The sequence below is a fragment of the Lysinibacillus sp. UBA5990 genome (genome assembly GCF_002429815.1).
Taxonomy (GTDB): domain Bacteria; phylum Bacillota; class Bacilli; order Bacillales_A; family Planococcaceae; genus Lysinibacillus; species Lysinibacillus fusiformis.
The window spans coordinates 1-57,671 of the sequence record NZ_DJAY01000012.1 but is presented as its reverse complement, the minus strand read 5'-3'; the positions used below and the strand labels follow the sequence as shown (position 1 = coordinate 57,671).

Below are 57,671 nucleotides of genomic sequence, written 5' to 3'. Positions count from 1 at the left end.
ACTCAAAAAGAAGGAACAAATGCACAGCTTGTGAAGTTAAATACGATTTTACAGCAACAGGCAAAGCTAACCGGAGCTGTTTATGTAAATGTGTATGACAGCTTTGGGTTGAATGCCACTAACTACTTACCAAACTATGCAGATGTCCATCCGAATATGGAAGGCTATCGGCAAATGGCCAACGCATTTTTTAAGGCATATAGTGGTAGTGATGTCTTAAATATTGCTTCATCACAATTACCGAAACCGAATCCACTATCATTTGAGGAAATTTTAAAAGAACGAGCTTCCACACAGCCTAAACAACAAAAGGTAACATCCTCCCAGTCTGTTCGAAACGTACGTTCTATTCAGGGTTTTCACGGCTATACAGCTTTTATGGAAAAGTTAGAAAAGAGATAAATAATGATGGTTAATGGCATCTTAGAGGATGCTTTTTTTTTTGCCAACGAAATTCCCCAAACAAAGGAAAAAACAATCCGTTACTAGCCATGATAAAATAGTAAAAGGACAGGAGGTACAGGAATGAAAATATTTCATACAGCAGATTGGCATTTAGGAAAGCTCGTTCAAGGCGTCTATATGACAGAAGATCAACAATATATCCTACAACAATTTATACAAGCTATCGATGAAGAAAAGCCAGATGTAATTATTATAGCAGGTGATCTATACGATCGTTCCATGCCCCCTATAGAGGCAGTGAATTTACTAAATGATATATTAGCAAAAATAGTTTTAGAGAAGAAGATTCCTGTTTTAGCCGTTGCAGGGAATCATGATAGTGCAGGCAGATTAAACTTTGGTAGTCGTTTGATGCGTGATAGTGGTTTATATATTAAGGGGCAGTTTACGAAAGATCATGCACCCATTATTATAAATGATCAATATGGAGAGGTGCATTTTCATCTTGTACCATTTGCAGAGCCTGCTACTATTCGCAGTATTTTTGAAGAGGATGCCATTCGTTCTCACCATGATGCGATGCAGAAAATTATTGAACATATCACAGCAGGTATGGATACAAGTAAACGCAATATATTTGTTGGACATGCCTTTGTGACCAAATACGGTGAGGAAGAAGCCAATACTAGTGACTCAGAGCGTCCGCTTTCTATTGGGGGTTCAGATTGTGTGAATGCTGCTTTATTTAAACCATTTCATTATACAGCACTCGGACATTTACATAAGGCACATTTTGTCTTAAATGAAACAATTCGCTATGCTGGTTCACCATTAAAATACTCATTGTCTGAGTATCTACATGAAAAGGGCTTTTTAATCGTCGATCTTGATGAGCACGGAAATAGTACTGTAACTAAAAGAAAGTTCGTGCCAAGACGAGATTTGCGTGTAGTGGAAGGGCAGTTGGAGGAGCTACTAATGCTTCAACCAAGTGATGATTATGTATTTGTTAGATTGACGGATGCTACGTCCGTATCTTCACCAATGGAACGTATTCGTACCGTTTTTCCTCATGCCATGCATGTTGAACGTAAGATTATACGACAAGAGAAACCAAGTGAACTTCAAGTAGTAGAAGCTGAAAAGCTAGAAGATATCGATCTATTCCGCTCTTTCTTTACAGATATAATTGGGGTTCAACCAGATGAAGATACCGAGCGTCTGTTTACGGAGATGTTACAGGAATTATTAGATAAGGAGCGAGAAACAGTAAAATGAAGCCATTAAAGTTAACGATTACGGCATTCGGTCCTTATAAAAATACAGAAATAATTGATTTTGAACAGTTAGGGGAACATCGTTTGTTCGCCATCTCTGGCAAAACTGGTGCAGGGAAAACGACGATTTTTGATGCCATTTGTTATGCACTTTATGGGGCAGGGAGTGGTGAGGATCGCCAGGATACGGCTTTACTACGAAGTGGTTTTGCTGATGATGATGTGTATACAGCAGTAGAACTTATTTTTGAAATGCATGGAAGGGTCTATCAGATTTTACGTCAGCCTGGACATATAAAGGAAAAAAATAAAACAGCTACTGGTAAAAAAGTGGAGTTAGCGGAAGTAAAAGAGGGAAAGCTCGATTATAACATTGTCGAAAAGCAGCAAACACTTGAAGTCGATAAAAAGATTCAGGATATTATAGGTCTGACAAAGGATCAATTTAGCCAAATTGTGATGCTACCTCAAGGAGAATTCCGCAAATTATTAACGTCGGATTCTACAAACAAAGAGGTCATATTACGAAAAATCTTCAAAACAGATCGCTTTGGTGTTATGACAAAACTGCTTGATGCGAAACGAAAAGAGGCAGAAAGTGATCTTGAACGTGCCAAGCAATTAAAAGAACATCTACTTGGTCAAATTGTTGGTGCTCTTCCATATCGTTCATCTCCTTTGTTCAAACAAATTGCTAATAATACGGAAAATATGTTTCAGCTAAAGCAAGCACTGGAAGAGGAGCTGAGCTATTATAGAAAATGTTTTGAAGATGAACAGCGCCAGTATGAGGAAGCCTATAATCATCATCAAAAAGAACAGGAGTTTTACCGTTTAGCTAAAACGCTTAATGAACAATTTGAGGAGCAGTCCAAACGTCAAGAACGACTAGAACTACTGTTAAAGGAGCAAGACAATTACCGTGCAAAGGAACGGGAGATAGCTTTAGCAGAACAAGCTGAGCGTTTACTACTACTTGAACAACAATGTTTGGATTTACGAGCCGAACAAAATTTAAAAGAACAAGCCTATCAACAAGCCAACAGTAGTCAACTACAAACCAAGGAGCTTTTACAAAGAGCCCAAGAAAAATATGAAGCAGAAGAGGCAAAAGAGTCAGAACGTCAACAGCTTTTGCAGCAGGAAATGCAGCTCCAAGCATTGCTTCCTAAGTTCGAGGCTTATGACAGCAATGTACAGCAACTGCAAATTGCTGAGCAATATGTTGAAACGGCTAAACAAGGGGCAGCGGATAACCTAGCGCTAATCGATAAAGAAAGCGCGCAATTAGAGGAGCTTTTACAATCAATTGAGCAATTTGAAAAACAATTGGAACCATATGAAGGTTATTTAGAGCAACTACCAAAACTGCGGGAGCAAGTAGCTTTGCTCATGCAGGTGGAGAAATATACAAAAACGGTAGAGATAGCGAAACAGGATGTTATCGCTACTAAAGCTCATTTTCAGGACAGTAGACAGGAGCTTCAACAATTAGAGCTACGCTGGCTGACAAGCCAAGCAAGCATTTTAGCTCAACAGCTTAAAGAAGGGCAACCTTGTCCGGTTTGTGGGAGTACGACTCATCAACAAACACATAGTGAGCAATTGGAAATTGTTGAGCTTGCTCAGGTGGAAACGTTAAGGAGAAAAGCTTCTTCAGACGAGCGTTTGTATTTGGAAAAAGAGGCGTTTTTAACATCCGCACAACAACTTCAGCAAGAGGCACTGACACAATTAGAAGCATACGCGATGAAGCAACAGGATCAAGCACAAATAATAGCTTCCTTAGAAAAAATGGAACAAGAGATTACTAGCTTAAAGATTATCAATCAACAGCTAGCTCAAACAAGGATCAACCAGAAGGAACAGCGTTTAGCAATAGAGCATTTGCAACATAAACAAGTCAAACTTGAGGAATATTTAACTGAGCAGATGAAGAGCTGGACAAGACTGCAGGCAATTGTAGAAGAACAGCATAAGCAAATGCCAACAACTATTCCAACCTTACAACAATTAAAACAAACACTTACCGATGTTAGTAAACAGAAAATGGATTTACAAAAATTATGGCAGGAAAGCCAGCATGATTTACATGCCGCGAAGGAAGCTGCCAGTAATGCTAAACTAGCTGTGGAAATCGCCAAACAGAATTTTGAAGAATTAAAGCTCAAAATGAATGACAAGCGTGAGCAGTTTTCAATAAGCATGCAGGAAGCAGGCTTTGTGAACTATGAAGACTATGCAACTGCGAAAAGAAGTGCCGCTCAATTAGAAGAACTTAGGAAGGCATGCAGTGACTACACGTTACATGTTCATACGTTACAAATTCAAATTTCAGAAGGAGAAAAACATCTTCAAGGAAAAGAGGAGCAAGATTTAGCCCTGATGGAGGCAACCTTAGAAAGTCTCCGAATCGCCTATGAGGATGCTTTTAAACAACTTCAACAAATAGATGGATTTGCGAAATCATGTCAAAGCTTTATCAACAAAGTAGAAGAAACAGAGAGAGAGCTTCGTTTACTTGAGAGTGAGGCAGGGCGCGTGAAGGAGCTGTATGGCTTATTAAATGGGCAAAATTCGAAAAAGCTTTCCTTTGAACGATATATTCAAATTAATTATTTAGATCAAATTACAGAGGCAGCCAATATTCGTCTTTATCATTTATCTAATGGCCAATTTGAGCTTAGACGTTCGGACAGGCTTGAAAAGCATGCCAAACAAAGTGGACTTGGGCTTGATGTATATGACGCTTACACAGATCAATTACGAGATGTCAAAACATTATCCGGTGGTGAAAAGTTCAATGCATCATTAAGCCTTGCCTTGGGAATGGCAGATGTTATTCAAAGCTTCCAAGGTAATATTTATATTGAAACAATGTTTATTGATGAGGGTTTTGGCTCGCTCGATGAAGAATCATTAAATAAAGCAATAGATACATTAATCGATTTACAAGATTCTGGACGAATGATTGGTGTCATCTCTCATGTGCCTGAATTAAAATCAGCGATGCCAGCCGTTTTACATGTCGAAAAAACATTGAATGGATATAGTCAAACATATTTTGAAATAAAATAAAGGAAGGTGTATTTCCGGCTTAAGGAAATACGCCTTCCTTTTATTTTTTTCGAGAACTGACTGTAGAAGTTGTCCCTTTTTTTGCTGCCATCACTTTTTTTACGATCGGTATAACAATAGGCGCTAATTTAACAGCGGTTTTCACTACTTTTGATACTTTCATCAAAAACACAGCTCCTTTTTAATTACTTCTACCTGTTTATTTTAAAAATGAAACATTAGCGGATAACTCTAACAGCCTGAATAATATTCCATATTACGATTCCGAGCGAAACAATTCCGTAAATGGCGAACGAAATGAACCAAATGATCATTACTGTACTATTACTTGAAGTGGGGTCTAAACTAAATGTAGAAAAGACAAAGACAATGAAAAATAAGATACCAAATACAAAAGGAATTAGATGAGACACTAGTGCTCGAATAGAATGTCTTTTGATGTCAGCATCTTTCGTAACGAAGTAAACAATTAATGGTACGATGAAAGGAGCAAAGAAAATACTGAGATAACTAAAGGCAGATAAAATTTTTTGGTTCTCCATAGTTGTACCTCCTTTTTTAATATTTACGCATGGAAAACAGTAAAGTTTCAAAAATTAAGTATGGAAGAGGTTGTAATCATTCCGTGCTTTGCGTACAATGAAAGTGTTCAAATTAAATTCAGATGTAACGACCACAAGGGGAGCTGATGATGTCAGCTGAGACTGGGCACGTAATGCCTTGACTCTTTGAACCTGTAAGCTAACACTTGCGTAGGGATGTGGATAGAAACCGACACTTGTACGATGTGAGGCTCTGTCCTGACATCGTTTTTTCATTCTTAAGAATAAAAAGATGTCAGAGAGAATCAAATCAGCGCATTTCTATTCCTGCTCTTGTATCCTACATCGGAACAAAGGAGAGAATATGTATGGACAAAAAAAGACTATTAATGCTAGTGGAGATTGCAATATTTGCTGCGATTGGCCTTGTGCTCGATCAGGTCTCCTTTAAAGTATGGGCACAAGGTGGCTCTGTTAGTCTTGTCATGGTACCAATTATGTTAATTGCATTTCGTTGGGGCTTAGTAGCTGGCCTAACAACAGGCTTACTTGTAGGCGTTATGCAAACCATGTTTGGAGCTTATATTGTACACTGGCTTCAAGGTTTATTAGATTACGGCGTTGCTTTCACAGTTGTAGGGTTAGCAGCCATTGTACGCAGACCTTTACTTGAAGCAGCAAGCCAACTAAACAAAACAAAAATGGCGCTTTATATTATTGTAGGTACGGTGTTTGCAGGCTTCTTGCGATATGCAGCGCATACTACTGCTGGAGCGGTATTTTTTGCAGAGTATGCCGGCGATCAAAATGCGTGGATCTACTCGATTATTTATAATGGTACCTATATGCTGCCCGCAACAGTATTAACAGCCATTGTGGGAGCGTTATTATTCACAGCCGCTCCACAACTAATGCATCGTAAAGCATAATGCCATCCCCTTCATATTGGTGAAGGGGTTTTTTTATGCAGTCACAAGAGAATAGCACTTTGCCAAGGAGGCAGGCATACAATATTTAAAGCGTTTAGCGTTATACGCGTAAAAAGTTATGTTATATTAAAGAGTAGATATTAGATGAAAGGGACGTTATACATGATTGTAAAAACGCAAGAAGAAATTGAAGCTTTTAAAAAAATTGGACGCATTTGTGCAGAGATTCGTGAAGCGATGAAGGCTGCTACAAAACCAGGTGTCACAACACTTGAACTAGATGAAATTGCTGGCCGAATGTTTGCTGAGGCAGGTGCCATTTCAGGACCAAAAGGAGAATATGACTTCCCAGGATATACTTGTATTAGTGTCAACGAGGAAGTAGCGCATGGTATCCCAGGTAAACGTGTTATTCAGGAGGGAGATATCGTCAATATCGATGTTTCAGGCTCTTTAGATGGCTACTTTGCCGACACGGGTATTTCATTTGTAGTTGGTGATGGCTATGAAGACAAAGAAAAACTATGTCGTGTTGCTAAAGATGCTTTTGACCGTGCTATGACAAAGGTAAAGGCTGGCTCTAAATTAAATCAAATCGGTAAAGCTGTAGAGCGAGAAGCGAATGCTAATGGCTTAACAGTTATTATGAATTTAACAGGCCATGGTTTAGGTCGTTCTTTACATGATGAGCCAAATCACATTTTAAATTATTATGATGCATGGGACTCTACGATTATGAAAGAGGGTATGGTTCTTGCAGTTGAGCCATTTATCTCAGCAAAAGCAGAGCATATTGTAGAAGCTGGTGATGGTTGGACATTCATTACACCTGATAAGTCTCTTGTTGCTCAAATTGAACATTCAGTAATTGTTACAAAAGAAAAACCAATTATCCTTACTTCATTAGACGAAGAATAGGATTACAAAAAAATCCTGCACACCAAATTACTTTTGGTAGGCAGGATTTTTTTTAATGAATAAAATACCAACTAAGAGTACACCACATAAAAATAACGCAGCTGTTGTTACGAGTAGCTCATCAAAACCATTATGTAAAGCGATTCCTATATAAGCCCATATAAAAACACTTGGATACATGATATCAAAGTGATGAAAGCGGATATGTAGCGCAATGGCTCCACCTAATGTCAGTAAAATAACTGCCCAAAGAGGAGTACTTAGACCAAAACCGTTCCAACCATAAGCTGTTAACGTAAAGCTAATATTTGTGATAAAAATAAATGTCATCCATGCAAAATAAATGGCGAAAGGAATACGGCCAGACAGTGATTTGTCATGAAGTGGATACGTATTGTACAACATAAATAAATACAAGACTAAGAGTAAGGTAATGCCGAGAGAAACAATAAATAATTCATGATGCCATACGTAAATCGTTAATGCTTGTAAAATATTTATGCAACTAAAGAGCGCAGACTGTTTCATAGATGTCTTTTTGATGTTCATCACTAACCAATAACCGGTGAATAAATAAATGACAATCCAAATTACATGACTTCCATCAACAGGTGCAAATACCACCGAAAAACGATTAGAAATTTCTAAAAAAGATTGACCGTTAAGTTTTGTGAAAAAGGATGAAAAGGTTAGGATGAGTGAGACAATATAAGAAATTGTCATCAATAAAAATCGAGGCATGCTTTCCTCTCCCTTCGAGTTAGATTGTATAGGGAAAAGACAAATAAGTATAGTACCGTCACTCAATTTATTATAACGGAAATTTCCATCAATGTATCGTGTTGTTTTGCTAATTCTATCTACAATTTACCATCTCAATAGGCATCCATTTATTTCTTTAGTACAATAAGAATATATCCAGATTAAAGGAGTGAAGCTTTATGACGCAAAACATAAAAAATTTAGACCTATCTATTGAACTAGATAAAAAGATGTATAAAAAGAAATTAAAAGTACTCCAATATGAAATGTTAAATGCCCAACAATTTTTATTAAAAAATAAAATAGGTTTAATTTTAGTGTTTGAAGGTATGGATGCGGCTGGTAAAGGAGGAGCGATAAAACGTTTAATTGAACGTGTCGATCCACGTGGCTATGTCGTCCATCCAATTTCAGCTCCACAGCCACATGAATTACGCTATAACTATTTACAGCGGTTCTGGAGAAAGCTACCTCAGCACGGGCAGATCGCTGTTTTCGATCGTTCATGGTATGGTCGTGTATTAGTAGAACGAATTGAAGGATTCGCGACGAAGGACGAATGGTCTCGTGCTTATGAGGAGATTAATAACTTTGAAAAGATTTTAACAGCGGGAGACTACATAATTATTAAGTTTTGGCTACATGTTTCAGATGAAGAGCAATTAAAGCGTTTTAAGGAACGAGAACAAAATCCATATAAATCTTGGAAGTTAACAGACGAAGATTGGCGTAATCGAGAAAAGTCACCGCAATATATTGAGGCTGCCAATGAAATGTTTGAAAAGACCGATAAGAAAAATGCTCCGTGGGTTTTAGTAGCTGGAAACGATAAAAAATATGCGCGTGTGCAGGTGCTACAAGAAACGCTTGCACATATTGAACGCGAGGCGCTGAAACGTGGGCTTCATTTAACAAATGTATTAGACAAGGCACATATAGAGGATGCTGAGTCATCTAGCCTGGACATATTAAATGAGAAAAAGAAGTGAAAAATAAAATGTGAAATGATGGTGCTATGACTTAAGACATAAGCTGTTTTAGTTGTAGCAGCATCTTTTTTTACATACAATAAGGTAAAACTAGGGTTAACCCCCTTAATTTCCGGTGGTTGAGAAAGTAGTAAAAGTTGTTATCGATATTGATTGGAAGGCTAGTGTGGAGAAATGGTGCTTAAAATTTGGAATTTATTAAGAAAAAAGGGTGGGAATGTGGTAACAATAAAGGGGGAAAAATGCTACATCCGCACATTCCAAGAAAATGATGCACGAAGTTTAACAGGTCTCGTAAGCCGCAATAAATACTTTTGGTCAACCTATGAGCCTTTACAAAGACCTGAATACTATACAATCGACGCGCAATATAAAAAAATTCAAGAAAGTTTATATTTAATGGATTCAAAGCGAGAATTTACTTTTGGTATTTTTGAGCATGGTACTAATAATCTAATAGGACATATTGCACTATATGCTGTAAAACGATTACCCTATTCAAGTGCATTTGTGGGATATGCTATGGATGAAATTTACGTAGGTAAGGGAATTGTCACTGAGGCAGTGAACATGGTAGTCCGGTTTGCATTCGATCAAATTGGGCTACATCGAGTAGAGGCATATGTATCTACCCAAAATAATCCCTCTATGCGTGTCTTAGAGAAGGCGGGCTTTCAACAGGAAGGTCTTTTAAGAAAGCTTTTGTATATAAATGGTCATTGGGTCGATCATTATATGTATGCCCGTTTAGAGGATGAATAAATAAACAAGTGCCTTTCTTTTCAAAGGAAAGGCACTTGTTTATTGATTTGCTATAAATCAAGTTAGATAAACTATTGATGGTTACCGTTTTCAATTAAATCTAGATGACCTGTATTTGGGTCAATAATCAAACCATGTACAGGAACGTCTTTGACCATTAATGGGTGATTTCGAATCGTATCGACACTTTTCTTAACACTTGTCGCTACATCACCAAAACCACGTAAAAATTCTTTTAAATCAAAACCAGAATACTCCAGCATTTTGATGGTTTCTGGGTTAATACCTCTTTTAACCATTTCACTTAACATCGCATCAGGATCAACTGCGCTCATACCACAGTCATAATGTCCAACCACGTAAACTTCATCTGCTTGTAGGCCATAGACAGCAACTAATAAACTACGCATTACAGCACCGAAAGGGTGGCTTACTAATGCACCGGCACTTTTCACAATTTTTACATCGCCATTACGGAGATTCATCGCTTTTGGTAAAAGCTCTACAAGACGAGTATCCATACAAGATAAAACAACAATACGTTTATCAGGATATTTTGTAGTGATGAATGGTTCATATTTTTTCTCTTGTACAAACTCTTTGTTAAACTCTAAAATATCTTGTAACATTGTCATGAAAATTGCTCCCTTCCTTACAAAAAATATTTTAGAGCAAAACTTTAATTATGCAAACAATAAAGACTTTATTCAGACAATTTTTACAATAAAGAAGCAAACTTCATACACTTTAGCAGATTAAAAACTTTGAAACTATAAAAAAACAGCTACCTTTACAGTAGCTGTTTTTTTACATTAAAATTTTTCGCTTGGCTTTGGATCTACAGTTACTGAAGACTTGCTATCTAAACCAACTTGTAGGTAGTGGATGAAGAATCCAGTTGAAATTAATAAAACTGCTGAAAATCCAATAACAGTTGTAATGAACATTTTTAGAGCTCCTCTCTACTTAAATGATCTACTAATTACCCTAAACTAATTATACAATAGGATACTAGGAAAATCTAAGGATAATTTATGACATCCATAACATACTAGCCTAGAATACTATTAGTAAGAATGGATTATTTAGAATGCCCAATTTCCATCACGGAATATTGGGTCTTTTTGATTATCATGGGTAATGCCATCAATATTCATTTTATTGGAACCAATCATAAAGTCTACATGTGTCAAACTTTGGTTAATTCCATGTGCTGCTAACTCATCTGAAGTCATTTCTTTACCACCTTCAATACAAAATGCGTATGCACTACCAATGGCTAAATGATTAGAGGCATTTTCATCAAATAATGTATTGTAGAATAATAAATTCGATTGTGAAATAGGGGATTGATGAGGCACTAATGCTATTTCACCAAGATAATGCGCCCCCTCATCTGTTTCAATGAGAGAAGCTAAAATTTCTTGACCTTCCTCAGCTTTTACTTCAATAATACGGCCATCCTTAAATGTTAATGTGAAATTGTCAATAATATTGCCGCCATAGCTTAACGGTTTAGTGCTGGATACAAACCCATTCACGCCTGTTTTTAACGGTGCAGTAAAAATTTCTTCAGTAGGCATATTCGCCATAAATGTTTGACCCTGTACGTTGGCACTACTACCGCCTGTCCAAATGTGATGTGCAGGTAATTCGATTGTTAAATCTGTGCCTGGAGCCGTGTAGTGAAGGGACTTATACTGTTTGCTGTTTAAATAATCGGCTTTGTCATGTAATTCCTTATCATGAGCTAACCAAGCCTCCACTGAATGTTCATGATCGATACGCGTCGCTCCAAAGATAGCTTCCCATAGGGCATCCATTTGTTGATCCTCTGGTAAATCAGGAAACACCTTTGCTGCCCACGCTTTCGATGGAGCAGCGATAACTGACCAACTAAATTTATCAGATTGTAACATATGATAATAGTTCGCTAATGCTTGGCCAGACGCTTTTTGGAACGCCATTATTCTGTCACGCTCAATGTCTTTTAGTAAATCTGGGTTTTGTGAACTAATGCTTAGGAAAGCTGCACCATTTTCAGCCAGCCATTCGCGTTCTTGAACTTTCCAAGGTGGAAAGAAATCAAATGAGTCTTTCGGTGCTCCTTCATAGCGAGCACGAACAAGTTCGTCATCAGATAAATCGACAAATACCTGTTTTGCACCATTTTTATAGGCGATTTTAGTAATAATTTGAGCTAATTTTAAGTTATCGGTCGAACAGCTTATATAAAGATATTGATCTTTTTGGATATTTACTCCTACTTTTACCGCTAATTCGGCATATTTTAGTAATTTTGTGTTAAATGATAATAACAAACTCATATCCCCTTTCGAAATAAGACGGTTTAGTGTAATATTCTTAATTCAATATAATCAAAAATGGTCGAAATGTGAATAAAAAGCATTAATTACATCGAAAAATATTTAAAATACATTTATACTAGCATTATATATTTAAAATATGGAAAAATAGACGAAATTAAGAGTAATAGTAGATTTGGAGGTTCTAGAATGGATAAGTCGTCGGTCATAGGGTTAATAATTGCGTTTATAGCGCTATTAACAGGGATGGTAATGAAGGGTGTAAGTTTAACAGCTTTTTATAACCCAGCAGCTATCCTAATTATCATCTTTGGTACTATTTCCGCAGTAACAATTGCCTTTCCAATGCAAGAGTTAAAGCGTGTACCAAAGCTATTTAAGATTCTTTTTAAAGAAACTAAATTAGCAAATGATATTGAAATTATTAAGATGTTTTCGCAATGGGCTGACTTAGCTCGTCGTGAAGGGCTATTAGCACTTGAAAGTAAAGCATCAGAAATTGAAGATCCATTTTTGAAAAATGGTCTTACATTAGCGATTGATGGACAAAATGCAGACTACATCCGTGATGTATTAACAGAGGAAGTAGAAGCTATGGAAGAGCGTCATGCTAGTGGTTCTGCCATTTTTACACAAGCAGGTACATATGCACCTACTCTTGGGGTTCTTGGTGCAGTAGTAGGTTTAATCGCCGCATTGGCTGATATGAATGATATCGAAAAGCTTGGACACGCTATTTCAGCAGCTTTCATGGCTACATTACTCGGTATCTTTACTGGTTATGTTTTATGGCACCCATTTGCGAACAAATTAAAACGTAAATCTGCTTTAGAAGTGAAACAAAAGAGAATGATGATTGAGGGTATCCTTTCAGTATTAGAAGGGGAGGCTCCACGTGTTATTGAACAAAAACTATCATCATACTTAACGATGGAAGAACGTCGTCAAATTTCTGGTGAAAGCGGGGCGGGTGGCCTTGGCAAAGAAAGCTAAGAAAAAAAAGCATGATGAGCATATAGATGAGTCTTGGCTAGTACCATATGCCGATATCTTAACATTGCTCTTAGCTGTGTTTATTATACTATTTGCTTCAAGTTCAGTAGACCAAGAAAAGCTAGATAGAATGTCAGCCGTTTTTAGTCAAGTTTTTGATGGCGGAACAAGCTTTTTAGAGCAGCCTGCACCAGTACCTAGTCCAAATGCAGATAGCGACCAAACACCACAACAAAATTCAGCCTACTTAAAGGATCAACAGGAGTTGGCTGAAATTAAAGATAGTGTCGATAATTTTATCGCTGTCAATGAAATGGAAGGTCAATTCGCTACAGAAATGACGGATGAAGGCTTACTAGTCACAATTCGTGATAGTATTTTATTTGATCCTGGACAAGCGACAATTAAACCGGAGTATATTCCTATTGCGAAGGAGCTTGCGGATGTATTAGTATCCAATCCGCCACGTAATATTGTTATTACTGGTCATACGGATAATGTTCCAGCGGGTCCTAACTTCTCATCAAATTTAGAGCTATCATTAATGCGTGCATCTAATTTTTATATGGTTTTATTAGACAGTAATTCACAATTAAAATCTGAGAACTTTAGTGCAAAAGGCTACGGTGAAAACCGAGCGATTGCACCTAATGATACAGCAGAAGGTCGTGCAAAGAACCGCCGTGTTGAAGTACTTATTCAACCGCTAGTGACTGAGGATGGCTCAGAAGCAAAGAATACACAATAAATTAAAAAAGCTATTAGCACTGACTGTTTGTCTCATGCTAATAGCTTTTTTATTTGCTTATTTACGTAAAGCGCCCAATTCTGCAACAATTGCTTGCATTTCACTTGGACTAAATGTTTCTCTTTTCATAACCATTTCGTATAAATACGATAAGTCTTCGTAGTTTGCTTCATCGAAATGTTCCGATTTCATTGCATCGACATTTACCATGCGAAGTTTGTCCTTCATTTGATCAATCATATAAATAACGTTTTCCTTTGACGGGACTGACAAATCCATTTTTTAGCCTACCTTTCATACTCCTCGCACATATCATTTCATTGAATAAAAAAAATGTCAACTCCGTATTTGGGCATTGCTTTAAAAATAGACTGTTATTGGGTAGAATAAGGGCAGTAGACTAGTTTATTTATGAAATATTAGGGAATATGCAATTACACAAGCAGGGGGTTTTATTATGGGTCAAAGTAAATTATTAGTATCAATCGTAGCAGGAGCAGCAATTGGTGCAGCATTAAGCATGCTCGATCGCACTACTCGTGAAAAAACAATCGACACAACTAAGAAAATGAAAGAAGCTGTCACGTATTATGCAACAAATCGTGAAGAATTACAGGTTCTAGTGGAGGAGAAAGTACTGGCTGCGAAGGTGCTTTGTGAAAGTGTGTCAGATAATGTCAACACCATTGCAGAGAAGGTAGAGGAATTTAAAGAATTGCCAACTACGATTCAAAGTATGATTGATGACACAAAGTCAGCTTTTACTTTACCTCATAAAGAATAATTGTAGTTTTAGGAGGAGTTGTATGGAAAAGAAAAAGGCAACAATGCAAAATGCCTTTGGATTCGTCAAATCATTCGTGTCTCCTGAGGGGGAAGCGATTGATGTCATGACATCCAAGGGCTTTGTCCAAGATTTGATAGGCCGGTTAAAGCGGGTAGAAATTTCAGCGCTTTCCGCACAGCTCGCTTATTTCTTTTTACTATCATTCTTCCCATTACTTATTTTCCTCGTGACATTACTACCATATCTTAATTTGGAGACAACGCAGGTTTATTCATTTTTAGTAAATGTATTGCCAGATGAAGTTTATAAGCTCATTGAAAATACGTTGAATGAAATTTTAACAAACCGTAACAGTAGTTTATTGTCCATCGGGGTACTAGGTACGATATGGTCGGCATCTAAAGGTATTAACGCACTAATTCGAGCTTTGAATAAAGCATACGACACAGAAGGAAGAGCGGGTATATTAGATAGAGGGCTATCTCTTGTTTTTACTGTGGCTCTTGTTATTGTCATTGCAGTCGCTCTTCTATTGCCAGTATTTGGCCAGCAAATAGGCCATTTCCTATTTTCAATCGTTGGCATAGAAGAACAATTTGAATCGGTCTGGCATAATTTAAGATGGTCAATACCACCGATACTTATTTTTATTGTTTTAATGGGTATTTACTGGTTCGTGCCTAATACAAGCCCAAGGTTGAAAATATTGGGTGTTTGGCCAGGGGCGGTGTTTGCTACACTTGCCTGGTTAGTGGTCACATATGCTTTCTCTTTCTATATTAATAACTTTGCGAATTATTCTGCTACATATGGTAGTATTGGTGGCGTTATTATTTTAATGCTCTGGTTATATTTTACGGGAATTATTTTAATCTTTGGTGGAGTATTAAATGCTACAATGCAGAAAAGGGCGTTACAAAAGGAAATTAATAGATAAGGAATTGACCGGATTAAAAAAATGGCCTCGCTTCTCGTAGGAGAGAAGCGAGGCATTTTTGTGATTAAACATTTTTATTCAGCATGCGTAAGCCATTTAAAATAACGAGAATGGTACTACCCTCATGTCCAATTACACCTAGAGGTAAATCGACTACTTGTAAAAAGTTAGAGGCAATTAACAAAATAATTACCCCAATAGAAAAGATAATATTTTGTTTGACAATTCGCTGCATTTTACGAGACAGGCGAACTGCATAAGCGATTTTAGATAGATCGTTTTTCATTAATACAACATCAGCTGTTTCTAACGCAACGTCTGTACCTTCACCCATCGCAATACCAGTAGTTGCGGTAGCCAATGCAGGCGCGTCGTTGATCCCATCACCAACCATTCCTACAAATTGATGTTGGGACAGCAAACGTTTCATTTCTGTTACCTTCGTTTCAGGTAGACACTCCGCTACATACTCTGTGACACCAGCTTCTTTTGCAATTACTTTTGCTGTTTTTTCATTGTCGCCAGTAAGCATGACTACTTGAATACCAAGCTCTTTTAATAATGACACAGCTTTCTTGGCTTCGGTACGGACAGTATCCTTTAAGGCTGTCAACGCGACGATTCCATTTTGGTCACGGATGAAAATAACCGTTTTACCTTGTGCAGCAAGTTTTGCCGCAGCGCCATTTGCAAAATCATTGGCATGTTGAGCATTCACAAATTCAGGTTTACCAACTTGATACTCCTTGTTGTGAACGGTCCCTTTAATACCCCAACCTGGAATATCCTCAATTGTTGCTTGTGGTAAAACCGTAATTCCTTCCGCTTTTGCATAGGAAGTAATGGCTTGAGCAAGAGGGTGATTGGACTGTGTTTCAATTCCTGCAAGAATAGCTAAAGCCATCTGAGATTCGAATCCATCGCGGACAATAAAATCTGTCACGACCGGTTTACCTTGTGTTAATGTTCCTGTTTTATCGACTGCTAATGCACCTAAAACACTGAGATGCTCTAAATGTAAGCCACCCTTAAATAGCACACCATTTTTGGCGCCATTTGAAATGGCTGCAAGTGTCGCAGGCATGATGGCTGCGACAAGTGCACACGGAGATGCAACAACCAATAAAACCATGGCACGATAAAAAGTTGTTGTCCAATCCCAACCTAGTACGAAATGGGGAAGGAACATCATGATGGCTACACCAAGTAAAACAAACTTCACATAAGTTCCCTCAAATTTTTCGATGAATTGTTGAGACGGAGATTTTTCACTTTGAGCACTTTGAACAAGCTGGATAATTTTTTGAAAAAGTGTTTCTGAATTGGCCTTCGTCATTTCCATCGTAATCGCACCATTTAAGTTTACGGTACCTGCAAAGATTTCATCACCTTCACTTTTTAAAACGGGTAATGGTTCTCCGCTAATAGCTGACTCATCAATGGAAGACTGTCCTCTAAAAATAATACCGTCGGCTGGAATACGCTCCCCAGGTTTGATTAATAAATGGTCACCAATTTGTAATGTAGAAACGGATACTTTCATTGGCTCAAAGTTGCCTCGAACTAACCAGGCTTCTTCTGGCTGAAGATTCATTAATGCAGATATTTCACGATGACTTTTATTCATAGCATAAGTTTCAAGTGCACCACTTACTGCAAAGATGAAAATAAGAATAGCACCTTCTGTCCAATAACCAATGGCTGCGGAACCGATAGCTGCTAATACCATTAGTAGCTCAACATTTAATTTCTTATCTTCTATTGTTTCTTCAATACCTTCTTTTGCCTTGGCAAATCCACCTACACAAAATGCAATGACATAAAGAAGAACAGAAGCGGTTGTTTGTCCGCTAGTATCTAAACGCCATGCAAGTAAGATGAATACACCAGCGATTAACGCAGCGATTAATTCTGCATGTTCCTTTATTTTCTCAATTAAATTTATATTTTCTCGATTAGAGTATTCCATTCATATCCCTCCTGATAATGAAAATCAATATCAAAAACCTTTAATTATAAACAATTTAATATGGTGTGTAGTTGAAAATGGATTTCAATTACCATGTATATTATTTAGAATTATTATAACAAAGGAATTTATAGAAATAAAGAGGGTAGCTAAAAAAAAGGGATTTTTATTAACAGAAAAAGGCACAGTCTATTCACTAGGAATATTCTGTGCCTTATAAAAGTGTGCAGTCAGAAGGGCTACTGCTTACTTATATTTAATTAGAAAACTCTTTCTGCATGCAATGCAAGTTTTTCTAAAGAGGATTTATCGACATCTGCGTGTAACGAGTTGCCGTGTGAATCCATTGTTACAACTGCTGTGAATTTTTGAACATTTAAGTGCCACATAGCTTCTGGAATACCGAATTCCATTAAATCAACACCATCTACACCTTTAATGCAGTCTGCGTAATATTGGGCTGCTCCACCGATAGCATTTAGGTAAACGCCACCATGTTCATTAAGAGCTTTTAATGTTTTTGGTCCCATACCACCTTTACCGATGACAGCGCGAATACCGAACTTCTTCATGATATCGCCTTGATATGGCTCCTCACGAATAGAAGTAGTTGGACCAGCTGCTTTTACTGTCCAATTGCCTGCCTCATCTTTTGCCATAACTGGACCACAGTGATAGATAACTTGTCCATTTAGATCCACTGGTGCATCATGGCTCATTAAATGATGGTGGATAGCGTCACGACCAGTATACATACGTCCTGTAATAGAAACTACATCTCCAACTTTTAGTGAACGAATTTGTTCTTCTGTAATTGGTGCAGTAAGTTCTACTACATTTGTTGTGTTATCTTCTGTTGTAGCAGCCACTTCATCCTTGAAAGTAATTTTTTCACCTTCTTGGTAGTGCCATTTTATAATTTCACCAGTTTGAGGATCGATGTCCACAGCCATACGACGGTAAGCCCAGCAGTTATATGCTACAGATACATAGAAGGAAGCTGGGATACGGTGCATAACCCCAATTTTACATCCTAGTAATGTTGCTTCACCACCGAAGCCCATTGTACCGATACCAAATGTATTAGAAGTTTTCACCACATACTCTTCTAATTTGGCAAGATCAGGATTTGGATTCGTATCTTCAACATGACGGAATAATTGTTCCTTTGCTAAATCGTAGCCAGAAGAACGATCTCCACCAATACCAACACCGATGAAACCAGCAGAACAGCCTTGACCTTGTGCTTGGTATACAGAGTGTAAAATACACTTACGGATACCATCTAAGTCACGACCTGCACGACCAAGACCATCTATTTCACATGGAAGGCTGTATTGAATGTTTTTGTTCTCACAGCCGCCACCTTTTAGAATTAATTTAATCGTAATGTAATCATTTTCCCATTGTTCAAACTTCATAACTGGTAAACCATCGCCAAGGTTATTACCACTATTGGCACCAGTTAATGAATCCACTGCATTTGGACGTAGTTTTGCATCCGCTGTCGTATCACTGATTGCTTTTTTAATCGCAGCTTTAATTTCTAATTGGTTTACGCCCACTGGTGTATAAATTTTGAAAGTTGGAAGACCGGTATCCTGACAAATAGGTGATACATTATCTTCTGCCATAATAATATTATTTGAGATTGTGTCTAAGCTCATTGCCGCACGTGTTCCAGCATTCTCAGCTTCTTTTGCTTTTTTAATCGCACGACGTACATCCTTAGGTAAATTCGTGGATGTTTCAGTAATTAAATCATAAAGACTTTTCTCCAAAGTTTGTAGATTCATTCGTGTATTGCCCCCCATAGAAAATTTGATTATTTCCACGTAACATTATACTCTTTTCAACTAATGAAAAAAAGAGGCCTTACTTATGAGGGCTAAATTTACGCATAGTTTAATAGTATTTTAATAGAGAGTTGATTTTTTTAGAACGTTTGTTCTATAATAATGATAACCCACAATTAGGAGGAATTTGTATGTCTGCTAAAACTTTACTTGAATTACCGGAAGAATTTGAACTATACAGACCACTAATAGAGGAAACAATGAAGCCTGTTGTCCTTATTGATGCAGATGCTGGGAAAACAACCTTGTTTCAAAGTAAGTTTGCGGGGGACCCTTATTTCCCAATTGCAATGGAATATCCTAAAAATGCAAGTGGACAACCACTAAAGCTTTTAGCCCAAGTTAATTTTGCCGAATTGCCGAAGCATTTGCCGGATTTCCCAGAAGAAGGGATATTGCAGTTTTATATTGATGGCTATGACGATGTATTAGGAATGGACTTTGATAATGGAAAAAATCAAGAAGGTTTCCGTGTCATTTTTCATGATACCGTTATACATGATGAAGCGCAGCTTATACAAGATTTTTCTTTTGTAGAAAAGGAAGATGAGGAAATGTATTTTCCAGTAGAGCGTGAAATGACATTATCCTTTAAAACAGATTTTGAACCCTTATCGATTGATGATTACAAAGCCAATGAAATTTACAGTAATATCATAACGACGGTTGAAGATAACGAAACATTAGAAGATGCCTTTTATGATGCTTTAACTGGGGATGGACATAAAATAGGTGGTTATCCTTTCTTTACACAAGAAGATCCACGTGCATACGGTGATTATACAGACTCTACAATTTTGCTATTGCAAATAGATAGTGTGGGGGATGATATATTATGGGGCGATTGTGGAGTTGGCAATTTCTTTATTACTGAGGAAGAATTAAAAAATAAGGACTTTAGCAATGTTCTTTACAATTGGGACTGTCATTAAAAAACAAGCGAGCATACGTTGTGCTCGCTTGTTTTTTAATCTTTATTGTTCACGAGCATTAAATTGCTCCATTTTATCTTCTAAGTCATCCATCATTTGAATTAAACGATCAATATCATCTAATTCTGCTGTTTCAGGATCTAGGGCATCTAATACTTCTAAAAACATTTCAAGACGCTCTCTTAAATAGGTTACTTGCTGTTTTTTATCAGTGATTGGCTTGGACATACATACACCTCATTTCATCCCTTTCATCGTAGCTGATTTAGGCTGAAATTTCAATGTTTAGGTAGACACCTAGGACTAAGCGATTAATTTTAAAAATAAGTAGACGGAATATTTACAATATTGAGTATGTATGTTAAAGTTGTTTTAAGATAAAGTAAAGGAGCTGATCGAAAACATCTTTAATACTCTAACTCGAAAAGGAGGGAGTTTAAACAAGTACTCGGTAATAATCAAAAGCCGAATTTCGTGTTTATACAATTAAATGACAATAAGTATTCGTTAAGCCTTAGCGTAAAATCACATGTGGTGAGCGCTAAGGCTTTTTGGTATGCTGTTCTTTGGGAGATTGATTGGAGGAAAAGATGACATACTTCTCAGACTACAGCAAAAAAAGATTCACCATATTAGTAATAATTGTATCCATATCGGGCTTTTCGCAAGGGATGCTATTACCGCTCATTTCTATAATTTTTGAACGTGATGGCGTTTCCTCAGCATTAAATGGCTTAAACGCAACGGGCTTATACATAGGGACATTATTAATTTCACCATTTATCGAGCAGCCATTACGAAAATGGGGCTATAAACCGATTATTTTAATTGGTGGCGCACTTGTTTTTATCTCCTTATTGGCATTTCCTTTATGGAAAAGCGTCACATTTTGGTTTGTGCTTCGTTTACTGATTGGTGTTGGGGACCATGCCTTGCATTATGCCACCCAAACATGGATTACTAGTACTGCTGATCATAAAAGCTTGGGAAAAGGGATGGCTATCTATGGCTTGTCCTTTAGTATAGGCTTTGCTGTTGGGCCACTTATGGTAAAGTTGATTGAAATAGGTGAAGCTTTACCATTTATTGTTTCGTCAGTCATGTGTTTAATTGCGTGGTCTTTTGTATTCTTCTTACAAAATGAAAAACCTGAGCGCTTAACAGGTGATTTACATGCAAGAGGGTGGAAGCGTTACAAAATGGCTATTTTATTTGGCTGGATTGCCTTTTTAGGACCTTTTGTATACGGGTTCCTCGAATCTTCATTAAATGCATTATTCCCCGTATATGCACTGCGTAAAGGTTTTGAGGTTGGCATGATTCCAATTATTTTATCAGTCTTTACATTTGGTGGTATTTTAACTCAAGTACCATTAGGTGCACTGGGAGATAAAGTTGGGAGACGGAATATTTTGATGGTAGGGTCATTTGGTGGCGCTATTATTTTCGCAATTGCCAGCTTTTTAGAACATTCACAATTGGCTGTCGCTATAGCGTTTTTCTTAACGGGTACACTAGTTGGCTCGATGTTCTCTTTGGGGATTACATTTATGGCAGATTTAACGCCAAAGGAGCTACTACCTACTGGGAATTTACTCTGTGGAATTGCCCTAAGTATAGGTAGTTTAACTGGACCGTTTTTAGGTGGAGTTTATTTAGAATATGTAAAAAACTATAGCTTCCTTTTACTTGTAGCAATGCTGTTGCTAGTTGTGGCTTTCATATTACTCATATTTGGACGTCAAATGAACAAACAGACATCAATGGCAAAATAAAAAGAGCGGGGCTCATCTCCCGCTCAAAAACAAAAAAACGCCCAGCAAATCCGTGCTGTTATGGCGTTTTTTGCGTAACAAGGATGTTCCGTCCAAGTTACATAGGTTTGGCACCTAGAAAAGAATTATACAGATAAATTCTTATGAAATCAATAAAAATAAAAAGGGATATTTTGGACATTACTACTATTTTTAAATATAATGAAAGAACACTTGCTTAAGAAGGAGGTTTTATCATGACCGAAAAGAAAAAACTATCTATTCATCGCGCTTTAACAGAATTAAAAATGCTACAGCAACGCATTGAAGGGGCAACAAATGAGGTTAGCTCTGTAGTAGCCAATCGTAAAAGTAATCAGAAAATAAATGGAATAGAAATAGTTGAGTATGAAAAACAAATGCAAGCATCCTACGATAAAGTAATGGGCTTAATTAGCTATAGAAATAAAATAAAAGCTTTAGTTGTACAATCGAATGCCAGCACAAAGGTAATCGTTGGCAAGGAAGAAATGACTGTCGCGGAGGCCATTGAGCGGAAACAATCTATTCAATATGAAAAGAACTTGCTAGAAGTCATGCAACATCAATATCGTTCCGCTATTCATACAGTTGCCAAAGAAAATGATGCATTACCGGCTAAACTGGAAACGTATTTAATTAATATATTAGGCAATAAAGATAAACAATCTCCGGAAGAAGTAAAATTACATACGGACACATTTATGAAAAGAAATGAGTTTGAAATCATTGATCCACTAAATGTCAAACAGCAAATAGAGACATTAAGTAGTCGGATTGAAGAGTTCGAATCAGAGGTCGATGCAGTCTTATCTGAATCGAATGCCACAACATTTATTGAAGTCCAAGCTTAAAGAGATATGCATGGCCTTGCGAAAACGGAAAACGAAGAGTCGCTCGCGCTTCAAGGCATGTGTGTGAGTTTAAACATAAAACATGCCTTACACAAATGAATCTTACAATAAAAATAACCTAAAGGCTTAAAGGTTAAAGGTAAAAGTATAAAGTTTACGTGTCAAACATCTTTCTATAAAAGCTGAAAATTGAAGCTTTAAAAATCTTTTAAATCCTGGGGTAATGGTTGAGGTATCGACTTTTCTGGACCGTCCGTCATCCACCAGGCTGCTCGTGCTGTGCAACATAAAGAAAGGACGTCTCCATTTCTTTTGAGACGTCCTTTTTATGATTATTTATTTTTCAATACCAGCTTTGCAACACATTCTACCAGTTATGATTAAATGACCTAATAAATAGCAAAATAACCATTGTTAACGATTATATTGTTTAATTTGGCGGCTATCAATCGACTCTGTTCCAACTTCTCCTTAACCAAAACGAATGTGGTAACTGAGAGACTGTTTTTTATTTCATCATATTTTTATAATTCTAGGATGCTAATAAAGTGATTGGAGAAAGTGCATCACCTTACTAGGTTCCATACGTTTTTTATAGTCTACCTCCACGCTAGCTAAACGGATAATTCCTGCTTTGTCGATTACATAAGTAGCTGGTACTGGAAGTTCCCAAGAATGGTCACCATTAAATGTTTCGAGTGAAATATCAAGCGATCTGTAGATAGGATACGCATACTCAGGTATTTTAAATTTCAGATTATATTTTTCGGCAGTTTTATTTTGCAAGTCGCTTAAAACATGGAATTTTAATGCGTTTTTATCTTGTACAGATGCAGAATAGTTTGGAGTTTGCGGGCTAATTGCAATCAATTGGCCACCAATTGACTCAATGTCATCATTCATTCGCTGGTATGCTTTCAACTCAAGGTTACAGAATGGACACCATGTACCGCGGTAAAATATAAGAACAACAGGACCTTTCAAAATTTCTTCAGACAAAGTTATCTTTTGTCCTGTAGAATTCACTAAAGTGAAGTCAGGAGCTTTGACTCCAGCTATTAAACCCCTACCCGAATCAGATGTACGTAAATCATGAATGGATTTTTCGAATATATCCAGCACTTCCTTTGGGAGCACCTTTTCCATATGTGTAGTTGCTATATCTAATTCACTTTGCAATTTTTGAAATGGTGTGTTTTCCATTATGTCATCTCCGTATCGTAATATATTTTGTATGTAGTTATACGATACAACTTTTTCTAGAAGGAAGATGTAATGTTGTTTACAACTCAATTTGAAAATCTCTATGCTACTTGATACTATCCAGCATTTTTTCAGCCTATGAAATGTTCCTCTCCAAAAGCTTTTCTCGATGAATATAGATTGTTTTAAATCCTGTCTTAATGACTTCTTCTTTAACAAGTTCTTGTAAAACCACAGTTACAGCTTCTCTGGTTGCACCAACTAAATTGGCGATTTCTTGATGTGAAAGAGGAAAATCTATTTTGTAATACTCATCATTACCCGTAAGTCCAAACTGATCAGATAGCTTAATAAGCGCATATAAAACTTTGTCATGTAGTTTCCCAAGAGCTAGATTTTGCGTTAATTGACTCATACCGATAATTCGATTACTTAGTACTTTTAATAATGTCATCATAAATTGAGGCCGCTGAATTAAAAAATTTTCAAATCTTTCCTTATTCATCAAACAAATATGGCTTTCCTCTATTGTTTCAATATAATTCTCTCGAGTACCAAATGAAATAATATCCATTTCCCCAAATACATTACCTTCGTTGAGTATATCCGAAGTAAATTGCTTACCTTGAGCATTTACTTTATACAGGCGCAACTTCCCCTTTTTAACAAAGTATAGCCCTTCCGAAAAAGTTTCTGGTGTTTGAATAAAAGTGTTTTTCGGAAAGGTCGTTATTAAAGTTAATTGTTCCATCTCTATTAAATCTTCCATTGAGAGCGAATTAAGTAGATTAAATTGTGATAAATATTGAATGTTATCCATTTTTCCTCCTTATAATTGCATGGCCCCCCAAGACTATAACACAATGTAAACATATTAAAATCAATCGACAATCGGTGACAGTCACTCAACGTTTTTCATTTGGTTTTTCAAATGTTCGGCTATATTTATTAGAGAAGAAAACTGTAGAAATAGCTATCAAAAAAGAAAAAAGCGCAGTCTACAAAACGCAGACTACGCCTAATCAAGTCGCCAAAATTTACAAAGGAAATATCATTTTCGATGTTCTGCTTTAAGAACCATGGAGCAAACACATTCTACCTGCGCTGTCTGTGAGAACATATCAACAGGTTGAATATACTCAATATGATAATGCTTCGATAGTTGCTGTAAATCCTTTGCTAATGTAGATGGATTACAAGATGTATAAACAAAACGCTTTGGTTTAAGCTTAAGCACGGTTTGGATAAACTCGGGTGCTAAACCTGTACGTGGTGGATCTACTGTAATAACATCTGGTGTAAAGCCTTCTTTGCGCCATTTTGCTAAAACACTTTCAGCAGTACCAACAGCATATTTGGTATGCTTGAAGCCATGGTTGCGAGCATTTTTACGGGCATCTTGAATACTTTCGGGAATGATATCCATCCCGCGAACTTCTTGCGCTTGATCGGCTAGCCAAAGTCCCACAGTCCCAACTCCACAATATGCATCCACTACTGATTCTTTACCTGTTAATGCAGCTGCTTTTTTAATTTCATCATATAGATGAACTGTTTGTGTGGGGTTAAGCTGGAAGAAAGCACGAGCCGATAAGTCAAAGGCCAATTCGCCAAGCTCTTCATGTATCGTTTCTTTACCGTCAAGAACTATTGTCTCATCGCCAAAAATTAAAGAAGTTTTCTCACGATTAATATTTTGTGCAATGGAGACAATGCTAGGATCGATTTTTTTAATCCGTGTAATCAGTTCAGCTAAATGAGGAATTTCTTTACGAGTAGTTACAAGTACAACTTGTGTTTCGCCTGTACGTATCCCTGTACGTACTACGATCGTACGCACTAAGCCATCAAGTGTTCGTCCATCATAAATAGTGATATTTAATTTTTGTAAAATCTTACGTGTTGCAACAGTAATTTTAGAAGTGACAGGGTGCTGTACAAGGCAATCGTTAATATTTAGTAGCTTATTACTGCCTTCAACAAATAAGCCTGCATATACTCGCTTGCCTTCCTTACGTACTTGAAATTGACTTTTATTACGATAATGCCATGGATTATCCATTCCAAGTGTTTTTCGTACTTCCACTGTTTCAGCTAGAGGTTTCGCATAACGCTCTAAAGCTTGGATGACAATATCACGTTTTTCCACTAGCTGTTTTTCATATGTCATATGTTGAAGTTGACAGCCACCACATTCATTGTAGACTGGACAAGGTGCTTCCTGGCGGTGCTTAGAGGCTTTACGAATGGATAAAATCTCAGCTTCAGCAAAATTACGTTGTGTTTTCGTAACTTGAGCTGTAATTTCTTCGCCAGGAATAGCTCCTTTGACAAATACTACATTTCTTTTATAAAAACCTACACCTTCTCCGTTGATCCCTAGTCTTTTTATTATTAGTGGGAATTGTTGTCCCACGGTCATTGTTGTTTGCTGCGTCAAACGTTCCACGTCCCTGCTTTATAATGTCATCTCCCCATTATAACGAAGGAGCAGACGATTGCAAAGCAACAGGGAAATCTTCATATTCTAATACTAAATCATCAAGTGATAAGAAGGTATAGCCTTGTTTTTTTGCTTCTGCTATGAACATTGGCAAAGCTTCGGCATTATCTTGTGCAACAGTATGCATTAAAATAACGGCACCTGGATGCAATTGCTCCATGAGCGCATTATAGGCATAATCTGCACCACGTCGTTCATCTTTCATCCAATCTTTAAAGGCAACAGACCAAAATATATGACGATATCCTTCCGCATTTCCTACTTCTAGCAGTTTTGCATTAAAAGTTCCTTCTGGTGGGCGAGCATAGGTTGTGCGGTCTATGCCAGTCAATTCACGTAATTTCCCATCAAATTTTCGCCATTCTGCACGCATACCTTCTGGTGAAAGTCGAGCCATATTAGGGTGGCCATACGAGTGGTTCCCAATAGTATGTCCATCCTTTACCATACGTTTTACTAGGTCACTGGCGCTGTCTAAATAATGCCCCGTTAAAAAGAAAGTGGCAGGTACATCTTCTTTTTTCAATGTATCCAAAATACTTTCGGTAAAGCCGTTTTCATAGCCATTATCAAATGTTAGGTAGGCAATTTTTTTATCTGCCTTCCCTTTATAAATAGCCCCGTATTTATCAAGTAATTGATCTAGCTGTGCACCAGCCTCTGCCTGTTCACCATTTTTTGCACGCTTAAAGCCCCAATGATGTTCATCAGAACCTGCAGCAAAATATGGATTAATGCTAATACCTGCGGCAATAATAAACGTAGCGATTACCGCACCTACAATATGTTGTTTCCACATAAAAAACGCATCCTTTCTTTTTCATTAGGATGCGTAAAATAGCTATAAATTATCCACTAATTCTGATCAATTAATAAGTCTTCAAGTGCTTCTGTTAAATGAGGATATTTAAATGTAAAATGATGCTTTTCTAACACTACTGGTCGTACATGTTGACCCTCTAAAACAAGAGTGCTCTGTTCTCCAAGCGCCAAACGTATAGCAAAACTAGGCACAGGCAACCAATGTCGTTTGTTCATGACCATTGCGATTGTTTGCCCAAATTCTTTCATGCGCGTAGCATGAGGTGCTGTTACATTGAAAGGTCCATGAATATTTTCATGAAGGATGGCGAAATATAAAGCACGTGCTACATCTTCAATATGTACCCATGAAAGCCATTGCTTACCAGAGCCGATTGTTCCGCCAACATGCATTTGATATGGTAATAGCATTGGTGGTAATGCACCGCTCTTTCTACCTAAAATGACCCCAAAGCGTGCAAGGGCGACACGAATTCCTAATTGTTCTGCTCGTTTCGCATGTCGTTCCCAATCATGAACGGTCGTGCCTAAAAAATTGTTCGCCGCATCAGTAAATGTTTCATCATAAATAGCCTCTGAAGAATGGGGGTAAAAACCTATGGCACTTGCATTAACCAGTACTTTAGGTTTTTTCGTGAGCTCTGCCATTATGCGCACTATTTCAAGTGTCGCATGCATCCGGCTCCAATAAATATCCTTCTTTTGTTTTTTTGTCCATCGACCAGTGTTTAAAGAAACTCCCGCTAAATTCACAAAGGCATCTGCTCCTTCTAATGCCTCTATTGGTAGTGACTCATCCTGCAACCATTGTACATAATGAATGCCATTTTTTTCGGAAGATGCACTCCGAGTTAAGACAAAAATATTGTGACCGTTTTCCTGTGCTAGCTTAATAAAAGCTTTTCCCACAAAACCAGTTCCACCCGCAATCACAATTTTCATAAAAAGCACCCCTTTTTTCAAAATTACACTTACTACTAAGTGTATCATTTAACACGTATGCGAACATCTAAAGTGACCGTAGAAGAAGAGGGATGAATAGCATCGAATAACAGATACCATAAAAAGAAATGTTATAATGGACGAGTGAGGTGTTGGCTATGCGTATGATTACGAAAATTGCACGTCAAAAAAACAATCCTGAACGTTATAATATCTACTTAAATGAAGAATATGCATTTCCTGTTGACGAGGCTATTCTTCTTCAATTTGGTTTAACAAAGGGGAAGGTTCTTGATGAATTTGAAATTCAGGAAATTGCCTACGAGGATGAAATACGGAAGGCATTTAATAAAGGATTAAACTTTCTTTCTTATCAAATGCGAAGTGAGCACGAGGTTAAGAAAAAACTTCTTACCTTAGAATTTGGTGAAGCGGTAGTTTTAGAAGCGATTCAGAAATTAAAATCGTATGGCTTTATAAATGATGAAAACTATTCCAAAGCTTTACTTGATACAAAAAAGGCGACAATGAAAAAGGGACCGAGAGCTATTAGACAAGATCTCATTAAAAAAGGAATTGATAAAAACCTTCAAGATGAGGTGCTTGCCACATATAGTTTTGAAGAACAAATCAAATTGGCCTTGCAGTTGGCGGAAAAAATTGTACGTTCAGAAAAAAGAAAGACGCCAGCACAAGTAAAGGCTAAAATTCAGGATTATCTGTTAAGAAAAGGCTATGCATTTCCGATTGTAGAAGAGGTGCTTAATCAAATAGAGCTGGAGCAAGATGAAGATAACTGGCAACCATTACTCGATGCACAAGGCGAAAAAGTTTGGAAAAAGTACGTATCGAAGTATACTGGTTATGAGCTAAAAATGAAGGTAAAGCAGACGCTCTATCAAAAGGGTTTTCCTATAGAAGTAATAGACCGTTTTATAGAAGAGAAGGAGAATGAGGAATGAACGAGAAGAATTATGCTGCGATGTCTGAGCATGAACTGCGTGAGGAAATTGCGTTTTTAAAAGAAAAGGCAAGAAAGGCAGAACAGCTTGGAATCATTAATGAATTTGCTGTATATGAGCGTAAAGCATTAATGGCAGCGGCTTATTTAGTAGATTTAGACACAATTGTTCCTGGAGAAATGTATCGTATTGATCGTTCAGATAATGAATTTTTCCAAGTCGATTATTTAAAGGGACGCTTTGCATGGGGACATCGTTTAGGCGGTGACAAATACCAAGAGGCACTACCTGTATCTATGCTGTCTCCTGTAAAGGTGGGCAAGTAAGTGGAAGAAAAAATTGAAAAATTGACAGCAGAATTGCTTGCAAAAAATCCACAAATGTCAGTTGGACGTGCCCGTGTCTGGATTGAATTATTATGGAGCGACTTTGAATCAACATCAGCAAAAGCAGGATATGATTATCGAGGGGCAGATTATACAGAGAATCTTGTCCGTCAATTAATTACAAGCTATGGTGATAAACTACATGCCTTTGCAGGGCGCAATCCAAAATATGCCCACCTCCTAGATGCTAGCGATGATATGATACAATAATAAAACCCTGACCAATATTGGTCAGGGTTTACTGCTTAATTACTTGCACCAATTTGTAATTTTTTCTGAAGCTTATCTTCTGTAAAAATCCAACCTGTGTAAGATGTAACGATTTCATTATCGTCATTTAAATGTGCTACTGCCACAAATGGGTAGCGATTGTCACTACGATAACGCAGGTCGATTAAACGTACCTCCAATAAGCCGTTTTCAAGCTCAGAAATCTCCCATCGGTACATTGGGGAGAACGACACGAAGGCAGCTAAATTGGGGTCTTTCATGGCTGCATGAATAAGGGCAGTTTTAGGTAAAGGTTTAATTTCGAATTTATCATAAATATTAACAGTCCTGCCGTAAGCCCGGCCAACATAATAATGTGTTTTAGACTTTGCGGCAATTCGCCAATGGAAGAAGCGCATAGTTGGTGCTACGATAACATATTCTTCATCTTGTATTGTACTGTGGACAGCATTTTTTACTGCTTTTTGAACAGCGAATCGTAACATATAATAAATCACGATCATGATATACATGATGCCAAATGTCCAAACAGGATTGGCTCCAAAAGCCCATAATACAATACCCAAACAATGTAAGGAAAAAATAATCGGATCAAATGTATTGATGACACCTAAAGCAACCCATTTTCTGGAAAACGGCCGTATTGCTTGTGTGCCGTATGCATTAAAAATATCTACAAAGACGTGAAGAGCGACAGCTAAAAAAGTCCAAAGCCATAAATGAAACACATTTACGTCTTGCAAAATAAGGGATATAACAGCTGTAATTAAGATCGGCCATATAGCTACTGCCGGTAGTGAATGTGTAATTCCACGATGATGTCTAATATAGATGGCATTATTGCGTAGTTTTAACACAGTATCAACATCCGGAGCTTGTGAGCCAATTATCGTACCTGCCATGACGGCAGTAAAGGTCATTGAGTGATTTGCTACTATAGGGTCAGCTAATGCAAGACCGCCAAGGGCAATACCCATAACGAAATGTGTACCTGAATCCAAAAATATCCACTCCTAGTATGCAGTAAAATCGAGTACAATGTGCATACATCTTTATTTCATTTATAAATAACTTTATTCAATTTTTAGTCTGGTGACATTCGATAATGACGAATATTGTCAGTTATGGACGAATGTTCATTCTTCTTTAATTGTATACCCTTTTTAACATAAATTAAATCGTAAAAACTTTGGAGGTCACTGTGAATTACCCATATGTAACAGAATTTCGACATTCTTTAGTCGAATGGTTTAACGCTGAGAAACGCGACTTACCGTGGAGACATACTACGGACCCCTATAAAATTTGGGTTTCTGAAGTGATGCTACAGCAGACACGTGTCGACACAGTTATTCCTTATTACAATCGTTTTATGGAAAGTTTTCCAACATTAGATTTACTTGCAGAAGCTCCGCAAGATTATTTATTAAAGCATTGGGAAGGACTTGGCTATTATTCACGAGCGCGTAATTTACAGGCAGGTGCACGTGAGGTATTAGAAAATTACGGAGGCGTGGTCCCCGATAATCGCCACGAAATATCAAAATTAAAAGGTATTGGTCCTTATACCGCGGGTGCTATTTTAAGTATTGCCTATAACAAGCCCGAACATGCAGTAGATGGCAATGTTATGCGAGTATTAAGCAGAGTGCTGAATATAAGTGAAGACATAGCCATACCAAAAACCAAAAAAATTTTTGAAGCTGCAGTTGAGGAGCTTATAGATCCTACTAATGCGTCTTCCTTTAACCAGGGCTTAATGGAGCTAGGGGCACTTATTTGTACACCTACGTCACCGAAATGTTTACTATGCCCTGTGCGAGAGTATTGTACAGCGTTTAATGAAGGTGAACCGGAAAAACTGCCTGTTAAATCGAAAAAAATAAAGATGAAGAATTTGAGTTATGATATTCTTGTCTGTCAAGATGAACAAGGACGTTTTTTAATGGAGCAACGTCCTGAAGAAGGGTTATTAGCTAACCTTTGGCAATTCCCAATGATTGATACTAGTCAGGTATCAGTGGAAAGCTTCTTAAAGGAATGTTCCATCAGTGTACAAGCTAAGCATGAACTGCTTACGTTTAAGCACGTGTTTTCACATTTAACATGGCATATAAATAGCTATTTTATGAAGTGTGAATCCACATCGATAGGCGATTGGTTCACTCAAGAACAAATAGAACAATTGCCGATGCCTGTTCCTATGTTAAAAATTTGGGAAGAGGTAAAACAATAAACAGGAAAATAAATCCTACTTTAAACAATAAATTAGTGAGCATAAAATTCATCACCTCGGTACACAATAATTAGCGTGGAGGTGAATGAATAATGAAAAAGCAAAACAACCAAAATTTCCAACCGAATAAAAACATGCAACGTCAAAGTGAAGAATTTGGTTATGAAACGGACGTAAATGAAGTGCAAAAGCAAAATGCTAAAGCAGAGCAAAAGAAAGCTCCAGCTTCAGGTCGTTTCTCTAAAACTAACCAAGATTTAGGTGAGTAACACTTTGTAATTGCATAATTGCATTTACCTCTAAGGGGCTGTCTAAAAATCCGAAAAGATGAAAAAGACAGCTCCTTTCTATATTTATTTAAAAAACCAATAAATACCAAAATGGTAGAACTACTATTAAATTTCGCTTAAAGTTAACGAAATTTTATACAAATTCAAAATAGCGTAGTGAAATTTGTGGTTTTCTAACTACACCTTTCGCGTACACATTGCTATAATATACTAGAGACTGCTAGATTAAGGTAGCATAGACGAAAAGGTGGGCTTCAAAATGGCATTACCAGTAGAAGGAGAAACGATACAAATACATAGTTATAAACACAATGGCCGCATCCACCGTGTTTGGCAAGAAACGATGGTTTTAAAAGGAACAAAAAATATTGTGATCGGTGCGAATGAACGGACACTTGTGACAGAATCCGATGGTCGTACATGGCTAACGAGGGAGCCTTCTATTTGCTATTTCCATGCGGAACACTGGTTTAACATCATCTGTATGCTACGTGAAGACGGCGTGTATTATTATTGCAATCTAAGCTCACCATTTGTGTTCGATAATAATGCCATTAAATATATCGACTATGATTTAGATATTAAAGTTTTTCCTGACATGTCTTATACGCTTTTAGACGAGGATGAATATGAGCTTCATCGTAAGGAAATGTCTTATCCTGATGTGATTGATAAAATTTTAAAGCGCAATGTCGATAAGCTAATAAGCTGGATTCAACAAAAAAAAGGACCATTTGCACCCGATTTCATCAATGTTTGGACAAATCGTTACAAGTTCCAGCTTGATATGCAGTCAGATGATTGTTAGTGACACCTATTAGTTAACTAATAGGTGTTTTATATTGCCTCTTTTAGCCACTCTTAATGAGCATCTTCCACACTGTTAGGGAAGGCACATACAAAATAGTTAGCGGTAAAGTCATCATAACTGTATTTTAATCAAAATATTGCTATAATACATAGGGCATTCATCAATGGATGCCTGTTTCTTTTTGTAAGGATGTGATGAAAATTTGGGAAGCATAAAGCGATATATGCGCTTTGTAAAACCTTATTCTTGGGAAATCGTTCTAACGATTGTTATTGGTATAGTTAAATTTGCTATTCCATTATTTATTCCATTACTCATTAAAATTGTGTTGGATGATATTATTGCTGCGGACGACTTAACAGATGGAGAAAAAACAAAAGAGCTGTTATATTGGCTCGGCGGAACGATTATTGTGTTCTTTATTATTCGTCCACCAATTGAGTACTATCGTCAATATTTTGCACAACATGTTAGTAATAAGGTGCTGTTTGATATTCGGAAAGAAATCTACGCACATTTACAACGATTAAGTTTAAAATATTATGCCAATACACGTGCTGGTGATGTTATTTCTAGGGTCATCAATGATGTTGAGCAAACGAAGAACTTTGTGATGACGGGTTTAATGAATGTGTGGCTAGACCTTGCAACCATTGTGATTGCAGTAATTATTATGCTCACAATGGATATTAAGCTCACATTAGTGGCCTTATTAGCGTTCCCGTTTTATGCACTGAGTGTGAAGTACTTTTTTGGAAAACTGCGGGACTTAACACGTAAACGTTCTCAAGCACTTGCAGGTGTACAAAGCTATTTACATGAACGAGTAGCTGGTATGAGTATTATAAAAAGCTTTACGCTAGAAAAGCATGAACAAAAATTATTTGATGAAGCAAATGGGGAGTTTTTAGAGAAGGCCCTTGACCAAACAAAGTGGAATGCTAAATCCTTTGCTGTGGTAAATACTATTACAGATGTAGCGCCTTTACTAGTTATTGCTTATGCAGGTTATGAAGTCATAAATGGTACTTTATCTGTTGGAACAATGGTTGCCTTTATCGCGTATATCGAACGATTGTATGGCCCACTTCGCCGCCTTGTTAGTTCTTCAACAACGCTGACACAATCCATTGCATCCATGGATCGAATGTTTGATTTAATGGATGAACCATATGAAGTGAAAAATAAAGTTGATGCGCGTGATTTACGATCCGCCACGGGAGAAGTTCGTTTTGACAATGTATCTTTCCAATATGAAAAAGAAGGCGTATCTATTTTAAATAACATTAATTTCACTATAAATCCTGGTGAGACTGTCGCCTTCGTTGGAATGAGTGGAGGCGGTAAATCCACGATTATTAGCTTAATTCCTCGTTTCTATGATGCAACCGATGGTGTCGTAACGATTGATGGACAGGATGTACGAGATGTTACATTGCATTCACTACGTTCTCAAATAGGGATTGTCCTCCAAGATAATATACTTTTCAGTGACTCTGTTAAAGAAAATATTTTAATGGGAAAACCAGATGCTACAGATGAGCAAGTGATAGAGGCTGCCAAAGCGGCGAATGCCCATGATTTTATTATGACTCTGCCAAATGGTTATGACACTAAAGTAGGTGAACGAGGAGTAAAACTATCAGGTGGGCAAAAACAACGAGTTGCCATCGCTCGCGTATTTTTAAAAAATCCTCCGATTTTAATTCTTGACGAAGCAACTTCAGCGCTCGATTTAGAGAGTGAAGCATTGATTCAGGAATCATTAGAGGAGCTAGCTCATGAGCGAACAACCATAATTATTGCGCATCGTCTTTCAACCATCACTCATGCTGACAAGATTTTGGTAATAGACCATGGTCTATTAATCGAAAGCGGTACTCATGAGCAATTAATGACAAAGCAAGGGACATATTATGATTTATTCCAAGTGCAACATTTGGAGTAATAATAGTGAAATTATACAGAAATCATCAATTGTGAAATTTTTTTCAAAAAAAGTCTTTCATTTATTTTTAAATGGAAGGCTATTTTTTTTTGAAAATCTATATGAAAATATTACTTTATAAGATGTAATTAATACTGAAGGCGAAAGATGCAGAAAAACTGCGTAAATTGCAGAATATTAATGATTGAAAGAGTGATGATTTTTAGTTAGAATTATCTGAAAATAGGGAATTTAACAAAAGTTATAGTATTCTGTTAATAAAATTTATACAATTAAGTAAAATATTAGGTAGGGTGGGACGTTGCGCATGAGGAAAAAGCTACTAGAAATAAAAGGTTTAAAAACAACCTTTTTCACAGATAATGGACAAATTCCTGCTGTAGATGATATCGATTTTTCTGTCCAAGAAGGAGAAATATTAGGGATTGTCGGCGAATCGGGAAGTGGTAAAAGTGTTACGTCATTGTCCATCATGGGATTAATTCCATCACCCCCAGGCAAAATAACAGGTGGTGAAATATTGCTAGAGGGTAAAAATCTGGTGAATTGTACAGAAAAACAAATGCAGAAAATACGTGGAAAAGATATAGCTATGATTTTTCAGGAGCCTATGACTTCACTAAATCCGTTGTTTACAATTGGTGATCAATTAAAGGAGGCCATTTTAATACATAATCCAAAATGGTCGAAAAAGAAAGCGTTTGCCAGAGCTGTTGAAATTATGAAACTTGTAGGTTTACCACGTCCAGAAGAATTGCTAAAGGATTATCCGCATCAGCTGTCGGGTGGTATGCGACAACGGGTTATGATTGCTATGGCACTTGTCTGTGATCCACAGGTTTTAATTGCGGACGAACCGACAACTGCTTTGGACGTTACGATTCAAGCTCAAATTTTACAGCTAATGAAGGACTTAAATAAACGATTGAATACAGCAGTCCTGTTAATTACACATGATCTAGGCGTTGTAGCAGAAACATGTGAGCGTGTGATTGTCATGTATGCTGGACAAATTGTAGAAGAAGCACCAATTCAAGAAATATTCTCTAATCCGAAGCATCCCTATACACAAGGTCTTATTCAATCAGTGCCTGATATGCGTTTTAAAAAGGATCATTTATATTCGATCCCCGGAAGTGTACCAAAACCAGGAAGTATTCAAGTAGGGTGTCGTTTTGCAGCACGCTGTGAATACGCAATGGAACGTTGTTTACAGGAAACACCACCTTTATTTGAGGCAGCAGAGCAGCATAAATCGAGATGTTTTTTACTAGAGAATCAGGAGGTGGAGCAACGTGTCGAAAGTGTTATTAAAAGTTGATGGCTTAAAGAAATATTTCCCGATCCGCAAAGGAGTGCTAAATACACAAACAGGGGATGTAAAGGCAGTAGATGATGTTTCCTTTGAAGTCTTTGAAGGAGAAACATTAGGGATTGTTGGTGAGTCAGGCTGTGGTAAATCGACAACAGGTCGTTTACTAATGCGGTTACTAGAGCCTACTGAAGGAAACATTGAATTCGCAGGTAAAATGATTTCTGAATTATCCAACAATGAAATGAGGAAGGCACGTAGAGATATTCAAATGATTTTTCAGGATCCCTATGCCTCATTAAATCCTCGCCATAACATCGGCAAAATATTGGAGGAGCCTCTTATTGTTCATGGGATAGGTAATGCCAAGGAGCGAAAGCAAAAGGTTTTGGAGCTACTTGAGATTGTTGGATTAAATGAATATCATATCAAACGCTATCCACACCAGTTTAGTGGTGGGCAGAGGCAACGAATTGGCATCGCGCGTGCGTTAATGACCAATCCCCGTTTGCTCATTGCGGACGAGCCTGTATCGGCATTGGATGTGTCCATACAGGCACAAGTATTAAACTTATTGCAAAAGCTGCAAAAGGATTTAAAGCTAACCTATATTTTTATTTCTCATGATTTAGGGGTTGTGCGCCATATTAGCAATCGTGTAGGCGTCATGTATTTAGGTAAATTAGTAGAGTTGACAGCGAGTGAGGACTTATATGCTGAACCGCTTCATCCATATACACAAGCACTCTTATCTTCGGTCCCAGTGCCAGATCCAACGTTTGAACGTGAACAAATCATTATAACTGGGGATATTCCGAGTGCATCCAATCCGCCGAGTGGCTGTACATTCCATACGCGATGTCCTTTTAAAATGGAACAATGCTCACAGGTAGTACCTAGCATGCAAGAAGTGAAACCAGGTCATTATGTTGCTTGCCATCTATATGAGGCACTCCAACATTAAATGATATAAAAACCACATAGGGGGAAATTGAATGAAGAAAAAGAAGCTCTGGACTTTAGGTGTAATGCTGCTCCTTATTCTCTCGACGATCTTAGCAGCTTGTGGCGGCTCTGATACAAAGGATACGGGTAGTAAAGATACTTCAACTGGTGGCGATACAGCTAGCAGTGGTGATCCAAAAATTTTAGTGTATGGTCGTGGAGGAGATTCTGTAGCACTTGACCCTGCTGTTGTCACAGATGGTGAATCCTTTACGGTGACAGCTAATATTTATGAAACATTAGTAAACTTTGGTGAACAAGATGTAACGATTCAACCAGGTCTAGCAAAATCATGGGAGGCAACAGAGGATGGATTAACATATACATTCCAGCTACAAGAAGGTGTGAAATTCCATGACGGCACAGATTTCAATGCTGAGGCTGTTGTTAAGAATATTGAACGTTGGAAATCAAGCAATGATAAATATCCATATTTTAAAACTCAATTTGTCGTTGGTGACAAGCAAATTATAGATTCAGCTACTGCTGAGGGTGACTACACGCTTGTCCTTAAATTAAGCCAACCACAAGCACCATTCTTGAAAAATTTAGCAATGTCTCCATTTGCAATCGCTTCGCCAACAGCATTTGAGGAAGATGAAGAGGGATTGTCAGCAAATCCTGTAGGAACTGGTCCATTCAAATTTGTCAGCTGGGTACGTAATGATTCAATAACAATTGAGAAAAACCCTGATTACTATATTGATGGCTATCCTAAATTGGATAAAGTGATTTATCGCTCTATTCCAGATAACTCCGCTCGTTTAAATGATTTATTAGCAGGTAATATCGATGTAGCTGATGGCTTAAGTCCATCCGATAAAGGGACAATTGAGGGGGATGCCAATTTACAACTAATTGAACGTCCATCTATGAATGTTGGTTATTTAGGTTTAACAGTAACACGCCCTCCATTTGATAATGTAAAAGTGCGTCAGGCAGTTAACTATGCTATTGATAAGCAAGCATTAGTGGATGCATTTTATGAAGGACTAGCTGAACCTGCGAAAAATCCAATGCCACCAGTAATTTCTGGCTATAACGATGAAGTTGCGGGCTATACGTATGATCCTGAAAAAGCAAAAGCATTACTTGCTGAAGCAGGCTATGATGGTAAGGAAATAGAATTATGGGCAATGCCGGTACCACGTCCATACATGCCAGACGGTCAAAAGGTGGCTGAAGCGATTCAAAAGAACTTAGAGGATGTGGGTATTAAATCTAAAATTGTTTCCTACGAATGGGCTACTTATTTAGATAAAGCTGAAAAGGGTGAAGCCGATGCATTCTTACTTGGCTGGACCGGTGATAATGGGGATGCGGATAACTTCTTATATTCATTACTAGATGGCGATAATATCCATTCTAATAACTATACATTCTATGACAATCCAGAATTACACAAGTTATTAACAGCTGCTCAAACTGAAATCGATGAGGACAAGCGTAATGAACTTTATAAGCAAGCTCAGGTGATTATTTCTGAGGATGCTCCATGGGTTCCACTTGCTCACTCTACACCAATTTTAGCTGCCAACAAGAAGGTTACAAATTATATTGCGCATCCTACTGGCTCTGACCGTTTAGATGCGGTAGATATTCAATAGTAATTTTATGTTTAATTGAATAAGAGAATAAGAGAATCTGCTTGCTTTTCTGCGGGTAAGCCGTGGAATTCTAGCAGATTCTTTTCTAGTAAAAGAAAACCAAATTATTTTCTCCTGTATGAAAGATCACTCATCTAAACATTCAAAACCGTTTGGTGAAGGCTCAACCTTTCAACAGAATATAAAGACTTCAAAGTAGATTATGAAAATCATAGAGAGGTGATGAACATGCTTCACTATATGGGGAGACGGTTACTTCAACTAATCCCAGTTTTGCTTGGAATGACTTTTATTGTCTTTATGTTAATACGAGCAATACCTGGTAATCCCGCTCAAGTTATACTGGGACAACAGGCGACAAAAGAGGCGGTCGAGGCATTAAACGCAAGTTTAGGATTAGATAAACCTTGGTATACACAATATTTTAGTTATTTGGCAGGCATTTTTCAGGGAGATTTAGGGGTTTCCTTACGTACAAAATTACCTGTATCAGATGAAATTTTTCCATACTTAGCAGCAACAGCTGAGCTAGCCTTTTTTGCGATGATTATTGCAATTGTTATCGGTGTAAATGCTGGTATTATTTCTGCGTGGTTCCAAAATTCGTGGTTTGATTATACAGCGATGATTGTCGCATTAATCGGTGTTTCTGTTCCGGTGTTCTGGCTGGGTTTGATGGAGCAATGGACATTTAGTAGCAAGCTTGGATGGTTGCCTACCTCTGGTCGAGAAGATGTGCGAAATCCTATAACCGCCATAACCCATTTTTATTTATTGGATACGCTCATACAAGGTCGCTTTGATCAATTCGTCGAAGTCCTAAAGCGACTCATATTACCAGGTGTCGCACTTGCAACGATTCCGATGGCTATCATTGCCAGAATTACAAGGTCTTCTATGCTGGAAGTTATGCGTTCAGATTATGTCCGCACTGCAAGAGCAAAAGGCCAAAAAATGTTTATTGTTGTTTATAAGCATGCCTTGAAGAATGCGGTTATTCCTGTGTTAACAGTAATTGGTCTACAAACAGGATTACTGCTAGGTGGCGCTATTTTAACAGAGACGATTTTTAGTTGGCCAGGAATTGGTCGTTATATTTATGATGCGATTGGCTTCAGGGATTATCCTGTTATTCAATCAGGAATTTTAATCGTTGCATTTATTTTCATCATGATTAACTTAATCGTGGATTTACTGTATACAGTCGTCGATCCGCGTATTAAATACAAATAGAAGGGAGTTGCAATGATGACTGGAGCAATCGATATAAAGAAAGAAGCAGCACCCATTCCAGAAAGGGCAGTAGGTCCTTGGCTCGAAGGCTGGCGTAGCTTTAAAAAGAGCAAAGTGTCACTAGTAGGCGCAGGAATTGTTATATTTTTCGTTTTACTGGCTGTCATTGGTCCGTTCATTGCACCACAGGGCATCAATGAACAAGATTTAACAAAGCGTTTACTGGCACCATCCAGTAATCATTGGTTTGGAACGGATGATTTTGGACGGGATATCTTTTCGAGAATCATTCATGGCGCAAGAATTTCGCTTTGGGTAGGCTTTTTCTCCGTTATTCTATCCGTTATAATTGGTAGTTTACTTGGTATCATTGCAGGTTATTATGGGAAATGGATTGATACGATTATTTCACGTATTTTCGATATTATGCTAGCTTTCCCGAGTATGCTACTAGCGATTGCAGTAGTATCAGTGCTAGGTCCTTCTTTACAAAATGCATTAATTGCTATTGCCATTATTAATGTACCGAACTTTGGACGCTTAATCCGCTCTAAAGTATTAAGTGTCAAAGAAGAGGAATATATTGTAGCAGCAAAGGCAATTGGCATGCGTGATTCACGAATTCTGTTTTCTCATATTTTGCCGAATTCAATCACTCCGATTATTGTACAGGGGACGCTTGCTATTGCAACAGCCATTATTGAAGCGGCGGCATTAGGTTTCCTTGGTCTAGGCGCGCAAGCCCCAGCACCAGAATGGGGAAAAATGCTTGCGGATGCAAGGAAGTTTTTATTAAATGCACCATGGACAATGATTTTCCCAGGTATAGCGATTATGTTAACGGTTCTTGGCTTTAATTTAATGGGTGATGGTTTACGTGATGCACTAGATCCTAAAATGAAAAATTAGTGATTAGATTTCATTAGCCTTCTACAAGCTAGAAGGTTTTTTTTTCGGCTGTTTTGAAAAGGAACTCTTTTACAGTTGAAGCGTCCTTTATAGAAATATTCCTACAAAATAAAATAAAAAAAGATGAACCTTTCGGAGCCATTTATTGAATTTTTTGTCACGTTATTTTAGACTTAAAGTATTGTTGAAAAAGGCAATCTAAATGGGTAGATTATGACTTTACATATAGTCTTTCAATTGAAATACATATTTTTAGGAGGGTGTTCAAATTGGCGATTAATTTACAAAAAGGGCAACGTGTTGATTTAACAAAAGGGAACGCAGGATTAAATAAGATTAAAGTAGGGTTAGGGTGGGACCCTGTCGGCCAAGAAAAAAGTGGTGGCTTCCTTGGCGGTTTATTTTCTAGTAGAAATAGTGGCAGTGGTAGAAGCGTTGACTGTGACGCCTCCGTATTAATGCTGCAAGATGATAAAGTTTTAGCTGGGGACGATGTCATTTATTTTGGGAAATTAACAAGTAGCTGTGGTTCTGTTCGACATTCTGGCGATAATTTAACGGGAGATGGCGATGGGGATGATGAAGTCATCACAATTGAGCTTTCGTCTGTTCCAACACAATTTAATAAGCTAGTGTTTGTCGTAAACATCTATGATGCGGCAGGTAGAAACCAACACTTCGGTATGATTCGAAATGCATATATTCGTGTGTATGATGACAGGACAGGAAGCGAACTAATTCGCTATAATTTAAGTGATGATTATTCGAATTTAACGACGTTAATCTGTGGTGAAATTTACCGTCATCAAACTGAATGGAAATTCGCAGCAGTTGGTTCAGGAACGAACGATCTCAAACTTGGCGACGTTGTTCGAAGATATCAATAAAATAAACGACTATTTAGGAGGAATAAAAAGTATGGGCATTTCACTACAAAAAGGTCAAAAAGTAGATTTAACGAAAACAAATCCGGGATTAACAAATGTAATTGTTGGTTTAGGTTGGGATACAAATAAATATGATGGTGGGAATGATTTCGATTTAGATTCATCTGTATTTTTACTTGCTGATACAGGAAAAGTAGCAGATCAAAATGACTTCATTTTCTACAACAATACAACAGGTGGTAACGGATCAGTTGAACATTCTGGTGACAATTTAACAGGTGTTGGTGAAGGTGACGATGAGGTGGTAAAAGTCGCATTAACTCAAGTTCCTGCACATGTTCAACGACTAGCATTCACTGTAACTATTCATGATGCAGAGTCACGCAATCAAAACTTCGGCATGGTATCGAATGCATATATTCGCATTGTAAATGCTGCATCCAACCAAGAACTAATTCGCTATGATTTAGGTGAGGACTTCAGTATTGAAACAGCGATTGTAGTTGGTGAATTATATCGTCATAACGGAGAATGGAAATTTAACGCAGTTGGTGCTGGCTATCAGGGTGGCTTAGCTGCTTTATGTAATGACTACGGCTTGAACGTAAACTAAAATTTCATCTTTGGAAAGAAAGGGAGATTTTTGAATGGCTATTCAATTAAGTAAAGGGCAGCGAATTGATTTAACGAAGCAAGACCCTAGTTTAAACACCATCGGCATCGGCTTAGGCTGGGATGTAAAACAATTTGATGGTGGGCAAGATTTTGACCTTGATGCATCTGTATTTCTACTAGATTCATCGGGCAAGTGTCGTAACGAACAAGACTTTATCTTTTACAATAATTTAGCGAGTCCAGATCAATCTGTTGTTCATGCAGGGGATAACCGCACAGGCGAAGGGGATGGGGATGATGAAAAAATCCTCGTCAACTTAAAGCAAGTATCTCCTCAAATTGACAAAATTGTTGTAACGGTCACTATTTATGATGCAGAGGGACGTCATCAAAACTTTGGACAAGTCCTAAATGCTTATGTTCGTTTGACAAATGAAGAGTCAGGAGCAGAGGTATTGCGTTATGATTTAGGCGAAGATTTTAGTATTGAAACAGCTGTAGTATTTTGTGAGCTGTACCGTCATAATGGCGATTGGAAGTTTGCTGCAATAGGCTCAGGCTATCAAGGCGGCCTAGCAGCATTAATCAGCGCATATGGCCTACAGTAACTAGTAGATGCAGGTACATGATGAGAATCTTGTATGATGTACTTAATAAATGATTAAGTACATATGCACATTAAAGTATAGGTTCTATTAGTAGACGGAATTTTAGGAATATTTATGATGCGTCCTTAATGGAGCGAGTGTCAGAGTTTGAAACGACTGCAAATATTTTAAATCCGCTTATTGTACTGAAAATGTTTGGGAGTATTTTTGGATTCCATCCACCACATGAAGTATTTTTCATTATTCTAATTGCTGCGTTCTTATTGACATTTGTTGTACAAAGATGAATAAGAAAACAGCAGTGTAACATGGCACTGTATTGGTCTGTATGGAACAGGCTGATACAGTGCTTTTTTCACAAAAGGCATAATTATTGGGGAGTGGATTAGATGCAACACTTTGCAACAGAAGCAGAGACGATTTTTTATAAGAAGCCGCAGCCTTTTACGAAATGGGCAACGTCAGATATTTTATCCTATGCATTAGGTGCTACTTTGTATATGCCCGCTTCCATGCCTAAAATTGTAGGTTTGATCCAATCACAAAAATATAAAGAACTTACGTCACTTGTCATTGATTTAGAGGATGCAGTAGGGGATTCAGAATTAGGTGATTGTGAGGCAAAATTGATAGAGGACATTAGCGAATTATACAAACTCTATCAACAAAAACAATTGCAGCTCCAAGATATCCCCTTACTTTTTATTCGGGTGCGTCATGTTGAACAATTTAGTTATTTAACTTCTAGATTAAAAGAGAAGCAGGAAATTTTAACTGGTTATGTCTTTCCAAAATTCACAGCGACACAGGGAGCACGTTATTTTGAGCTTCTTGAGCAAACAATTCAAGAAAATAATCTTACTTTATATGGGATGCCGATTTTAGAAAGTCGAGAGGTTCTATATAAAGAATCTCGGATGGAGGCATTAGTAGCCATTAAATCGGTTTTACTGCAGCACAAATCAAGGGTGTTGAATATACGAATTGGTGCAACTGATTTTTGTGGAATTTATGGAATTCGCCGCCGTATGGACTCGACCATATATGATATTAGCGTAATAAGGGATTGTATAGCTGATATAGTGAACATTTTAGGACGTGAGGAAGACGGCTTTGTGATATCTGGGCCAGTGTGGGAGTATTTTAGTAATCAGCGTGTGTTAAAACCAGCATTACGCATGACACCATTTAGTGAAAAAGGTGCGCTTGAAACGAGGAAAGCATTATTAGACGATTGCTTAGATGGACTAATGAAGGAAGTTTTAATGGATAAACAAAATGGAATTGTCGGTAAAACGGTTATTCATCCAAGTCATATCCGTGTTGTGCATGCACTATACGCTATTTCGTATGAAGAGTATTTAGATGCACTTAGTATTGTTGAACATAATGATGGTAGTAAAGGTGTGATGAAAAGTCATTATGCTAATAAAATGAATGAAATCAAACCACATATGCGATGGGCACAACGTATTTTAAAACAGGCACATGTCTATGGCGTTTATCATGAATCTGTGGATTTCGCCTCACTATTATTAAATTCTGAACTAGGTGGTCATATGTATGCAACAACAAATGAGTAAACTTACTATTTTACCAAATTATTCAATCGACATTGAAATCACCCATAACCCACACAATTTTGCGCTAACAGATTTATTTCAAATGGCAGCTCGTATAAATAAGAAGAGACAATTTTTATTTGTAAGTACTGTGCTTGGCAAGCATTTGGCTGTTCGTCCGCAAATTCCTTTGTTAACTGGAGCTCTATTAGCTATGATGTACGACAAGCAAGGCAGTAGTCAAAAAGTCAATACAATATCGTCTGTTGTTCAAGCTTTAAAAGAAGGAATAAATATAGAGGAACTACAAAATTCTGTGAAAGGAAGCGTAGAGTTAGCACAAGAGACATTGTTTATTGGGTTCGCGGAGACAGCCACTGCACTTGGACATGCTGTATTTAATGCATTTCAATCAAATGCTATGTATATCCATACCACTCGTGAAGTCATTCCTCATATTGAACCATTTGTCACATTCGAAGAAGAACATTCCCATGCGACAAGCCATAGAATTTATACAGAGGAACCTGATGTTTTACAGCAAGCTAAGCGCATCGTGTTAATAGATGATGAAATTACTACTGGGAATACGGTCATCAACATAATTGAAACATTAAAAAAGAAGTTTCCTGATGTTAAACAGTACGCAGTCCTATCGATTTTAGATTGGCGATCAGACCAGCAGCGAATAGTCTTTCAGCAATTAGAAGAGCAATGGGGAATTTCTATTGAATTCATCTCCATTATGTGTGGGTCATTCAATTGTACAGGAGTACCTAGTTTAACAAGTATACAGCCGAGCATTACGACTATTGCTACAAAAGACATCAACCTATTGCCCATCAAAGACTCCACTGATCCTCTTTTCTATCATTCAATTGCAGAGAATGGCAAAATGAACAGTCGACCGTATCTTAAAGCAACAGGGAGATTTATGCTAACATCTAAACAGCATTTTGAACAAAAGCACATGTTACAGGCTATCGCCAAGCAATTAATGGAGCTACGAACGGACGGACCAGCTCTTGTGATTGGGACTGGTGAGTTTATGTATGTGCCTATGCAAATTGCCTCTTATTTAGGGAATGATGTTTATTTTCAATCAACAACTCGCAGTCCGATCTATTGTACAGACGATTTAAATTATACGATTACAGAGAAAATAGTATTTGAGAGTCCCGAGAATAATGGGGTTGAAAATTATTTATATAATGTCCAAAGCCAACCGTATACGGAACTTTTTCTACTAGTGGAACGTATAGCAAGTAACGAGGTAGTAGCTAGGATGGTGGCAGCTCTGCAGTCAATTAGTGAAGCAAAGGTATATGTTATTTGTATGCATGAGTTGGAGGGAGCACGATGAAATCGACTTTACAGCCAGATAGAATGGGTAGCTATGCACGAGAGGACGTTATTTTTTTATTGCGTGATATTGGAAATGTTTTTCTAGAGATGGGTAATGAAAAACGGGAGCAGCTTATTCAAGCAGGTACGCATTATTCTGAAATGTTACCAAGGGAATATCAACCATCTAAAACATATATGAATCTATTTTATAAAACTTTGGATGCTTCCGCGGATAGAATAGCGATAGCCGTTGGGATAGTAGCAGAACGAATCATCAAAAATAGAGGGTTAGACAATTTAATACTTGTTAGTTTAGCTAGAGCAGGTACGCCAATCGGCATTTTAATCAAACGTTACATATCGATGAACTACAAGGTGGATGTGCCACATTATTCGATTTCAATTTTGCGTGGTCGTGGATTTGATGAGGTGGCGATACGTTACATTTTGTCACAACATCCACAAGGCTGTCTTCAATTTATTGATGGTTGGACGGGGAAGGGTGCTATAACCAAAGAATTGATCCAATCTTGCCAAAAATTTAATGGACAATATCAAGCACAATTAAAAGCTGATTTAGCTGTATTAGCAGATCCAGGGCATTGTGCGAGGATTTATGGAACTCGGGAAGATTTTTTAATTCCATCGGCCTGTTTAAATTCAACTGTCTCTGGCTTGGTGAGTAGAACCGTTTTAAATTTGCAGTTTATGGATGAGCACGACTTCCATGGAGCAAAATACTACAAAGAATTAGAAGATATAGATGTCTCGAACTTGTACATAGATCGTATAGTCGCATGCTTCAAACAAGTACAGAGTGAGATTATCAGTCAACTTCAGGATGAAGCCACTTCTCTTATTACTTGGGCAGGTATGAAATCGGTCCAAAATATTCAATTGGATTTTGCCATGGATAACATTAACCTTATTAAACCAGGTGTTGGAGAAACGACAAGGGTTTTATTGCGACGAATACCTTGGAAAATCTTAATTAATCCACAGTATACAGATGAGCTAGAGCATATTTTATTATTAGCTCATGAAAAAAATGTAGTAATAGAAGAATATTCGCATATGTCCTACGCATGTTGCGGCTTAATAAAAGAATTGTAGAGGAGCTCAAAATGATATTATTCACATCAGATTTAGATAGAACACTGATTTATTCTAAACGTATGATGGAAATGTTTCCGCCTATTTCAGATAAAGTGGTCGTTGAACAGAAGGCTAATGAAACGATGAGCATGATGACAAAAGAAACGGCTATTTTATTGCAACAAGTGCATCAGCAAACACAATTTGTCCCTGTTACAACTAGAGCGTTACATCAATATAAAAGAATTCATTTTATAAATGACTTGAACCCTGCTTTTGCAATTACGAGTAATGGGGGTACAATATTAGAGAAGGGTCAGCCATACGACAAATGGACGAAAACATTAGCTAGACGTATTGAAGATTCTTCAATTCCGCAAGAGGATATGTCACAACTATTTCAAACCATCAAATCGGATACATGGCTACAACGTTCCTTCTATATAGACGATCTTTTTTATGTCCATCATGTAAATTTGGATGTATTACAGCAGGATGATTTACATGCCATTGTTCAAGAATTCGATGCCCATGGTTGGTGCGTTCTTCTACAAGGAAAAAAATTATATTTCATGCCAAAGGTTTTGACCAAGGAAGCTGCAATAGAATATATGATGGAGTTTTGTACATACGATGTGCATATAGCAGCAGGCGATTCTATGATGGATTATGGAATGCTGATGATGGCTGATGTAGCTTTTACACCAAACCACGGTGATTTAAAGGATAAACAGCCGAAAATACTACTTAATACAACATACTCGCCGTATGAGGGGGAAGCATTTACCAAACATTTGCTTCAGACTGTTTTACAGTATGCAACACAACAAGATTTTTCGCTATCATAGGATAGAATTATTGGATGACAAACGAAATTTTTCATAAAGTACATCCACATTTGTTAGCATAAAATCAAGTTATGATGACGGCAATCATTTTAGTTTTTTTACTGGAGTTTTACTTAGTAAGGGTGGAATAAACTCCATGAAAGTGGAATTCATATTTTACCATTTTGCATTTTGGGGATGCTAGGTTGGATTTATTTGGGTATACCTTTTCAACAATAATAAGGAAAATAATATTAATTTCATTTATATACCCGTTGAATTTAGCTTAAGGATATACTGAGGATGATTTTTTTAGGAGGTGGCGTTTGTATGCAAACAATCACAATTAAATCAATAGTCGAGCGTAATCCAGATGATTGGCTACAGGCGTTTCAAGATTCACCAAAGAATCGTGCATTTTATGAGGAAACACCGCAACAAATAAGTTTTAGCCGTATTGCTCTACGTGTTTTAGGAGTACCAATTGAGGAAGATGAGTATTTTAATTCATTATATACTTTATCTCAAAACCAAAATATTCATATTTTAAGTGAAGAATTAAATAAGCATATTGAACAGAAAGACTTTCAAGCTATACAACATATTTTATCGCAGCATCAGCAAACACCTAAAGGGCTTACTATTAATCGTTTAGTTGCGATGATGTATGGGTATCAACTGATTCCCAAACATGATGACAGCATTATGAATCGACATTTACAGCTAACGACTATTAAGGTTATAGAATTATTTCAACATCAACAATCGCTAGGCTTACTTTCCAATGAATTTCGCCGTTTTTTAATTGATCTGGTGAAGTGGTTAAAAAACCATTGGATTCAATGGGCTAAAGCTCTGAAGCCTACTGATGATTTTCCTAAAGTTGTTTGGTATGGAGAAGCCACTGTTAGTCAGCGATATTTTCTTTTACTGCTAATGGAACTGGGCTGTGACGTATTAATATTTCATCCAGCAAAAGTCGATGAGTTTGCTGAGTTAGATCCTACTGATGCGTTTTCCGTCAGCTATTCCTATACGAGCCAAACAACATTACAGCCATTTCCTGACAAGCCTCGTGATCGTCAGGCAACTGTAGGGTATCGTTCTAGTCAGCACTTTGAACAATTAATGCATGACCAGCAATCAGGAGTCTATAGACCGTGGCAATTTAAAGACTTTATGCCACGCTCATTAACTTTGCGTATGACATATGATGATATTTTTATTTATGCGAAGGAAAAAGCATTAGTACGACCGCAATTTGATATCAATGGAAATGAAGTAGTGATCCCTGTCATCTTTGCTAAAATCAGTGGAGTCTCAAGCCAGCGTGAGGAATATTGGCACTTAATGCATCAGTTATTAATAAACCCACAAACTATCTTCGTGCAGGAATTCCCTTTTACAAAAACGAGCAAGGCCAACTTTCATTTTCATTATAAACATTGCTTAGTAAATGGCGAACTTTCAGTAGAACGTATTATACAAAGTGATTGGTGGCAGTATGGTGAATTATCGTTGGAGCTACAGCAAGCCATTGCCCATACGATCAAAATATCTTGTGAGCAACCAATGTTAAAACAACAGCCAAATGAGACTTTATATGATTTACAGTTATTTTTATTTAAGCAGTTAACAATGATTCCTCAAGAGATCCTAAGATTATTGCAAAGCTTCGACTATTCACAAGATATACCGAAGATTGTTTTGTATCAAGCGCCACAGCAACCTGCCTTATCGCGTGAAGATATTGCCTTACTAGCGTTTTTAAATCGGTTCGGTATGGATATCGTTTTTTATAATCCAACAGGTCAATTAGATTTAGAAAAGCACCTGCAAGAGGACACTTATGATGTACATCGTTTAGAGCATATGTTATTTGATTTGCCCTATGAAGAGCCACAGCAACAAAAAACGGCACCGGATAAAATTATTAAAAAGCTCTTTAATCGCTTTTTCTGATGATAGGAAGGAGGCGGCGACCATGTCAAACATCCCAATGATGCTTGAGCAGCTGACACAAGAAACAGCAGATGCCGTCAAACAACAATTACGAGAGCATGTAGAGGTCCAACAAATTGCTCATCAGATTGATATAAAAAATCAGCTAGAGCTAATGGAGTTGGGAAAAGAACCAGCTACCAAATTAGCAAAATTTGCAAATCAAATTTTAGATATAGTGACCCAATCGGCTACTTTTGAATCCAATACATTATTTAAACAGCTCGAGGCCATAATGCTGACCTTTGATAAAAAAGATTTTACTGAGCAAAAGGGTTTCTTCAAGAAACTATTTACACGTAAATCCAAAGGTGAAGATGATGTATATACGAAATACAATGTGCTCGGTAGAGATATTGAGAAAATTCATTACCAATTTGTACTGATGGAAGAGGAATTAGCGAAGGATAATCGATTACTTGCTCGATTATACAAGGAAGATTTGATGTTTTACCTTGATTTAGAAAAATATATCGTAGCAGCTGATATGAAATTACATGAGGTGCAAACCACATTAATTCCTATGTATGAGAAACAGGGTGAGGCAGGTAATCAGGTAGCCAAAATGGAGCTTAATCGTTTACAGGCAATTGCTGAAATACTTCAACAAAAAATAGATGAATTAGAAAAATCACGAATGGTTGCCATTTTAACAGCTCCACAAATTGAGATGCTACGACATGGAAATAGTGAGTTGATGGAACAGATTAATGGCGCATTTGTTAAAACCATTCCTGTTTTTAAAATGGGGCTGATGAATGCTGTGAATGAAAGACGTCAACAATTACAAAATCAATCAGCATCAGCCTTTGAAAATCGAGTGAAGCAATTTGGAGAAGTTAGCAATGAAGCGGTTCACCTAAGCACAGCTCTTGCTCAGCAAGCGGATACAACACAGACGCTAGAAGAAATGTGGGATACCATTGTTACGGGTATTGCTAACTATCAGCATTTACGGAATGAGCAGACAGGTAAACGTAAGCAAGCAGAGGAGCAATTGCTTGCGTTACGTTTTTAATTTTACCTCTAAGTAGAATTTTACTTAGAGGTTTTTTCGTGTAGTAAAAAGCGACAGATTCACTGTGCATTAATCTGTCGCTTACGTGGTTGCTAGATAAATTCTTCTTCAAATTCTACATTAATTTCATGGCCGTGGTAGCTTTGGTATGAAACGATCAGTGTATCTAAATGCTCTAAATTTTCCTCGTAATCTAAAATTCTCGATAAAATATAGAGTAAGTGATAGCTAGAAAATTCCGTATCGCCTTCTTCGCGAGCAAAGTTTACTTGCTTGATGAAAATTTCCATTAGTTCATTGCGTTGAACATAGTCGATGCTTTTACTCCACTCAGAATGCTCAGGCTTTAATTTCCCTGTATATTTTAAGAGCAATTGTTCGTGATACGTTAATAAGGAATCAAGCCGTTCTTGAATCATTAAGTGAAATTGGGTAGGTAGCTTAGCTAATTCGTTTTCGTGATTATGCAATCGTTGTAACAATTCTAAACTTTTTTTGGAAGTTAAAATCATTTGACGATAGACGACCAATTTACGTGCTTTTACATACTTTTTATTTTTGAAGTAATTACGCTCCTCTTTGTATAAATCATACAGCGTATCCACTCGTAACATACGGCTTTTAAATTTACTTAATGCACCCTTTGTGGATGTATGCTCAGAAGCCTGGCGTACCGCAAGTCGTGTCCAACGAATAATATCATCCTGCAAAATATAAATTTTGCGGAATAGTTTGATCTCATATTTCGGTGGTAAGAAAACAAGATTAACGACAAATGCTGCTAACACGCCAACTAATATAGTAACAAAGCGTATTAAACCAAATGTTAAAAAGTCTTCTCCTTGGAACTCCATAATGGCCACAACTGACACCAGCGCTAACGAAAGAGATTTTTCTAGTTTAAATTTCAACATTAAACCAATAGCTATGATGACGGCTATGCCAATGGCAACCACATGATGGCCAAAAAGCAAGCCGAAAAAGACGGCAATGGTTGCACCTATAATATTTGCTTGAACTTGCTCTACAATGGTTTGATAAGAGCGATAAATAGAAGGCTGAATCGCAAAAATAGCTGCAATTCCAGCAAAAACAGGTGAAGGTAGTTTTAATAGCTCTGCAATAAACAGGGCAAATACGATAGCGACACCAGTTTTAAATACGCGGGCACCTAATTTCATAAAGATGTCCTTTCTGTCTAATATTTTTTAGCTTCTTTACATTATAGAAGGAAGTGCTCATAAAATACATAGATTTGTATGCAGGAATAAGAAAAAGGCGACTTATGATAGAAAGTCGCCTTCGTATGTTCATTATTATAATTGTGAAAATGCGTAATTCACAGCTTTAATCGTTTCAAGAATATCTGCTTCTGTATGTTCTGTAGTTAAGAACCATGCTTCATATTTAGAAGGAGCTAGATTAACGCCTTGCTCAAGCATTAGTTTAAAGAAGCGGCCAAAAATTTCACCGTTAGAGTTTTCGGCTTGCTCATAGTTTTCTACTTTCACATCTGTAAAGTAAATTGTCAGCGCGCCTTTAAGACGATTTAACGTGATTGTCACTCCATGCTCTTTAGCTGCAGCTAAAATTCCTTCTTCTAAAATCCCACCTAACCGATCCATTTCATCGTAAATGCCTGGTGTTTGCAGGACTTCTAAGCATGCAATACCTGCTTGCATAGATGCTGGATTTCCGGCCATCGTTCCGGCTTGGTAAGCTGGGCCTAGTGGTGCGACTGTATCCATAATTTCTTTACGACCACCATATGCACCAATTGGTAAACCGCCTCCAATAACTTTACCAAGTGCTGTTAGGTCAGGTGTTAGACCAAGTAAGTTTTGGGCACCGCCGTAGTGGAAGCGGAAAGCCGTGATAACTTCATCGTAAATTGTTAAGGCTCCTTTTTCTTCGGCTGTAGCGTGTACTAATTCAAGGAAGCCAGGATTCGGTTCAACAATACCGAAGTTTCCTACGATTGGTTCAATTAAAATAGCTGCAATTTCATCGCCCCATTTATTCATTGCTTCTGTAAAAGCTTCAGGGTTATTGAAAGGCACCGTAATAACTTCTTCAGCTGTAGAAGTCGTTACACCTGCTGAGTCTGGTGTTCCTAATGTAGCAGGACCTGAACCAGCAGCTACTAATACTAAATCGAAGTGACCATGGTAGCATCCGGCAAATTTCATTATTTTTGTACGTCCTGTATAGGCACGTGCAACACGAATAGTTGTCATAACAGCTTCTGTACCAGAGTTGTTAAAGCGTACTTTATCCATAGACGGAATGGCTTCTTTTAGCATTTTTGCAAAAGTAACCTCGTATTCAGTCGGCGTTCCAAACAATGTGCCATTTTCAGCGGCATGTGTAATGGCCTTAGCAATGTGAGGGTGTCCATGACCTGTAACGATAGGACCATATGCTGCAAGATAATCAATATAACGATTGCCATCTACATCCCAAAAATAAGCCCCTTTTCCTCGAACCATTGCCACAGGAGAACCACCGCCTACTGCTTTATATGAACGAGAAGGGCTATTTACACCACCAACGATATGTTGTAACGCCTCTGCGTGTACTGCTTCAGATTTTGCGTGATTCATAGTATTGCCTCCTAACTTTTTATACGTAATCTATTGTAGACCTATCAGTGTAAGAAATCCAAAGAAATTAAGGAATATGACTTGATTTGTTACTTGGAGTAAAATAGAACGTACAAGGGAGGAGATAGTTATGACTTTACAAGAAGGACAGAAGGTGCCCGATTTTTCTCTTATAAATGAAAAGGGAGAGAGCGTACAGCTAACTGATTTTAAAGGACAGAATGTTATTTTATACTTTTACCCAAAAGATATGACACCGGGTTGCACAACGGAAGCATGTGATTTTCGAGATAAGTTTGAGGACTTTAGTTATTTAAACGCTGTTGTTCTGGGCGTTAGTCCAGATGATGCAAACAAACATACAAAATTTATTGATAAGCATGGCTTGCCTTTTTCTTTATTAGTAGATGAAGATCATGCTGTAGCGGAGGCATACGGTGTATGGGTCTTAAAGAAAATGTATGGACGTGAATTTATGGGTATTGAGCGTTCAACATTTTTAATTGATTCGGAGGGTAAGTTAATGAAAGCTTGGCGTAAAGTACGTGTGAAAAATCATATTGAAGAAGTTTATGCCTATTTAGCAGAACAGGAGGCGACAACATGAGAATCTATTTTACTTTTGAACCAAGACCAGATTTACGTGAACCATTATTAGCAGAGTTCCCACAAGTCGATTTTATATTTGAAAGCGGAATAACAAATGAAGAGCTTCAAAAAGCGGATGTATTAGTTACATATGGGGAGGATTTATCAACAGAGAGCATTCAACAGGCGACGAAGTTAAAATGGATTTTTGTTGCATCAGCAGGTATTGAAAAAATGCCTTCCCAAGCTATTATGGAACGGGGTATTTTAGTTTCTAATGTAAGAGGTATTCATAAAACACCTATGGCAGAATCAATGCTAGCCCATATTTTAGCCATTAAACGCGCTTTACCTTGGATGTATGAGCAACAAAAGATAAGTGAATGGTCCAAAAAAGCCAAACAAACTGAATTGCGAGATAGTACAGCGCTTATTTTAGGTCCAGGGGCTATTGGCTCGGAAGTGGGTCGCTTATTACAAGCTTTTGGTGTCAAGACTATTGGCTGCAATCGTTCTGGAAATGAAGCGTCAAACATGGATAAGATGATTAGCTTTGGGCAATTAAAAGAAACTTTGCCGAGTGCGGATATTGTCATTTCTGTCCTGCCAAAAACACAAGAAACAACGCATTTATTAAATGAAGAACATTTTATTGCTATGAAGAGCAGTGCGATTTTCATGAATTTTGGCAGAGGGAATTTGGTTGATGAAAAGGTACTCATACAGGCGATTGAGGCTGGGGAAATTGGATATGCCGTTTTGGATGTATTCGAAGAAGAACCTCTGTCATCAAACAATCCACTATGGGCATTGCCAAATGTTATAGTATCACCACATGTCTCAAGCCATTCATCTCGTTATGTGGAACGAAGCTTAGAAATTTTTAAGCCAAGCTTAACAAAATGGCTAAGAGGTGACAGAGATTTAGAAAATGTCATGGAGCTATCGAGAGGATATTAAGAAAAAAAACGATGAAATTAGAGGATTAGTATGTGTGATTGTTGACGAAGTAGCGCTAATTGGATACACTATTTATAACAATTATAAATTAATAATACTTATGGAAGAGGTGCATGACGATGTCTACAACGCATTTACAGGATGCACTGGACACGTTAAAAACAACTGGTGTACGTATTACTCCTCAGCGTCATGCTATTTTGGAATATCTAATTCAATCTATGGCACATCCTACTGCCGATGAAATTTATAAAGCACTTGAAGGGAAATTTCCTAATATGAGTGTAGCGACGGTCTATAATAACCTGCGAGTATTTCGTGAGGTTGGTCTTGTGAAAGAGCTTACTTATGGAGATGCTTCAAGTCGCTTTGATTTCGTGACAAATGATCATTACCATATGATTTGTGAATGCTGTGGCAAGATCGTCGATTTCCATTATCCTGGTCTCGATGAAATAGAGCATTTTGCATCACAGGTAACTGACTTTGATGTGCATTCGCATCGTTTAGAGATATACGGCACATGTCCATCATGTAAAGGTGTTACTGCTAAAGTACAATAAAAATCCTAGCTCTTTTACGGGCTAGGATTTTTTCGTTTTATGATTATAGGATTGGTCGAACTCTTTGCCTTCAAGAGTAGGATCAAGCGTTAATGGCTCATTACAATACATACACATATCAACTCTACCTAAAACTTTTGTATGCTTATGGCAATTTGGACACTCAACTTGAATTGCCCGTGTTGATAATAAACCTATCCAGGCATAGACAACTGTACTACCAATAATACATAAAACACCTAATGTCATGAAAATTAAAACTAATATTGGGCTATTTTTAAAGAATATACCTCCGTACATTACAATAAAACCAATAAAGATTAGTGCTAAAGCGAATGAACGAATTTTATTAATTTTACTTTTATAAGGTTTCATTTATCTTGCCTCCCAATCTAAAATCTACTATAACATATAAGGGCAAAGTATTTTAGCTTTGAGGTAAATCAAAGAAGGAATACTTTTAGAGTATGTCGAATTTTTAACGGAACAAGAGAAGCTATATGAATAAAGGGGGGCTGAACATGGAGCAAGTATTGCGTCCTATATACCAAGAACGTGCGAGTCAGTCAAATACATTAGGCGTTATTTTAGTAGAAAAGCGTGAGGAGCAAAGTAACGTTACAGATACATTTGATACTGTTTTATTAATTATTGTAAAAGAAGCAGAGCAGCCAGTCTTTTCAAAACATTACTTATATGAAGGAAATAAAGTCGCTCTACATACGGTTACGGAAAAATTAATACGAAAATGGCTCCTAATCGGTTCTAATAAGAAAGTAGTCGATTGGATTTTCTTTGGCAGAGTACTATTTGATCGAAATGAATTTCTGCATAAATTAAAAATAGAGTTACAGGAATTTCCGTATAGTGGTCGTAAGATTAAAACGGGCATTCAATTCTCAAAGTTAATCCGTCGTTATTTGGAGGGGAAAGAATACTTTGATAAGGGCAGTTATTTGGATGCATATAATCATGTAGTCGATTCTTTACACCATTTGGGTCGTTTATCGATTATTGATAGTGGTTTATACCCTGAAGTAACTGTATGGGGACAAGTGAAAAAAATTGAACCAGCCATTTATAAGCTATACGAAGAGCTAGTGACAAGTAATGAGCCAATAGAAAAGCGCCTAGAACTTTTATTTTTAGCAAGTGAGTTTTTAATCCATTCTCGTACACGAGATGGAGCACAACATATATTAGAAGTGATGCAAACAAAGGAAACCTGGTCTATTCAAGAGCTACATGACCATCATGAACTCATGAATTACTCAGTTGATTTAGAAGTGTTTGTCGAATACTTAGTGGATAAGGGGTATATTCATATAGAGCCAGTTACTGCGAAAAACGAGATGATCTTTCACCGCCATTATAAGGTCAATAAAGATGCTCTAGAAATCGGTCAATGACTGTAGTATGCTTGTAATCGAGGTATCTAAAAAATACCTCGATATTTTTTTAGAAAAGTAGTTGACGAATAACACATTGGTATTGTATTATATTAATTGTCGCTAAGACATAACGAATAACTCGATGAAAAACATAAAAAACTTTTTCAAAAAGTGGTTGACATGTTTTGAACGAGATGTTAATATAAAGAAGTCGCTGAAAAACGACTTCGAAATGAACCTTGAAAACTGAACAAGCAAAACGTAATCAATAAAGTTTTTAATAGCTAGCCTAGCTAGTGAACGGAACAAAATTTTGGACATCAAAATTGATGCCAGCAAAACAATTTG

Annotated in this window: 59 protein-coding genes and 1 riboswitch (1 of these 60 running past the window's edge); of the genes, 40 read left to right on the top strand and 19 right to left on the bottom strand. The window is 37.4% G+C overall.

The window, feature by feature from the left end; all coding sequences use genetic code 11:
* From B3D94_RS11610 to B3D94_RS11600, 3 genes are all read left to right on the top strand, one after another.
* Positions 1-402, top strand: partial view of an SGNH/GDSL hydrolase family protein gene (locus tag B3D94_RS11610; protein ID WP_069482688.1) — the 3' end only. The gene continues 510 nt to the left of window position 1, outside the view; 402 of the gene's 912 nt are visible here — the last part of the coding sequence; its start codon lies beyond the left edge, outside the window; the stop codon is at positions 400-402.
* A gap of 123 nt (positions 403-525) precedes the next feature.
* Positions 526-1,683 (top strand): exonuclease SbcCD subunit D, encoded by a 1,158-nt coding sequence (locus B3D94_RS11605; protein WP_291757339.1) that lies wholly within the window; start codon positions 526-528, stop codon positions 1,681-1,683.
* On the top strand, positions 1,680-4,760 hold the full coding sequence (locus tag B3D94_RS11600) for an SbcC/MukB-like Walker B domain-containing protein (RefSeq protein WP_291757338.1): 3,081 nt from the start codon (positions 1,680-1,682) through the stop codon (positions 4,758-4,760). The genes B3D94_RS11605 and B3D94_RS11600 overlap by 4 nt, the downstream gene beginning before the upstream one ends.
* Before the next feature lie 40 nt (positions 4,761-4,800).
* Here B3D94_RS11600 and B3D94_RS11595 read toward each other — a convergent pair whose 3' ends face one another.
* Together B3D94_RS11595 and B3D94_RS11590 are read right to left on the bottom strand one after the other, a co-directional pair.
* Positions 4,801-4,926, bottom strand: a complete 126-nt coding sequence (locus B3D94_RS11595; protein ID WP_255250400.1) for a hypothetical protein — start codon at positions 4,924-4,926, stop codon at positions 4,801-4,803.
* Positions 4,927-4,978: 52 nt separating this feature from the next.
* Positions 4,979-5,302, bottom strand: a complete 324-nt coding sequence (locus B3D94_RS11590; RefSeq protein ID WP_008173564.1) for a DUF4870 domain-containing protein — start codon at positions 5,300-5,302, stop codon at positions 4,979-4,981.
* 126 nt (positions 5,303-5,428) lie between these two features.
* A riboswitch (TPP riboswitch) is annotated at positions 5,429-5,536 on the top strand.
* A 134-nt stretch (positions 5,537-5,670) separates the two neighbouring features.
* Here B3D94_RS11590 and thiT point away from each other — a divergent pair.
* A complete protein-coding gene (thiT, locus tag B3D94_RS11585) occupies positions 5,671-6,231 on the top strand; it encodes an energy-coupled thiamine transporter ThiT (protein ID WP_291757337.1) in 561 nt (186 codons plus the stop codon).
* A gap of 162 nt (positions 6,232-6,393) precedes the next feature.
* Entirely contained in the window at positions 6,394-7,149 is a 756-nt protein-coding gene (map, locus tag B3D94_RS11580; RefSeq protein WP_193833125.1) for a type I methionyl aminopeptidase, read from the top strand.
* 27 nt (positions 7,150-7,176) lie between these two features.
* Here the strand turns inward: map and B3D94_RS11575 are convergent, their stop codons facing one another.
* A complete protein-coding gene (locus B3D94_RS11575; protein WP_069482684.1) occupies positions 7,177-7,890 on the bottom strand; it encodes a hypothetical protein in 714 nt (237 codons plus the stop codon).
* A gap of 200 nt (positions 7,891-8,090) precedes the next feature.
* On the opposite strand from B3D94_RS11575, the gene B3D94_RS11570 reads away from it, so the two are divergent.
* Together B3D94_RS11570 and B3D94_RS11565 are read left to right on the top strand one after the other, a co-directional pair.
* Positions 8,091-8,900 (top strand): polyphosphate kinase 2 family protein, encoded by an 810-nt coding sequence (locus B3D94_RS11570; protein WP_291757336.1) that lies wholly within the window; start codon positions 8,091-8,093, stop codon positions 8,898-8,900.
* A 174-nt stretch (positions 8,901-9,074) separates the two neighbouring features.
* Positions 9,075-9,662, top strand: a complete 588-nt coding sequence (locus B3D94_RS11565; RefSeq protein WP_012292083.1) for a GNAT family N-acetyltransferase — start codon at positions 9,075-9,077, stop codon at positions 9,660-9,662.
* A 71-nt stretch (positions 9,663-9,733) separates the two neighbouring features.
* Here B3D94_RS11565 and B3D94_RS11560 read toward each other — a convergent pair whose 3' ends face one another.
* The 3 genes from B3D94_RS11560 to B3D94_RS11550 all read right to left on the bottom strand — a co-directional run bounded on the left by B3D94_RS11560 (position 9,734) and on the right by B3D94_RS11550 (position 11,989).
* Positions 9,734-10,297 (bottom strand): beta-class carbonic anhydrase, encoded by a 564-nt coding sequence (locus B3D94_RS11560; RefSeq protein ID WP_025115818.1) that lies wholly within the window; start codon positions 10,295-10,297, stop codon positions 9,734-9,736.
* Positions 10,298-10,474: 177 nt separating this feature from the next.
* A complete protein-coding gene (locus B3D94_RS11555; RefSeq protein WP_255350107.1) occupies positions 10,475-10,609 on the bottom strand; it encodes a hypothetical protein in 135 nt (44 codons plus the stop codon).
* A gap of 138 nt (positions 10,610-10,747) precedes the next feature.
* Positions 10,748-11,989 carry an aminopeptidase gene (locus B3D94_RS11550; RefSeq protein ID WP_069482682.1) on the bottom strand — a complete coding sequence of 414 codons (1,242 nt, stop codon included), beginning with the start codon at positions 11,987-11,989 and terminating at the stop codon, positions 10,748-10,750.
* Positions 11,990-12,178: 189 nt separating this feature from the next.
* Here B3D94_RS11550 and motA point away from each other — a divergent pair, with 189 nt between their 5' ends.
* Together motA and motB are read left to right on the top strand one after the other, a co-directional pair.
* Complete coding sequence (gene motA / locus B3D94_RS11545; protein ID WP_036120556.1) at positions 12,179-12,982, top strand: flagellar motor stator protein MotA; 804 nt, start codon at positions 12,179-12,181, stop codon at positions 12,980-12,982.
* On the top strand, positions 12,966-13,730 hold the full coding sequence (gene motB / locus B3D94_RS11540) for a flagellar motor protein MotB (RefSeq protein WP_258269967.1): 765 nt from the start codon (positions 12,966-12,968) through the stop codon (positions 13,728-13,730). The genes motA and motB overlap by 17 nt, the downstream gene beginning before the upstream one ends.
* Positions 13,731-13,787: 57 nt before the next feature.
* Here motB and B3D94_RS11535 read toward each other — a convergent pair whose 3' ends face one another.
* The gene (locus B3D94_RS11535) at positions 13,788-14,009 is read right to left on the bottom strand and encodes a DUF1128 domain-containing protein (RefSeq protein WP_069482681.1); all 222 of its coding nucleotides are present in this window, start codon (positions 14,007-14,009) and stop codon (positions 13,788-13,790) included.
* Between the two features lie 178 nt (positions 14,010-14,187).
* Here B3D94_RS11535 and B3D94_RS11530 point away from each other — a divergent pair, with 178 nt between their 5' ends.
* Positions 14,188-14,514, top strand: a complete 327-nt coding sequence (locus tag B3D94_RS11530; RefSeq protein ID WP_025115821.1) for a hypothetical protein — start codon at positions 14,188-14,190, stop codon at positions 14,512-14,514.
* 22 nt (positions 14,515-14,536) lie between these two features.
* Entirely contained in the window at positions 14,537-15,454 is a 918-nt protein-coding gene (locus B3D94_RS11525) for a YihY/virulence factor BrkB family protein (RefSeq protein ID WP_069482680.1), read from the top strand.
* Between the two features lie 64 nt (positions 15,455-15,518).
* On the opposite strand, the gene B3D94_RS11520 is transcribed toward B3D94_RS11525, so the two are convergent.
* A complete protein-coding gene (locus B3D94_RS11520) occupies positions 15,519-17,423 on the bottom strand; it encodes a heavy metal translocating P-type ATPase (protein WP_258269965.1) in 1,905 nt (634 codons plus the stop codon).
* A 260-nt stretch (positions 17,424-17,683) separates the two neighbouring features.
* Positions 17,684-19,219, bottom strand: coding sequence for a fumarate hydratase (locus B3D94_RS11515; RefSeq protein ID WP_291757335.1), 1,536 nt, complete (start codon positions 19,217-19,219; stop codon positions 17,684-17,686).
* 191 nt (positions 19,220-19,410) lie between these two features.
* Between B3D94_RS11515 and B3D94_RS11510 the strand changes: the two genes are divergently transcribed.
* Positions 19,411-20,211, top strand: coding sequence for a YwqG family protein (locus B3D94_RS11510; RefSeq protein ID WP_069482677.1), 801 nt, complete (start codon positions 19,411-19,413; stop codon positions 20,209-20,211).
* A gap of 42 nt (positions 20,212-20,253) precedes the next feature.
* Here B3D94_RS11510 and B3D94_RS11505 read toward each other — a convergent pair whose 3' ends face one another.
* A complete protein-coding gene (locus B3D94_RS11505) occupies positions 20,254-20,439 on the bottom strand; it encodes an SE1561 family protein (RefSeq protein WP_008173529.1) in 186 nt (61 codons plus the stop codon).
* A gap of 362 nt (positions 20,440-20,801) precedes the next feature.
* On the opposite strand from B3D94_RS11505, the gene B3D94_RS11500 reads away from it, so the two are divergent.
* A complete protein-coding gene (locus B3D94_RS11500) occupies positions 20,802-21,986 on the top strand; it encodes an MFS transporter (protein ID WP_069482676.1) in 1,185 nt (394 codons plus the stop codon).
* Positions 21,987-22,222: 236 nt separating this feature from the next.
* Complete coding sequence (locus B3D94_RS11495) at positions 22,223-22,858, top strand: hypothetical protein (RefSeq protein ID WP_069482675.1); 636 nt, start codon at positions 22,223-22,225, stop codon at positions 22,856-22,858.
* Positions 22,859-23,398: 540 nt separating this feature from the next.
* Here the strand turns inward: B3D94_RS11495 and B3D94_RS11490 are convergent.
* From B3D94_RS11490 to B3D94_RS11470, 5 genes are all read right to left on the bottom strand, one after another.
* Positions 23,399-24,061 (bottom strand): peroxiredoxin-like family protein, encoded by a 663-nt coding sequence (locus B3D94_RS11490; RefSeq protein ID WP_291757334.1) that lies wholly within the window; start codon positions 24,059-24,061, stop codon positions 23,399-23,401.
* Between the two features lie 136 nt (positions 24,062-24,197).
* The gene (locus tag B3D94_RS11485) at positions 24,198-24,881 is read right to left on the bottom strand and encodes a Crp/Fnr family transcriptional regulator (RefSeq protein ID WP_291757333.1); all 684 of its coding nucleotides are present in this window, start codon (positions 24,879-24,881) and stop codon (positions 24,198-24,200) included.
* A gap of 231 nt (positions 24,882-25,112) precedes the next feature.
* A complete protein-coding gene (gene rlmD / locus B3D94_RS11480) occupies positions 25,113-26,501 on the bottom strand; it encodes a 23S rRNA (uracil(1939)-C(5))-methyltransferase RlmD (RefSeq protein WP_193833114.1) in 1,389 nt (462 codons plus the stop codon).
* 37 nt (positions 26,502-26,538) lie between these two features.
* Positions 26,539-27,363 (bottom strand): polysaccharide deacetylase family protein, encoded by an 825-nt coding sequence (locus B3D94_RS11475; protein ID WP_069482674.1) that lies wholly within the window; start codon positions 27,361-27,363, stop codon positions 26,539-26,541.
* Between the two features lie 56 nt (positions 27,364-27,419).
* A complete protein-coding gene (locus B3D94_RS11470) occupies positions 27,420-28,328 on the bottom strand; it encodes a TIGR01777 family oxidoreductase (protein WP_069482673.1) in 909 nt (302 codons plus the stop codon).
* 158 nt (positions 28,329-28,486) lie between these two features.
* Here B3D94_RS11470 and recX point away from each other — a divergent pair, with 158 nt between their 5' ends.
* Genes recX through B3D94_RS11455 form a run of 3 tightly spaced genes read left to right on the top strand, consistent with a single transcriptional unit; the run spans position 28,487 to position 29,886 of the window.
* Positions 28,487-29,290: a recombination regulator RecX gene (recX, locus tag B3D94_RS11465; protein WP_083244744.1), complete on the top strand. Its 804-nt coding sequence runs from the start codon at positions 28,487-28,489 to the stop codon at positions 29,288-29,290.
* Positions 29,287-29,616: a YfhH family protein gene (locus B3D94_RS11460; RefSeq protein ID WP_008173513.1), complete on the top strand. Its 330-nt coding sequence runs from the start codon at positions 29,287-29,289 to the stop codon at positions 29,614-29,616. Before recX ends, B3D94_RS11460 begins: the two co-directional genes overlap by 4 nt.
* On the top strand, positions 29,617-29,886 hold the full coding sequence (locus tag B3D94_RS11455) for a YfhJ family protein (protein WP_069482671.1): 270 nt from the start codon (positions 29,617-29,619) through the stop codon (positions 29,884-29,886).
* A 35-nt stretch (positions 29,887-29,921) separates the two neighbouring features.
* On the opposite strand, the gene B3D94_RS11450 is transcribed toward B3D94_RS11455, so the two are convergent.
* Positions 29,922-30,908 (bottom strand): metal-dependent hydrolase, encoded by a 987-nt coding sequence (locus B3D94_RS11450; protein WP_069482670.1) that lies wholly within the window; start codon positions 30,906-30,908, stop codon positions 29,922-29,924.
* Positions 30,909-31,108: 200 nt separating this feature from the next.
* Here B3D94_RS11450 and mutY point away from each other — a divergent pair, with 200 nt between their 5' ends.
* The 19 genes from mutY to B3D94_RS11355 all read left to right on the top strand — a co-directional run bounded on the left by mutY (position 31,109) and on the right by B3D94_RS11355 (position 51,218).
* Positions 31,109-32,143 carry an A/G-specific adenine glycosylase gene (mutY, locus tag B3D94_RS11445; RefSeq protein WP_069482669.1) on the top strand — a complete coding sequence of 345 codons (1,035 nt, stop codon included), beginning with the start codon at positions 31,109-31,111 and terminating at the stop codon, positions 32,141-32,143.
* 92 nt (positions 32,144-32,235) lie between these two features.
* A complete protein-coding gene (locus B3D94_RS11440; protein ID WP_008173504.1) occupies positions 32,236-32,412 on the top strand; it encodes a gamma-type small acid-soluble spore protein in 177 nt (58 codons plus the stop codon).
* Between the two features lie 280 nt (positions 32,413-32,692).
* Positions 32,693-33,241, top strand: coding sequence for a nucleoside tri-diphosphate phosphatase (gene ntdP / locus B3D94_RS11435; RefSeq protein ID WP_036120520.1), 549 nt, complete (start codon positions 32,693-32,695; stop codon positions 33,239-33,241).
* Between the two features lie 226 nt (positions 33,242-33,467).
* On the top strand, positions 33,468-35,192 hold the full coding sequence (locus B3D94_RS11430; RefSeq protein WP_372429744.1) for an ABC transporter ATP-binding protein: 1,725 nt from the start codon (positions 33,468-33,470) through the stop codon (positions 35,190-35,192).
* Between the two features lie 307 nt (positions 35,193-35,499).
* The gene (locus B3D94_RS11425; protein WP_291757331.1) at positions 35,500-36,513 is read left to right on the top strand and encodes an ABC transporter ATP-binding protein; all 1,014 of its coding nucleotides are present in this window, start codon (positions 35,500-35,502) and stop codon (positions 36,511-36,513) included.
* On the top strand, positions 36,488-37,468 hold the full coding sequence (locus B3D94_RS11420; protein WP_069482666.1) for an ABC transporter ATP-binding protein: 981 nt from the start codon (positions 36,488-36,490) through the stop codon (positions 37,466-37,468). Before B3D94_RS11425 ends, B3D94_RS11420 begins: the two co-directional genes overlap by 26 nt.
* 31 nt (positions 37,469-37,499) lie before the next feature.
* Positions 37,500-39,116, top strand: coding sequence for an ABC transporter substrate-binding protein (locus tag B3D94_RS11415; protein ID WP_069482665.1), 1,617 nt, complete (start codon positions 37,500-37,502; stop codon positions 39,114-39,116).
* Positions 39,117-39,344: 228 nt separating this feature from the next.
* Positions 39,345-40,349: an ABC transporter permease gene (locus tag B3D94_RS11410; protein ID WP_036165370.1), complete on the top strand. Its 1,005-nt coding sequence runs from the start codon at positions 39,345-39,347 to the stop codon at positions 40,347-40,349.
* Between the two features lie 12 nt (positions 40,350-40,361).
* Complete coding sequence (gene nikC, locus B3D94_RS11405) at positions 40,362-41,258, top strand: nickel transporter permease (RefSeq protein ID WP_069482663.1); 897 nt, start codon at positions 40,362-40,364, stop codon at positions 41,256-41,258.
* A 269-nt stretch (positions 41,259-41,527) separates the two neighbouring features.
* Positions 41,528-42,145 carry a TerD family protein gene (locus tag B3D94_RS11400; protein WP_008173487.1) on the top strand — a complete coding sequence of 206 codons (618 nt, stop codon included), beginning with the start codon at positions 41,528-41,530 and terminating at the stop codon, positions 42,143-42,145.
* A gap of 31 nt (positions 42,146-42,176) precedes the next feature.
* Entirely contained in the window at positions 42,177-42,758 is a 582-nt protein-coding gene (locus B3D94_RS11395; RefSeq protein WP_069482662.1) for a TerD family protein, read from the top strand.
* A 34-nt stretch (positions 42,759-42,792) separates the two neighbouring features.
* Positions 42,793-43,368 (top strand): TerD family protein, encoded by a 576-nt coding sequence (locus B3D94_RS11390; protein WP_291757330.1) that lies wholly within the window; start codon positions 42,793-42,795, stop codon positions 43,366-43,368.
* Positions 43,369-43,496: 128 nt separating this feature from the next.
* Entirely contained in the window at positions 43,497-43,655 is a 159-nt protein-coding gene (locus tag B3D94_RS11385; protein WP_291757329.1) for a hypothetical protein, read from the top strand.
* Between the two features lie 102 nt (positions 43,656-43,757).
* The gene (locus B3D94_RS11380) at positions 43,758-44,951 is read left to right on the top strand and encodes an HpcH/HpaI aldolase/citrate lyase family protein (RefSeq protein ID WP_291757328.1); all 1,194 of its coding nucleotides are present in this window, start codon (positions 43,758-43,760) and stop codon (positions 44,949-44,951) included.
* Positions 44,932-46,293: a phosphoribosyltransferase family protein gene (locus tag B3D94_RS11375; RefSeq protein WP_291757327.1), complete on the top strand. Its 1,362-nt coding sequence runs from the start codon at positions 44,932-44,934 to the stop codon at positions 46,291-46,293. Before B3D94_RS11380 ends, B3D94_RS11375 begins: the two co-directional genes overlap by 20 nt.
* Positions 46,290-47,390: a cysteine protease StiP family protein gene (locus B3D94_RS11370; RefSeq protein ID WP_291757326.1), complete on the top strand. Its 1,101-nt coding sequence runs from the start codon at positions 46,290-46,292 to the stop codon at positions 47,388-47,390. The genes B3D94_RS11375 and B3D94_RS11370 overlap by 4 nt, the downstream gene beginning before the upstream one ends.
* 11 nt (positions 47,391-47,401) lie before the next feature.
* Positions 47,402-48,220 carry an HAD family hydrolase gene (locus tag B3D94_RS11365; protein ID WP_291757325.1) on the top strand — a complete coding sequence of 273 codons (819 nt, stop codon included), beginning with the start codon at positions 47,402-47,404 and terminating at the stop codon, positions 48,218-48,220.
* 309 nt (positions 48,221-48,529) lie between these two features.
* Entirely contained in the window at positions 48,530-50,161 is a 1,632-nt protein-coding gene (locus tag B3D94_RS11360; RefSeq protein ID WP_291757324.1) for a YceG family protein, read from the top strand.
* Positions 50,162-50,183: 22 nt separating this feature from the next.
* Positions 50,184-51,218: a toxic anion resistance protein gene (locus B3D94_RS11355; RefSeq protein WP_291757323.1), complete on the top strand. Its 1,035-nt coding sequence runs from the start codon at positions 50,184-50,186 to the stop codon at positions 51,216-51,218.
* A gap of 92 nt (positions 51,219-51,310) precedes the next feature.
* Here B3D94_RS11355 and B3D94_RS11350 read toward each other — a convergent pair whose 3' ends face one another.
* Positions 51,311-52,399, bottom strand: a complete 1,089-nt coding sequence (locus B3D94_RS11350) for an FUSC family protein (RefSeq protein ID WP_008173466.1) — start codon at positions 52,397-52,399, stop codon at positions 51,311-51,313.
* A gap of 135 nt (positions 52,400-52,534) precedes the next feature.
* Entirely contained in the window at positions 52,535-53,821 is a 1,287-nt protein-coding gene (locus B3D94_RS11345; RefSeq protein WP_069482654.1) for a glutamate-1-semialdehyde 2,1-aminomutase, read from the bottom strand.
* A gap of 130 nt (positions 53,822-53,951) precedes the next feature.
* Between B3D94_RS11345 and bcp the strand changes: the two genes are divergently transcribed.
* The 3 genes from bcp (at position 53,952) to perR (ending at position 55,932) form a co-directional block, all read left to right on the top strand.
* Positions 53,952-54,428, top strand: coding sequence for a thioredoxin-dependent thiol peroxidase (gene bcp / locus B3D94_RS11340; protein ID WP_291757322.1), 477 nt, complete (start codon positions 53,952-53,954; stop codon positions 54,426-54,428).
* On the top strand, positions 54,425-55,369 hold the full coding sequence (locus tag B3D94_RS11335; protein ID WP_291757321.1) for a D-2-hydroxyacid dehydrogenase: 945 nt from the start codon (positions 54,425-54,427) through the stop codon (positions 55,367-55,369). The genes bcp and B3D94_RS11335 overlap by 4 nt, the downstream gene beginning before the upstream one ends.
* 119 nt (positions 55,370-55,488) lie before the next feature.
* Positions 55,489-55,932 carry a peroxide-responsive transcriptional repressor PerR gene (gene perR / locus B3D94_RS11330; protein WP_031416903.1) on the top strand — a complete coding sequence of 148 codons (444 nt, stop codon included), beginning with the start codon at positions 55,489-55,491 and terminating at the stop codon, positions 55,930-55,932.
* A gap of 21 nt (positions 55,933-55,953) precedes the next feature.
* On the opposite strand, the gene B3D94_RS11325 is transcribed toward perR, so the two are convergent.
* Positions 55,954-56,307 (bottom strand): YgzB family protein, encoded by a 354-nt coding sequence (locus B3D94_RS11325; RefSeq protein ID WP_008173457.1) that lies wholly within the window; start codon positions 56,305-56,307, stop codon positions 55,954-55,956.
* A gap of 146 nt (positions 56,308-56,453) precedes the next feature.
* On the opposite strand from B3D94_RS11325, the gene B3D94_RS11320 reads away from it, so the two are divergent.
* Positions 56,454-57,341, top strand: a complete 888-nt coding sequence (locus tag B3D94_RS11320; RefSeq protein ID WP_025115858.1) for a nucleotidyltransferase-like protein — start codon at positions 56,454-56,456, stop codon at positions 57,339-57,341.
* The last annotated feature ends 330 nt before the right edge of the window (positions 57,342-57,671 follow it).

Coding starts and splice junctions, on each gene's coding strand:
- B3D94_RS11605 (WP_291757339.1), top strand. CDS start 526: ATGAAAATATTTCATACAGCAGATTGGCATTTAGGAAAGCTCGTTCAA.
- B3D94_RS11600 (WP_291757338.1), top strand. CDS start 1,680: ATGAAGCCATTAAAGTTAACGATTACGGCATTCGGTCCTTATAAAAAT.
- B3D94_RS11590 (WP_008173564.1), bottom strand. CDS start 5,302: ATGGAGAACCAAAAAATTTTATCTGCCTTTAGTTATCTCAGTATTTTC.
- thiT (WP_291757337.1), top strand. CDS start 5,671: ATGGACAAAAAAAGACTATTAATGCTAGTGGAGATTGCAATATTTGCT.
- map (WP_193833125.1), top strand. CDS start 6,394: ATGATTGTAAAAACGCAAGAAGAAATTGAAGCTTTTAAAAAAATTGGA.
- B3D94_RS11575 (WP_069482684.1), bottom strand. CDS start 7,890: ATGCCTCGATTTTTATTGATGACAATTTCTTATATTGTCTCACTCATC.
- B3D94_RS11570 (WP_291757336.1), top strand. CDS start 8,091: ATGACGCAAAACATAAAAAATTTAGACCTATCTATTGAACTAGATAAA.
- B3D94_RS11565 (WP_012292083.1), top strand. CDS start 9,075: ATGGTGCTTAAAATTTGGAATTTATTAAGAAAAAAGGGTGGGAATGTG.
- B3D94_RS11560 (WP_025115818.1), bottom strand. CDS start 10,297: ATGACAATGTTACAAGATATTTTAGAGTTTAACAAAGAGTTTGTACAA.
- B3D94_RS11555 (WP_255350107.1), bottom strand. CDS start 10,609: ATGTTCATTACAACTGTTATTGGATTTTCAGCAGTTTTATTAATTTCA.
- B3D94_RS11550 (WP_069482682.1), bottom strand. CDS start 11,989: ATGAGTTTGTTATTATCATTTAACACAAAATTACTAAAATATGCCGAA.
- motA (WP_036120556.1), top strand. CDS start 12,179: ATGGATAAGTCGTCGGTCATAGGGTTAATAATTGCGTTTATAGCGCTA.
- B3D94_RS11535 (WP_069482681.1), bottom strand. CDS start 14,009: ATGGATTTGTCAGTCCCGTCAAAGGAAAACGTTATTTATATGATTGAT.
- B3D94_RS11530 (WP_025115821.1), top strand. CDS start 14,188: ATGGGTCAAAGTAAATTATTAGTATCAATCGTAGCAGGAGCAGCAATT.
- B3D94_RS11525 (WP_069482680.1), top strand. CDS start 14,537: ATGGAAAAGAAAAAGGCAACAATGCAAAATGCCTTTGGATTCGTCAAA.
- B3D94_RS11520 (WP_258269965.1), bottom strand. CDS start 17,423: ATGGAATACTCTAATCGAGAAAATATAAATTTAATTGAGAAAATAAAG.
- B3D94_RS11515 (WP_291757335.1), bottom strand. CDS start 19,219: ATGAATCTACAAACTTTGGAGAAAAGTCTTTATGATTTAATTACTGAA.
- B3D94_RS11510 (WP_069482677.1), top strand. CDS start 19,411: ATGTCTGCTAAAACTTTACTTGAATTACCGGAAGAATTTGAACTATAC.
- B3D94_RS11505 (WP_008173529.1), bottom strand. CDS start 20,439: ATGTCCAAGCCAATCACTGATAAAAAACAGCAAGTAACCTATTTAAGA.
- B3D94_RS11500 (WP_069482676.1), top strand. CDS start 20,802: ATGACATACTTCTCAGACTACAGCAAAAAAAGATTCACCATATTAGTA.
- B3D94_RS11495 (WP_069482675.1), top strand. CDS start 22,223: ATGACCGAAAAGAAAAAACTATCTATTCATCGCGCTTTAACAGAATTA.
- B3D94_RS11490 (WP_291757334.1), bottom strand. CDS start 24,061: ATGGAAAACACACCATTTCAAAAATTGCAAAGTGAATTAGATATAGCA.
- B3D94_RS11485 (WP_291757333.1), bottom strand. CDS start 24,881: ATGGATAACATTCAATATTTATCACAATTTAATCTACTTAATTCGCTC.
- B3D94_RS11475 (WP_069482674.1), bottom strand. CDS start 27,363: ATGTGGAAACAACATATTGTAGGTGCGGTAATCGCTACGTTTATTATT.
- B3D94_RS11470 (WP_069482673.1), bottom strand. CDS start 28,328: ATGAAAATTGTGATTGCGGGTGGAACTGGTTTTGTGGGAAAAGCTTTT.
- recX (WP_083244744.1), top strand. CDS start 28,487: ATGCGTATGATTACGAAAATTGCACGTCAAAAAAACAATCCTGAACGT.
- B3D94_RS11460 (WP_008173513.1), top strand. CDS start 29,287: ATGAACGAGAAGAATTATGCTGCGATGTCTGAGCATGAACTGCGTGAG.
- B3D94_RS11440 (WP_008173504.1), top strand. CDS start 32,236: ATGAAAAAGCAAAACAACCAAAATTTCCAACCGAATAAAAACATGCAA.
- ntdP (WP_036120520.1), top strand. CDS start 32,693: ATGGCATTACCAGTAGAAGGAGAAACGATACAAATACATAGTTATAAA.
- B3D94_RS11430 (WP_372429744.1), top strand. CDS start 33,468: ATGCGCTTTGTAAAACCTTATTCTTGGGAAATCGTTCTAACGATTGTT.
- B3D94_RS11425 (WP_291757331.1), top strand. CDS start 35,500: ATGAGGAAAAAGCTACTAGAAATAAAAGGTTTAAAAACAACCTTTTTC.
- B3D94_RS11415 (WP_069482665.1), top strand. CDS start 37,500: ATGAAGAAAAAGAAGCTCTGGACTTTAGGTGTAATGCTGCTCCTTATT.
- B3D94_RS11410 (WP_036165370.1), top strand. CDS start 39,345: ATGCTTCACTATATGGGGAGACGGTTACTTCAACTAATCCCAGTTTTG.
- nikC (WP_069482663.1), top strand. CDS start 40,362: ATGATGACTGGAGCAATCGATATAAAGAAAGAAGCAGCACCCATTCCA.
- B3D94_RS11395 (WP_069482662.1), top strand. CDS start 42,177: ATGGGCATTTCACTACAAAAAGGTCAAAAAGTAGATTTAACGAAAACA.
- B3D94_RS11390 (WP_291757330.1), top strand. CDS start 42,793: ATGGCTATTCAATTAAGTAAAGGGCAGCGAATTGATTTAACGAAGCAA.
- B3D94_RS11385 (WP_291757329.1), top strand. CDS start 43,497: ATGGAGCGAGTGTCAGAGTTTGAAACGACTGCAAATATTTTAAATCCG.
- B3D94_RS11380 (WP_291757328.1), top strand. CDS start 43,758: ATGCAACACTTTGCAACAGAAGCAGAGACGATTTTTTATAAGAAGCCG.
- B3D94_RS11375 (WP_291757327.1), top strand. CDS start 44,932: ATGCAACAACAAATGAGTAAACTTACTATTTTACCAAATTATTCAATC.
- B3D94_RS11370 (WP_291757326.1), top strand. CDS start 46,290: ATGAAATCGACTTTACAGCCAGATAGAATGGGTAGCTATGCACGAGAG.
- B3D94_RS11365 (WP_291757325.1), top strand. CDS start 47,402: ATGATATTATTCACATCAGATTTAGATAGAACACTGATTTATTCTAAA.
- B3D94_RS11360 (WP_291757324.1), top strand. CDS start 48,530: ATGCAAACAATCACAATTAAATCAATAGTCGAGCGTAATCCAGATGAT.
- B3D94_RS11355 (WP_291757323.1), top strand. CDS start 50,184: ATGTCAAACATCCCAATGATGCTTGAGCAGCTGACACAAGAAACAGCA.
- B3D94_RS11350 (WP_008173466.1), bottom strand. CDS start 52,399: ATGAAATTAGGTGCCCGCGTATTTAAAACTGGTGTCGCTATCGTATTT.
- B3D94_RS11345 (WP_069482654.1), bottom strand. CDS start 53,821: ATGAATCACGCAAAATCTGAAGCAGTACACGCAGAGGCGTTACAACAT.
- bcp (WP_291757322.1), top strand. CDS start 53,952: ATGACTTTACAAGAAGGACAGAAGGTGCCCGATTTTTCTCTTATAAAT.
- B3D94_RS11335 (WP_291757321.1), top strand. CDS start 54,425: ATGAGAATCTATTTTACTTTTGAACCAAGACCAGATTTACGTGAACCA.
- perR (WP_031416903.1), top strand. CDS start 55,489: ATGTCTACAACGCATTTACAGGATGCACTGGACACGTTAAAAACAACT.
- B3D94_RS11325 (WP_008173457.1), bottom strand. CDS start 56,307: ATGAAACCTTATAAAAGTAAAATTAATAAAATTCGTTCATTCGCTTTA.
- B3D94_RS11320 (WP_025115858.1), top strand. CDS start 56,454: ATGGAGCAAGTATTGCGTCCTATATACCAAGAACGTGCGAGTCAGTCA.